Annotated in this window: 52 protein-coding genes and 1 tRNA gene (1 of these 53 only partly in view); 27 read left to right on the forward strand and 26 right to left on the reverse strand. The window is 64.2% G+C overall.

Annotated features, from left to right (window positions below):
- Positions 1–376 precede the first annotated feature (376 nt).
- From ACIQTZ_RS15740 to ACIQTZ_RS15755, 4 genes are all read left to right on the forward strand, one after another.
- The gene (locus ACIQTZ_RS15740; protein ID WP_402982154.1) at positions 377–1945 is read left to right on the forward strand and encodes an NCS1 family nucleobase:cation symporter-1; all 1569 of its coding nucleotides are present in this window, start codon (positions 377–379) and stop codon (positions 1943–1945) included.
- A gap of 87 nt (positions 1946–2032) precedes the next feature.
- A complete protein-coding gene (locus ACIQTZ_RS15745; protein ID WP_402982156.1) occupies positions 2033–2776 on the forward strand; it encodes an aspartate/glutamate racemase family protein in 744 nt (247 codons plus the stop codon).
- A 24-nt stretch (positions 2777–2800) separates the two neighbouring features.
- Positions 2801–3568, forward strand: coding sequence for an SDR family oxidoreductase (locus ACIQTZ_RS15750; protein WP_402982157.1), 768 nt, complete (start codon positions 2801–2803; stop codon positions 3566–3568).
- A gap of 320 nt (positions 3569–3888) precedes the next feature.
- Positions 3889–5376: a cation:dicarboxylate symporter family transporter gene (locus ACIQTZ_RS15755; protein WP_400337798.1), complete on the forward strand. Its 1488-nt coding sequence runs from the start codon at positions 3889–3891 to the stop codon at positions 5374–5376.
- Between the two features lie 83 nt (positions 5377–5459).
- On the opposite strand, the gene ACIQTZ_RS15760 is transcribed toward ACIQTZ_RS15755, so the two are convergent.
- Both ACIQTZ_RS15760 and ACIQTZ_RS15765 read right to left on the reverse strand, forming a co-directional pair.
- Positions 5460–5858 carry a sterol carrier family protein gene (locus ACIQTZ_RS15760; protein WP_402982159.1) on the reverse strand — a complete coding sequence of 133 codons (399 nt, stop codon included), beginning with the start codon at positions 5856–5858 and terminating at the stop codon, positions 5460–5462.
- A 47-nt stretch (positions 5859–5905) separates the two neighbouring features.
- On the reverse strand, positions 5906–6922 hold the full coding sequence (locus tag ACIQTZ_RS15765; protein WP_402982161.1) for an asparaginase: 1017 nt from the start codon (positions 6920–6922) through the stop codon (positions 5906–5908).
- Positions 6923–7015: 93 nt separating this feature from the next.
- Here ACIQTZ_RS15765 and purD point away from each other — a divergent pair, with 93 nt between their 5' ends.
- Both purD and ACIQTZ_RS15775 read left to right on the forward strand, forming a co-directional pair.
- Positions 7016–8326, forward strand: coding sequence for a phosphoribosylamine--glycine ligase (purD, locus tag ACIQTZ_RS15770; RefSeq protein ID WP_402982279.1), 1311 nt, complete (start codon positions 7016–7018; stop codon positions 8324–8326).
- Positions 8327–8328: 2 nt separating this feature from the next.
- Entirely contained in the window at positions 8329–9267 is a 939-nt protein-coding gene (locus tag ACIQTZ_RS15775; RefSeq protein WP_402982162.1) for a phosphoribosylaminoimidazolesuccinocarboxamide synthase, read from the forward strand.
- An 87-nt stretch (positions 9268–9354) separates the two neighbouring features.
- On the opposite strand, the gene ACIQTZ_RS15780 is transcribed toward ACIQTZ_RS15775, so the two are convergent.
- A complete protein-coding gene (locus tag ACIQTZ_RS15780) occupies positions 9355–10623 on the reverse strand; it encodes a helix-turn-helix domain-containing protein (protein WP_397326546.1) in 1269 nt (422 codons plus the stop codon).
- Positions 10624–10752: 129 nt separating this feature from the next.
- Between ACIQTZ_RS15780 and ACIQTZ_RS15785 the strand changes: the two genes are divergently transcribed.
- On the forward strand, positions 10753–10977 hold the full coding sequence (locus ACIQTZ_RS15785) for a hypothetical protein (protein WP_402949479.1): 225 nt from the start codon (positions 10753–10755) through the stop codon (positions 10975–10977).
- Between the two features lie 77 nt (positions 10978–11054).
- Here ACIQTZ_RS15785 and ACIQTZ_RS15790 read toward each other — a convergent pair whose 3' ends face one another.
- The 7 genes from ACIQTZ_RS15790 to ACIQTZ_RS15820 all read right to left on the reverse strand — a co-directional run bounded on the left by ACIQTZ_RS15790 (position 11055) and on the right by ACIQTZ_RS15820 (position 19016).
- Positions 11055–11435, reverse strand: coding sequence for an SdpI family protein (locus ACIQTZ_RS15790; protein WP_402982164.1), 381 nt, complete (start codon positions 11433–11435; stop codon positions 11055–11057).
- 121 nt (positions 11436–11556) lie between these two features.
- Positions 11557–11694, reverse strand: a complete 138-nt coding sequence (locus ACIQTZ_RS15795) for a hypothetical protein (RefSeq protein WP_402982166.1) — start codon at positions 11692–11694, stop codon at positions 11557–11559.
- 101 nt (positions 11695–11795) lie between these two features.
- Positions 11796–11872 (reverse strand) — tRNA-Pro (locus ACIQTZ_RS15800).
- 110 nt (positions 11873–11982) lie between these two features.
- Entirely contained in the window at positions 11983–13815 is a 1833-nt protein-coding gene (locus ACIQTZ_RS15805; RefSeq protein WP_402982167.1) for an ABC transporter ATP-binding protein, read from the reverse strand.
- Positions 13812–15611 carry an ABC transporter ATP-binding protein gene (locus ACIQTZ_RS15810; protein WP_402982169.1) on the reverse strand — a complete coding sequence of 600 codons (1800 nt, stop codon included), beginning with the start codon at positions 15609–15611 and terminating at the stop codon, positions 13812–13814. Before ACIQTZ_RS15810 ends, ACIQTZ_RS15805 begins: the two co-directional genes overlap by 4 nt.
- A gap of 151 nt (positions 15612–15762) precedes the next feature.
- Positions 15763–16710, reverse strand: coding sequence for a metallophosphoesterase (locus ACIQTZ_RS15815; RefSeq protein WP_402982171.1), 948 nt, complete (start codon positions 16708–16710; stop codon positions 15763–15765).
- A 2-nt stretch (positions 16711–16712) separates the two neighbouring features.
- Entirely contained in the window at positions 16713–19016 is a 2304-nt protein-coding gene (locus tag ACIQTZ_RS15820; protein WP_402982173.1) for a transglycosylase domain-containing protein, read from the reverse strand.
- Between the two features lie 37 nt (positions 19017–19053).
- Here ACIQTZ_RS15820 and ACIQTZ_RS15825 point away from each other — a divergent pair, with 37 nt between their 5' ends.
- The 3 genes from ACIQTZ_RS15825 to ACIQTZ_RS15835 are packed head-to-tail and all read left to right on the forward strand — an operon-like array spanning position 19054 to position 20677.
- The gene (locus ACIQTZ_RS15825; RefSeq protein WP_011775990.1) at positions 19054–19209 is read left to right on the forward strand and encodes a DUF4177 domain-containing protein; all 156 of its coding nucleotides are present in this window, start codon (positions 19054–19056) and stop codon (positions 19207–19209) included.
- A 2-nt stretch (positions 19210–19211) separates the two neighbouring features.
- Positions 19212–19748 carry a RidA family protein gene (locus ACIQTZ_RS15830; RefSeq protein WP_397326554.1) on the forward strand — a complete coding sequence of 179 codons (537 nt, stop codon included), beginning with the start codon at positions 19212–19214 and terminating at the stop codon, positions 19746–19748.
- A gap of 17 nt (positions 19749–19765) precedes the next feature.
- Entirely contained in the window at positions 19766–20677 is a 912-nt protein-coding gene (locus ACIQTZ_RS15835; protein ID WP_402982174.1) for an NUDIX hydrolase, read from the forward strand.
- Positions 20678–20895: 218 nt separating this feature from the next.
- Here ACIQTZ_RS15835 and ACIQTZ_RS15840 read toward each other — a convergent pair whose 3' ends face one another.
- A complete protein-coding gene (locus tag ACIQTZ_RS15840) occupies positions 20896–21573 on the reverse strand; it encodes a Crp/Fnr family transcriptional regulator (protein WP_003797871.1) in 678 nt (225 codons plus the stop codon).
- Between the two features lie 234 nt (positions 21574–21807).
- Between ACIQTZ_RS15840 and ACIQTZ_RS15845 the strand changes: the two genes are divergently transcribed.
- On the forward strand, positions 21808–22992 hold the full coding sequence (locus ACIQTZ_RS15845; RefSeq protein ID WP_400337693.1) for a MarP family serine protease: 1185 nt from the start codon (positions 21808–21810) through the stop codon (positions 22990–22992).
- A 131-nt stretch (positions 22993–23123) separates the two neighbouring features.
- A complete protein-coding gene (gene aroQ, locus ACIQTZ_RS15850; RefSeq protein WP_400337696.1) occupies positions 23124–23579 on the forward strand; it encodes a type II 3-dehydroquinate dehydratase in 456 nt (151 codons plus the stop codon).
- 179 nt (positions 23580–23758) lie between these two features.
- Here aroQ and ACIQTZ_RS15855 read toward each other — a convergent pair whose 3' ends face one another.
- The 4 genes from ACIQTZ_RS15855 to ACIQTZ_RS15870 form a co-directional block, all read right to left on the reverse strand.
- A complete protein-coding gene (locus ACIQTZ_RS15855) occupies positions 23759–25930 on the reverse strand; it encodes an alpha-galactosidase (protein WP_402982176.1) in 2172 nt (723 codons plus the stop codon).
- Between the two features lie 84 nt (positions 25931–26014).
- Positions 26015–27355 carry an ABC transporter substrate-binding protein gene (locus ACIQTZ_RS15860; RefSeq protein ID WP_402982178.1) on the reverse strand — a complete coding sequence of 447 codons (1341 nt, stop codon included), beginning with the start codon at positions 27353–27355 and terminating at the stop codon, positions 26015–26017.
- A gap of 31 nt (positions 27356–27386) precedes the next feature.
- Entirely contained in the window at positions 27387–28301 is a 915-nt protein-coding gene (locus tag ACIQTZ_RS15865; protein WP_402982179.1) for a carbohydrate ABC transporter permease, read from the reverse strand.
- A 10-nt stretch (positions 28302–28311) separates the two neighbouring features.
- Positions 28312–29274: a carbohydrate ABC transporter permease gene (locus tag ACIQTZ_RS15870; RefSeq protein ID WP_402982181.1), complete on the reverse strand. Its 963-nt coding sequence runs from the start codon at positions 29272–29274 to the stop codon at positions 28312–28314.
- A 206-nt stretch (positions 29275–29480) separates the two neighbouring features.
- Between ACIQTZ_RS15870 and ACIQTZ_RS15875 the strand changes: the two genes are divergently transcribed.
- Together ACIQTZ_RS15875 and ACIQTZ_RS15880 are read left to right on the forward strand one after the other, a co-directional pair.
- On the forward strand, positions 29481–30680 hold the full coding sequence (locus ACIQTZ_RS15875) for a Gfo/Idh/MocA family protein (RefSeq protein ID WP_402982182.1): 1200 nt from the start codon (positions 29481–29483) through the stop codon (positions 30678–30680).
- Between the two features lie 14 nt (positions 30681–30694).
- Positions 30695–31714, forward strand: coding sequence for a LacI family DNA-binding transcriptional regulator (locus ACIQTZ_RS15880; protein ID WP_402949513.1), 1020 nt, complete (start codon positions 30695–30697; stop codon positions 31712–31714).
- 389 nt (positions 31715–32103) lie between these two features.
- On the opposite strand, the gene ACIQTZ_RS15885 is transcribed toward ACIQTZ_RS15880, so the two are convergent.
- From ACIQTZ_RS15885 to acs, 4 genes are all read right to left on the reverse strand, one after another.
- A complete protein-coding gene (locus tag ACIQTZ_RS15885) occupies positions 32104–33471 on the reverse strand; it encodes an FtsX-like permease family protein (protein WP_402982183.1) in 1368 nt (455 codons plus the stop codon).
- A complete protein-coding gene (locus ACIQTZ_RS15890; protein WP_402982185.1) occupies positions 33464–34207 on the reverse strand; it encodes an ABC transporter ATP-binding protein in 744 nt (247 codons plus the stop codon). The genes ACIQTZ_RS15885 and ACIQTZ_RS15890 overlap by 8 nt, the downstream gene beginning before the upstream one ends.
- A 142-nt stretch (positions 34208–34349) precedes the next feature.
- Entirely contained in the window at positions 34350–35147 is a 798-nt protein-coding gene (locus ACIQTZ_RS15895; protein ID WP_402982187.1) for a DeoR/GlpR family DNA-binding transcription regulator, read from the reverse strand.
- Positions 35148–35292: 145 nt separating this feature from the next.
- A complete protein-coding gene (acs, locus tag ACIQTZ_RS15900) occupies positions 35293–37338 on the reverse strand; it encodes an acetate--CoA ligase (protein ID WP_402982280.1) in 2046 nt (681 codons plus the stop codon).
- Between the two features lie 471 nt (positions 37339–37809).
- On the opposite strand from acs, the gene ACIQTZ_RS15905 reads away from it, so the two are divergent.
- Genes ACIQTZ_RS15905 through ACIQTZ_RS15915 form a run of 3 tightly spaced genes read left to right on the forward strand, consistent with a single transcriptional unit; the run spans position 37810 to position 40953 of the window.
- Entirely contained in the window at positions 37810–39474 is a 1665-nt protein-coding gene (locus ACIQTZ_RS15905) for a hypothetical protein (RefSeq protein WP_402982188.1), read from the forward strand.
- An 11-nt stretch (positions 39475–39485) separates the two neighbouring features.
- Positions 39486–40289 (forward strand): endonuclease III, encoded by an 804-nt coding sequence (gene nth, locus ACIQTZ_RS15910; RefSeq protein WP_400337365.1) that lies wholly within the window; start codon positions 39486–39488, stop codon positions 40287–40289.
- On the forward strand, positions 40276–40953 hold the full coding sequence (locus ACIQTZ_RS15915; protein WP_397325649.1) for an NUDIX hydrolase: 678 nt from the start codon (positions 40276–40278) through the stop codon (positions 40951–40953). The genes nth and ACIQTZ_RS15915 overlap by 14 nt, the downstream gene beginning before the upstream one ends.
- 29 nt (positions 40954–40982) lie before the next feature.
- Here ACIQTZ_RS15915 and ACIQTZ_RS15920 read toward each other — a convergent pair whose 3' ends face one another.
- From ACIQTZ_RS15920 to ACIQTZ_RS15930, 3 genes are all read right to left on the reverse strand, one after another.
- Positions 40983–41183: a YegP family protein gene (locus ACIQTZ_RS15920; RefSeq protein ID WP_397325648.1), complete on the reverse strand. Its 201-nt coding sequence runs from the start codon at positions 41181–41183 to the stop codon at positions 40983–40985.
- A gap of 138 nt (positions 41184–41321) precedes the next feature.
- Entirely contained in the window at positions 41322–42245 is a 924-nt protein-coding gene (locus ACIQTZ_RS15925) for a CHAD domain-containing protein (protein ID WP_402982190.1), read from the reverse strand.
- A 44-nt stretch (positions 42246–42289) separates the two neighbouring features.
- Positions 42290–43969, reverse strand: coding sequence for a bifunctional 3'-5' exonuclease/DNA polymerase (locus ACIQTZ_RS15930; protein ID WP_402982192.1), 1680 nt, complete (start codon positions 43967–43969; stop codon positions 42290–42292).
- Positions 43970–44092: 123 nt separating this feature from the next.
- Here ACIQTZ_RS15930 and ssd point away from each other — a divergent pair, with 123 nt between their 5' ends.
- The 7 genes from ssd (at position 44093) to ACIQTZ_RS15965 (ending at position 49190) form a co-directional block, all read left to right on the forward strand.
- Entirely contained in the window at positions 44093–45196 is a 1104-nt protein-coding gene (ssd, locus tag ACIQTZ_RS15935) for a septum site-determining protein Ssd (RefSeq protein WP_402982194.1), read from the forward strand.
- The gene (locus ACIQTZ_RS15940; protein ID WP_402982195.1) at positions 45193–46389 is read left to right on the forward strand and encodes a TadA family conjugal transfer-associated ATPase; all 1197 of its coding nucleotides are present in this window, start codon (positions 45193–45195) and stop codon (positions 46387–46389) included. The genes ssd and ACIQTZ_RS15940 overlap by 4 nt, the downstream gene beginning before the upstream one ends.
- Positions 46386–47177, forward strand: coding sequence for a type II secretion system F family protein (locus ACIQTZ_RS15945; RefSeq protein WP_400337376.1), 792 nt, complete (start codon positions 46386–46388; stop codon positions 47175–47177). The genes ACIQTZ_RS15940 and ACIQTZ_RS15945 overlap by 4 nt, the downstream gene beginning before the upstream one ends.
- Positions 47177–47779, forward strand: a complete 603-nt coding sequence (locus tag ACIQTZ_RS15950; protein WP_400337378.1) for a type II secretion system F family protein — start codon at positions 47177–47179, stop codon at positions 47777–47779. Before ACIQTZ_RS15945 ends, ACIQTZ_RS15950 begins: the two co-directional genes overlap by 1 nt.
- 139 nt (positions 47780–47918) lie before the next feature.
- Positions 47919–48353: a DUF4244 domain-containing protein gene (locus tag ACIQTZ_RS15955; RefSeq protein ID WP_402982197.1), complete on the forward strand. Its 435-nt coding sequence runs from the start codon at positions 47919–47921 to the stop codon at positions 48351–48353.
- Positions 48354–48442: 89 nt separating this feature from the next.
- On the forward strand, positions 48443–48826 hold the full coding sequence (locus ACIQTZ_RS15960) for a TadE family type IV pilus minor pilin (protein WP_402982199.1): 384 nt from the start codon (positions 48443–48445) through the stop codon (positions 48824–48826).
- 4 nt (positions 48827–48830) lie between these two features.
- Positions 48831–49190, forward strand: a complete 360-nt coding sequence (locus ACIQTZ_RS15965; RefSeq protein WP_402982201.1) for an Rv3654c family TadE-like protein — start codon at positions 48831–48833, stop codon at positions 49188–49190.
- Between the two features lie 16 nt (positions 49191–49206).
- Here the strand turns inward: ACIQTZ_RS15965 and ACIQTZ_RS15970 are convergent, their stop codons facing one another.
- Together ACIQTZ_RS15970 and ACIQTZ_RS15975 are read right to left on the reverse strand one after the other, a co-directional pair.
- The gene (locus ACIQTZ_RS15970) at positions 49207–51531 is read right to left on the reverse strand and encodes a DEAD/DEAH box helicase (RefSeq protein ID WP_402982282.1); all 2325 of its coding nucleotides are present in this window, start codon (positions 51529–51531) and stop codon (positions 49207–49209) included.
- Positions 51532–51635: 104 nt separating this feature from the next.
- Complete coding sequence (locus ACIQTZ_RS15975; RefSeq protein WP_397325638.1) at positions 51636–52331, reverse strand: GNAT family N-acetyltransferase; 696 nt, start codon at positions 52329–52331, stop codon at positions 51636–51638.
- A gap of 116 nt (positions 52332–52447) precedes the next feature.
- Between ACIQTZ_RS15975 and ACIQTZ_RS15980 the strand changes: the two genes are divergently transcribed.
- The gene (locus tag ACIQTZ_RS15980) at positions 52448–53344 is read left to right on the forward strand and encodes a rhodanese-related sulfurtransferase (RefSeq protein ID WP_402982203.1); all 897 of its coding nucleotides are present in this window, start codon (positions 52448–52450) and stop codon (positions 53342–53344) included.
- Positions 53345–53353: 9 nt separating this feature from the next.
- Here ACIQTZ_RS15980 and ACIQTZ_RS15985 read toward each other — a convergent pair whose 3' ends face one another.
- Positions 53354–53887 (reverse strand): hypothetical protein, encoded by a 534-nt coding sequence (locus tag ACIQTZ_RS15985; protein WP_402982204.1) that lies wholly within the window; start codon positions 53885–53887, stop codon positions 53354–53356.
- A 52-nt stretch (positions 53888–53939) separates the two neighbouring features.
- The gene (locus ACIQTZ_RS15990; RefSeq protein WP_402982206.1) at positions 53940–54383 is read right to left on the reverse strand and encodes a hypothetical protein; all 444 of its coding nucleotides are present in this window, start codon (positions 54381–54383) and stop codon (positions 53940–53942) included.
- A gap of 92 nt (positions 54384–54475) precedes the next feature.
- Here ACIQTZ_RS15990 and ACIQTZ_RS15995 point away from each other — a divergent pair, with 92 nt between their 5' ends.
- Positions 54476–56134 (forward strand): methyltransferase, encoded by a 1659-nt coding sequence (locus ACIQTZ_RS15995; RefSeq protein WP_402982208.1) that lies wholly within the window; start codon positions 54476–54478, stop codon positions 56132–56134.
- Positions 56131–56385, forward strand: partial view of an ArsR/SmtB family transcription factor gene (locus ACIQTZ_RS16000; RefSeq protein WP_400337395.1) — the start only. 456 nt of this gene lie beyond the right edge of the window; 255 of the gene's 711 nt are visible here — the first part of the coding sequence; its start codon is at positions 56131–56133; its stop codon lies beyond the right edge, outside the window. The genes ACIQTZ_RS15995 and ACIQTZ_RS16000 overlap by 4 nt, the downstream gene beginning before the upstream one ends.

Raw genomic sequence — 56385 nt, forward strand, 5'->3', positions numbered from 1 at the left:
CACTCCGCGGTCTCTTCCGGATCACGATCAGGCAACTGGGCAGTCAACCCACTAAGGATGTGTGAGGTCTCTTCTCCTGCAGCCACGTCCAACCTCTCTTCATTGAATGTCTGGGCGCTTGCTCTGTGGGGGCGCTCATGGAATTTCGTATTGTGAGAATAAAATTCTGCAATTCGAGATTACGCACGCCGGCTGGGCAGCGTCAATACGGATTGCGGGACCGCTACAGTCAACTCCTGTCTGTCGAGCCAATCAACAGAATGTGACCCGTCATACAGTTCAACCCTTGACGTGACGTGACCTGAGTCATAGAGTTCTTTCACTATTCAATAACTTGTTTTCATAATGTGGAAACAGTACGAAGTGGAGATCCACGATGCAGACGACTTCATCAGTCGGCGTCACTGGGACTCCGGAAGAAGATGAGCACCAAGGTGGGCACCACCTGCTTTCCGTAGGAAATACGGAACTCTGTGCCATCGCTTCCGAAGCCTCAGGCCGTACCATCAGCCCCAGCCTCTACAACATTGACCTCGCCCCCACCAAGGCCAAAGGCCGAAAGTGGACCAGTTACAGCATCTTTACCCTCTGGGCCAACGACGTCCACAGCCTGGGTAACTATGCCTTTGCCATCGGCCTGTTCTCGCTGGGGCTGGGCGGTTGGCAGATCCTGGTTGCCTTGGGCATCGGGGCTGTGTTGCTCTTTGCCCTCCTGAACTTCTCCGGTTTCATGGGCCAGAAGACGGGTGTTCCGTTCCCCGTCATGAGCCGTATCAGCTTTGGCATCCGTGGCGCCCAGATCGCCAGCCTGGTCCGTGGCGCCGTCGCTGTCGCCTGGTTCGGCATCCAGACGTACCTTGCCTCCGTGGTGCTGCGCGTCCTGCTGGTTGCCGTCGCGCCGGGTCTCAAGGACCTGGACAGCAACTCCATCCTGGGTCTTTCCACCCTCGGCTGGTTCTCCTTTGTTGCCTTGTGGATCGTCCAGTTGGTCATCGTGAGCTTCGGCATGGAAATGATCCGTAAGTACGAGGCCTTCGCAGGACCCATCATCCTCGTCACCATGGCCGCCATCGCTGTGTGGGTCTTCATCGAAGCAGGCGGGGCCATCCAGTGGTCCGGTATCAAGGGCCTCGAAGGTACTGAGATGTGGCTGACCATCTTTGCCGGCGGTGCCCTCTGGGTCTCCATCTACGGCACGTTCGTCCTGAACTTCTGCGACTTCACGCGGTCCTCCACCTCCAAGAAGTCCATCGTCAAGGGCAACTTCTGGGGCATTCCCATCAACATGCTGGTCTTCGGCGCCATCGTCGTGATCATGGCCGGCGGGCAGTACAAGATCAACGGCACGGTCATCGAGAGCCCTTCGGACATTGTCCAGAGCATTCCGAACACGCTCCTGCTGGTCCTGGCCTGCCTTGCCCTGCTGATCCTGACCATTGCCGTAAACCTGATGGCCAACTTCGTGGCTCCGGTCTACGCGCTGACCAACCTGTTCCCGCGGCACCTGAACTTCCGCAGGGCTGCCTGGGTCAGCGGCACCATCGGCTTGGTCATCCTGCCCTGGAACCTGTACAACAACCCGATTGTCATCGTGTACTTCCTGGGTGGCCTCGGCGCCCTGCTCGGCCCGCTGTTCGGCGTGGTCATGGCCGACTACTGGCTGATCCGCCGCGGCAAGGTCAACGTCCCCGAGCTGTATACCGAGGATCCGAAGGCCGCCTACTTCTACAAGCGCGGCGTCAACCCCAGGGCGATCGTCGCAATGATCCCTGCAGCCGCCATCGCGCTGGCCATTGCGTTCATTCCAGGCCTCGCGGCCGTTGCGCCCTTCGCCTGGTTCATCGGAGCCGGCGTCGCCGCGCTCACGTACTTCGCTGTGGCTGACAAGAAGCAGCAGCACGAGGACGTCTCCGGCGAGCCGATCGCCGTCGCCAGCACCCACTAAAGCATCAGCAAAGGTGATGCCCGCCCTCCCGGCCTCCGAATCCCTGCGGACGCCGGCGAGGGCGGGCATAGCCATTGAGAGGAAACCATGCGCATCCTGGTCGCAAACGTGAACACCACCCAGTCCATGACCGATTCCATTGCAGCCCAGGCACGGGCCGCCGCCGCGCCAGGCACGGAAATCATCGGCATCACCCCGCGCTTCGGCGCTGATTCCTGCGAAGGAAATTTCGAAAGCTACCTGGCTGCCATCGCCGTCATGGACGCCGTGGTCAACTATCCGGAGCCGTTCGACGCCGTCATTCAGGCCGGTTACGGCGAACACGGCCGGGAGGGTCTCCAGGAACTCCTCGATGTCCCAGTGGTGGACATCACCGAGGCCGCCGCCAGCACAGCGATGTTCCTCGGCCACAAGTACTCTGTGGTCACCACGCTTGACCGGGCCGTTCCGCTCATCGAAGACCGCCTCAAGCTGGCCGGACTCGATGCCCGTTGCGCGTCGGTGCGGGCCAGTGGCATGGCCGTGCTGGAACTCGAAGAACACCCGGACCGCGCCGTGGAGGCAATCGTCGGCCAGGCCGAGGAAGCCGTCAGCAAGAACCACGCCGAAGTGATCGTCCTGGGCTGTGGTGGCATGGCCGGACTGGATGACCAGATCCGCCAGCGTACCGGCGTTCCCGTGGTGGATGGCGTCGCCTCGGCCGTCACCATCGCCGAGTCCCTCGTCCGCCTGGGCCTCTCCACGTCCAAGGTCCGCACCTACGCGGCGCCGCGCCCCAAGACTGTCATAGGCTGGCCGATAACTCCCGCGGCCCAGACCGCCGCACGCTAAGGCAACTCCCCGAAAGGCAACCACATGACTGACTCAAGCCTGCCCGCAGACCCCAGGGTCGCCGTCGTGACCGGGGCCGGCTCGGGCATCGGGAGGGCGGTTGCCCGGCTCATGCTCGCCGAGGGGTATCGCGTGGCGCTGGCCGGACGACGTGAGGCGCAGTTGCTGGAGACGGCGGATGGTCACCCCGAGGCGCTTGCGGTTCCGTGCGATGTCACAGTGCCCGACGACGTCGCCCGCCTTTTCGGTGTGGTGCGCCAGCGTTGGGGCCGGGTGGATGTCCTCTTCAACAATGCAGGCATCTTCGGGCCGGCCGGCGACGTGGGGGACCTGGACGTGGCGGAGTGGGAAGCCACGCTGAGAGTCAACGTGACCGGTTCCATGCTGTGTGCCGCCGAGGCCGTCCGGACCATGAAGGCCCAGGAGCCGCAAGGTGGCCGCATCATCAACAACGGGTCCATCTCGGCGCATTCGCCGCGGCCCAGGTCTGTTGCCTACACGGTGACCAAGCATGCGATGAGCGGGCTGACCAAGAGCATCGAGCTGGACGGCCGCGAGTTCGGGATTACGTGCGGGCAGATCGATATCGGCAACACCCGCACCGAAATCATGGACACCATTGGCGTTGGATCGGGTGCGCTGCAGGCCGACGGGTCACGCAAGGTGGAGCCGATGTTCCCGGTGGACGACGCCGCCCGGGCCGTACTCCTCATGGCCAACATGCCGGCGTCGGCCAGCGTGGGATCCCTGGTGGTGACTGCGGCAGGGATGCCCTTCATAGGCCGCGGCTAGGGGAGCTGCGCCGCCCCTGGCCACCTGCCGCCCCGGCAACCCGCCTCAGCGCCCCAGCCCCCCGTCTGCGGCCCGCCCCGTGCCGCCACGACCAACTTTGCCGCCGCCGAGCCCCCGAATCGCCGTATTTCCCGGCGATTCGGGGGCTTTCCCACGTCAAAGAAGGTCGCGGAGGCACGCCATCCTTGGCATACCAAACCAAACATGACTTCCATATTATGGAAAAGCTTTTTCCCCTTGCGGAATGATGTGAGCGGGATTACATTGAAAAACATCCCCCGAAAATGAGGGGCTGTTCCCAAACTGATTGGTTCAGATCAATGAAGATCCCAGACTCTGCGGCGCTGAAGGCGAGTTCGGCCCCGCGGAAGAAGAAGCCACTGTATAAGTCGCTCTTCTTCCAAATTCTGATCGCCGTCGTCGCAGGTGTACTCATCGGCCACTTTTGGCCGACCATCGGGTCCACCCTCCGGCCGTTGGGCGATGGATTCATTCAACTCATCAAGATGATCATCGCCCCGCTGATCTTCCTCGTGATCGTCACGGGCATCTCAGCGGTCGGCGACGTCAAGGCGGTCGGACGAGTCGGGGTCAAAGCGCTCCTCTACTTCACCGGCGCTACCCTCTTCGCCCTGGTCTTCGGGCTCATCGTGGCCAACATCGTCCAGCCCGGTGCCGGGCTGAACATCGATCCGGCAACCCTTTCCCAGGATGCCCTCAACGCCAAGACCGGCAACGCGCCGCCCAAGGACGCCGCAGCGTTCATCCTCGATGTGATTCCCACCAGCGTGATCGGTGCCTTCGCCAACAACAGCCTGCTTCAGGTGCTGTTCTTCTCGGTCTTCTTCGGCGCAGCCATCGTGGTGATTGGCCGTGAGCGCTGCATGCCCGTCATCAGCCTCATGGAAACCGTGCTGGAACTGATCTTCAAGATCATGTCCTGGATCATGAAGGTTGCCCCGATCGGTGCCTTCGGCGCCATGGCCTTTATCATCGGCCAATACGGGCTCGGTACGCTCAGCACCTACGCACTCCTGATCGCCGCCTGCTACGGGGCCGCCATCGTCTTCATCGGGCTGCTGTTCCTGGTGGCGTGGGGCTTCGCCCGCGTTCCGCTGTGGAGCTTCCTCAAGTACACCCGCGAAGAATTCCTGCTGGCACTCGGCACCGCCTCCACCGAGGCCGTCATGCCGCGCATCATGACCAAGCTGACCAACGCCGGCTGCTCCCGTGCCACCACAGGCCTGGTGGTCCCTACGGGCTACTCCTTCAACCTGGACGGCGCAGCGATCTACCTGTCCATCTCCCTGCTCTTCCTCGCGCAGGCCTTCGGCCACAACCTTGACCTCGGCCAGCAGTTGGCCGCGCTCGGTGTGTTGCTCCTGACCTCCAAGGGCATGGCCGGTGTTCCGGGCTCATCGTTCCTTGCCCTCTCGGCTACCGCTACCGCGCTGGGCATCTTCCCGGTTGCCGGCGTCGCGCTCCTGCTGGGCGCCGACCGCCTCATGGACTCCATGCGGGTGGTGGTCAACCTGCTGGGCAACTGCGTGGCCACGTTCGTGGTGGCCAAGTGGGAAGGCCAGTTCGACCGCAGCGTCATGCTCCGCGCCTTCAAGGGTGAAATCACCAACGAGGACTCCGCCATCATGCTCGGCAAGGAAGACGTGTATGAAGAGCAGGAACTTGAGCGCATCAGCGGAGGCCAGAACCCGTCGCCAAAGTTCCGCGGTGGCCCCACCAAGGACAACATCCCGCAGTTTGAGATGAGCAAGAAGGGCCAGGCTGAAACCCCGGTCTGCCCGGACTGACCCTGGTTCACCGAAAACACTGACGGACCAGCTGCCGGCGACCCCTCCACAAAAGGGGCGTCGGCCGCCGTCGTTAACGGCAGTTACAAGGGGAGCAGCGCAGAGAGGTCGGCCCGTAGCCCGGAGGCAGCCACCCGGCCGGCCGCTACTGCGTCTGCCCACGAAATCCGTCCGGTCACCAGCTCAAGCCAGGTGGCGCCGTCGGTCTCGATGACGTTCGGGGGAGTGCCGCGCGTGTGCCGCGGACCCTCCACGCATTGCGTCACGCCGAACGGTGGCACGCGGACCTCCACGGAATTGCCCGGCGCGCGGGCGGTGACTTCCTCCAGGGAGTAGCGGACCGCCGTCGCAATGGTTGAGCGCGACGGCGGGGTGGCACCTACCGCAGGTCCGGAACCGCCGGAGGGCCCGACGGCGGTTTGCCAGGCTTCCAGCGCGGCGCGGCCCTCCTGGATATCGATGCGGCGTCGTGCAACTGCCATGGTGAAAACTCTCTCCTCGTTCTGACTGGCTGACGGAATTAGTCGCGTTAGCCGAGCATGGCGGACACAGCGTGACCCAAACGGATCTTTCCCACTTGCCGTCCGCCGCCAAGCACTGGTTCCACGACGCGCTCCAGGACGTTGGACACGGCAGGAATATCCACGGCGCCGCTGACTGCCAGGAGTGTGAGGCCTATCAGGGACGTGGCGCGGAGGTTGCCATCCAGCACTTTGACGGCAACCGTGGCGCCCGTTGGGGTGGCGAGGACCAGCACGCCTTCCGCGCCGATCTTGGCCAGCACCTCCAACTCTTCCATGACGATCGTGTTGGCCTCGCCCTTGCCCTGCACGGCCCACGGGTAGTCCAGCATGGAGGTGGCAATGGTGGCGGCGCGGGCGTTGGACGCAGGGTCGCCGGGTGCCTTCGCCAGACGGGAGTAGGCCCGCGCCAGGCCCGTTAGGGAGATCGCTGCCACAGGAGCTCCGCAGCCGTCGATGCCCAAGTGGGAGATGGCCTCGCCGCTGTACTCCTCAATCCCTGAGCGGACTCGTTGCTGCAGGGGGTGGTTTGGCTCAAGGTAGCTGCGGAGGTCCCAGCCGTTCTCCACGCAAGCCCACAGGAAGGCCGCGTGCTTGCCGGAACAGTTGAACGCGAGCTTTGACTGTCCCCGCTCGGAGCGGACCAGCCAGTTCCGGGCCGTCTCGTCCTGCGGCCAGGCAGTTGGGCATTGGAGTTGGTCCACGCGGAGACCGGCGGCCTTGAGCATGCCCTCCACCACGTCCATATGGTCCAGGGAACCGGTGTGGCTGCCGCAGGCGACGGCCACCTGGGCGCCCCGCAGCGGAACGCCGGCCTGCATGGCGGCCAGTGCCTGGAAGGGTTTGAGGGTGGAGCGGGCCATGATGGGTGCGTGGATGTCGCCGAGGCTCGTGACCACGTTGCCGTCGCCGGACAGGACCACCGCTGCGCCGATGTGCCGTGACTCGATGAAACCACTGCGTTCGATCACTGCAAGTTCGACGGCGGACTCAACAGTAAACGTTTCATGGGAACTCAGTGGCATGTGCCAAGTCTAGGGCGCTGGGCGGGTTCATCCCGTTCCGCCCATCGACACACCTTAGGACTCGCCCGGCTTCACAAAGTACCCTTGAGGACTGTGAAGGTACTCGTCATTGGCCCAGGCGGCCGCGAACACGCCATTGTCCGCTCTCTGCTTGAAGACCCGAACGTTTCCGAGGTCCACGCGGCACCCGGCAACGCGGGCATCAGCAAACTGGTCCCCACGCACGCAATCGACGGGAACAACCCGGAAGCCGTCGCTGCCCTCGCCACCAAGTTGGCCGTGGACCTGGTGGTTGTCGGTCCGGAAGCTCCCTTGGCCGCGGGCGTCTCGGATGCCGTGCGCGCAGCTGGTATTCCAGTCTTCGGCCCCAGCAAGGAAGCCGCGCAGCTCGAAGCCTCCAAGGCGTTCGCCAAGCAGATCATGGCGGAAGCCGGAGTCCCCACTGCGATGGCCCGCGTGGCAGAGAACGCCGAGGAAGCGGCCGATGCCCTGGATGCCTTCGGCGCTCCGTATGTTGTGAAGGACGATGGCCTCGCAGCAGGCAAGGGCGTTGTGGTCACCAAGGACCGTGCTGAGGCCCTGGCCCACGCGCAGGCTTGCTTCGACGCCGGCGGAACCGTGGTGATCGAGGAATTCCTGGACGGCCCGGAAGTTTCCCTGTTCGTCCTCTGCGACGGCCGCACCACCGTGCCGCTGTCCCCGGCGCAGGACTTCAAGCGCATCTTCGACAACGACGAGGGCCCCAACACCGGTGGCATGGGCGCCTACACTCCGCTTGAGTGGGCTCCGGAAGGCTTGGTCCAGGAAGTCATCGACCGCGTGGCGCAGCCCACCGTGGACGAGATGGCCCGCCGCGGCACACCGTTTGTCGGCGTCCTCTACTGCGGCCTTGCCCTGACCTCGCGCGGAACCCGCGTCATCGAGTTCAACGCACGCTTTGGCGACCCGGAAACGCAGGCCGTCCTGGCCCGCCTCAAGACGCCGCTCGGTGCCCTGCTCCTGGCAGCCGCCAAGGGCGAACTGGACACGGCAGAAGAGCTGCGCTGGTCCAAGGACACGGCTGTCGCCGTCGTCGTTGCCGCCGAAAACTACCCGGACACTCCCCGCACGGGTGACCGCATCCGCGGCCTGAAGAAGGTTGACGAGCTGGACGGCGTCCACGTTGTCCACGCCGGCACCAAGCTGGACGACGAAGGCAAGATTGTCTCCGCCGGTGGCCGCGTCCTCGCGGTAGTGGCACTCGGTTCCGATCTGGTTGAGGCCCGCGAAAAAGCGTACGACGGCGTGGAGCTGGTTCAGCTGGAAGGCTCGCAGTTCCGCACGGATATTGCAGGCAAGGCCGCCCGCGGCGAAATCCGGGTGCCGTACACGGCTACCGGCACCATCCCGAAAGTACAGGCCTGAGCATGACTGAATCCCTTCCCACCGGCGGTTTCGAAACCGAGGCGCTGCAGCTTCCGGGCTGGACGCACGTCTATTCCGGCAAGGTGCGCGACCTCTACGTTCCGGCCGACGAATCCATTACCGAGAAGTTCGGCCAGGATTGCGTCCTGGTGGTAGCCAGTGACCGCATCAGCGCCTACGACCACGTGCTGAGCAGCGAAATCCCGGACAAGGGCCGCATCCTCACGCAGCTGAGCCTGTGGTGGTTCGAGCAGTTGGACGTGGAGCACCACGTCCTCGCTTCCACCGTTGAGGGCGGCGTTCCGGCCGAGGTTGAGGGCCGGGCCATGATCTGCAAGAAGCTGGACATGTTCCCGGTTGAATGCATCGCCCGCGGATACCTGACGGGTTCCGGCCTTGCCGAGTACAAGGTGTCCCGGACCGTCTGCGAGATTCCCTTGCCCGAGGGACTCGTTGACGGCTCGCGCCTGGAGGCCGCGCTGTTCACGCCGTCCGCCAAGGCCGAGGTGGGCGAACACGACGAGAACATCACCTACGACGACGTCGTCGCGATGGTTGGCGACGACATCGCCGCGCGCCTGAGTGAGCTCACGCTGAAGATCTACACCCGCGCCGAGGAGATCGCCCGCGAACGCGGCATCATCCTTGCGGACACCAAGGTGGAGTTCGGCATCGACGCAGGCACCGGCATCATCACGCTCGGTGACGAGGTCCTGACCCCGGATTCTTCGCGGTTCTGGGATGCGTCCACGTATGCGCCGGGGAAGTCGCAGCCTTCCTACGACAAGCAGTACGTCCGCGACTGGCTGACGTCCGCCGAGTCGGGCTGGGACAAGGCCTCGGACACCCCGCCGCCGGCTCTTCCCGCGGATGTCGTGGTGCGCACGCGTGCACGCTACGTGGAGGCTTACGAGAAACTCACGGGCCGCACCTTCGCGTAACCCCACCTTCGCGTCACCCCCACCCAACTGACTGGCAGTAGTTGTTGTTTTGAGCTCAGAACAACAACTACTGCCAGTCAGTTTGGGTTAAACGGCTTCCGTGTGCGACGCGGCCGCGCGTCGCTCGGCAAGGCGGATCTCCAGCACGGCATCCATGGCCTGCTGCACACGGTCCGAGGCGCCGGCGGCACTGAAATCGTGCTGGGCTTCTTCCAGGAAATGCAGGGCTTCGGACGTTTCGCCGGCAGCCTTCAGGGACTTGCCGAGCAGCAACGACACCTCACCGGCGGTGTGGCGGGCAAGGGCCTTGCGGTCCTGGTAGATTTCGCGGAGCTTTTCGACGGCGGCAGGAATGTCCCCGGTCAGGTACAGCCAGCGGGCGCGAATGAAAGCGACTTCCAGCTGGTCTGTCTTGTTGCCGCCCACAATCGACAACGCCAACTCTGCCCGCTCGATCGCAGACAGCGTTTCCGGTTCAACAATGCCCGACGACAAGCGGACTGCCGCGGAGGCCTTGTTGAAACGGGCCCACAGTTCAATGTCGTTGGCAGGGGAGAGGAGCTTCGCCGCGCGTTCGTGGTGCTTGATGCCCTCTGCGTAGTCGTGGCGCATGAAGGCCACGTTTCCCACCACCCATGCCACCTCGCCGGCCAGCTGCGACATGGAGTGCTCGTCCATGTGCTCGATCATGGCCAAGCAGTATTCCCACGCTTCATCCAGCTTGCCGCTCTCCGCAAGGGCGCCGATCAGTGCGCGGTGCGCGCCGATGATCAGCGTGGAACCCTTGGGCAGCTGCTCGCACAGCTTCACGGCTTGCTTTGCATGCTCGACGGCGGTGGCCAGTTGGCCTTGTCCGTGACACACCGCGGCGAGCATCTGCCAGGCTCGAACTCCCAGGCCTGCGGATTCGGTGGCCATGGGGTGCTCCAGCAGGTGTTCCACGATCTGCTGGCATTCCTTGAGCAGGCCTTGCTTCATCACGCATTCGGCCTGCATGTACGTCATGTTCCACCAGGCACTGTTGTTCTTGGCTTCCAAGGCAATCTGCGCTGCGGTGGCCGCGTGCGTTGCGGCGAGTGGATAATCACGCAAGTCCCACGCTTGCCGGGCGTAGAGGCCAGCCAAAACATACTCAGCGTCGCTGACGGAAACAGGTTGGCTCCAGGCTTCCAACGCCTTGGGGGCCAGTTCGAGTCGGCGTGCGAGTTCTTCGATCACCTCGGCCGTGGGCTCACGCCGACCGGTCTCCAGAAGGGAGATGTAGCTCGGGGAATACAGGTTTTTGCCCAGCTCAGCCTGGGTCAACCCGCGTTCGAGCCGTTCGGCACGCAACTTCTCGCCGAATCCGTTTCCCACGGGTCCCTCCTCCTGAACATGTCTCTGCGACAGATACCCTTGACAGTCTCTGTGGAAAACATTTTACAATGTATGTCAACAGGGACCGTGTAATTTCCGTAACGAATCCGACTCGCATTGGGGAACACTATGTTCAAGAAAATCGCCGCTTCGGTGGCATTGGCAGGCGCTCTTGCGTTCACGGTTGCGGCTCCCGCAGTCGTCTCCGCGGCATCGTCCGTGGATTCCAACTCTTCCGTAAGTGCCATTGGCAACTGGCCGGATCCGATGCGCGCCAGCGTGTCGGCACCGTCGAAGTCAACGGACACCACCTACACCACGTCATCGATCGGCAACTGGCCCGATCCGATGTAACCGACAGTTCAATGAGGAAACCCCGGAGCAAACGAGCTGCTCCGGGGTTTTCTTTTTGCCTCGTGCAGTCCTGACGCTCATTGATGGCCTTCCGACTCACTTGGTCCCAAACTGCGTTCTGCCAGGACTGCCGCCTTTGATGCTGCGAGGCAACCAACGATCAGAAACGCGACTGCCACGACTGCACACGCGAATGCCAAGACCCCAAGTTCAGCAGACGGCAGGAGCGGCCCAACCACCGCACCGGTTCCAGCACCCATTCCGCCGAGTATCAGCCATGGCGCCGCAGCTTTGTGACCGGCCTTCCAAGCACCCTCGGACGTCAACGTGGAGGGGATGCGAATGCCGGCCGTCGGGTTCATTGGCAGCCGCCCGAACAGGGAGAGAATGCCTCCGACTAACAGCACCGCTCCGAGAACACTTAATCCAACGACAATTCCTATTTGGTCACCGGACATTTGGCAATCGCCCCCACTTTGCGTGTTCGTCTGTTTTCAGCCATCACGCGTGAGCCTAGGTGCTGTGTGTTAGAGCGCGCAAAGCGTTAGTAGTCGCCTGTGGATAACTTTCGGAGCAAACCTAGGCTTCGGGCTTGTTGATGGGGTTCACCAAAGAAAGACTGATGGTCTGTCCGGGAGTGAGCTCGCCGTTTACGGGGTCGACGACGGAATACCACGAGCCACCCGTGCCGCTCGACGGCCGGTTTGCTGCCCTCAAGTCAGTGATGGCGAAACGGAATGAGACCTTGCTTTCTGTGTCGCCAGGGGCCTATTGGATAAACAAAAATGGCGCCGATTTCTCGACGCCATTTCCGTTATTGGTCGGGATGACAGGATTTGAACCTGCGACCTCTTCGTCCCGAACGAAGCGCGCTACCAAGCTGCGCTACATCCCGATCCGCTGCGAAAGCAACTGTTCAAGGATAGCTGAATCGGTGCCGGATGCGAAATCGAGGAAGCGGTGTCCCTCGTCACAGCAGCACCGTCAGCCACACGGCCGAAACAGCTACACGAGCGAGTCCCGCCAGGCCCCGTGCAACTGCGCGAACCGTCCGCCGCCCGAGATCAACTCAGCAGGCGTTCCGTCCTCCACGATCCGGCCATCGTGGACTACCAGCACACGGTCGGCTGTTTCAACGGTGGACAGACGGTGCGCGATGATGATGGCAGTTCTGGCGCGCTCGGAACCGGCAACGCCTTCAAGAAGATTGGACAGGCCTTGCTGGACCATCCTCTCGGACGGAATATCCAGTGAAGACGTGGCCTCGTCCAGGATCAGGACGGCCGGCGCGGCAAGGAATGCGCGGGCGAAGCCAATGAGCTGCCGCTGCCCCGAGGAGACCCGCCCGCCACGCTTGTTCACGTCAGTGTCGTAGCCGTCGGGGAGGCCCATGATGAACTCGTGTGCACCCACAGCCGCAGCTGCTGCCTCTATCTCGGCCCGTGAGGCTTCAGGACGGCCAAGGGCGATGTTGTCCGCCACAGATCCGCTGAAGAGGAATGCCTCTTGGGTCACCATCACCACGGCGCGGCGCAGGTCGGTGGTGGAGAGATCGCGCAGATCCACGCCGTCCAGGGTGATGGATCCGGACGTGACGTCGTAGAAGCGGGCAACCAGCTTCGCCAGGGTGGATTTGCCGGCACCCGTCTGACCGACCAACGCGACGGTCTGGCCAGCCGGGATATGCAGATCCAGGGTCGGGACAACAACTGAGCTGTCGTTGTAACCGAACTCCACGCCGTTGAAGTCGATCTCCCCGCGTGGCTGCTTCAACGCCACGGCGTTTTTCGGCGGGCGAACCGTGGGAACTTCCTCCAGCAGGCCAGACACCTTCTCCAACGCTGCCTGTGCGCTCTGGAACGAGTTGTAGAACATGGCCATCTGGTCCACCGGCTGGAAGAAGCGCTTCGTGGACAGTATGAGCGCGAGCAGCACACCCACGGCCAACTCGCCACTGAGGACCCGGAAGCCGCCGAACAACAGCACAACAGCCACGCATACGTTGCCAATCAGCACCAGGCCCGGCTGCAGTACACCGTTCAGGAAGATGGAGCGAACGGTGTTCCTGCGGTAGGCCTCCGCCACCTCGCCGTACTGTTCAGCGTTCTCGCGTTCCTTGCGGAAGGCCTTGACGGCACGGATACCGGTCATGGTCTCCACGAAATGCACGATCAAACGGGCGGAAACAACGCGGGACTCACGGAAGGCGATCTGTGAGTGCTTCTGGTACCAGCGGGCAAGGAAGAACATCGGCACGCCGGCCGCGAGCATGATCAAGCCACTTCGCCAGTCCAGGGCGAACACCGTGACCGCCGTGAAGAGCATGAACAGGATGCCGGAAGCCAAGGAACTGACACCGGAGTCCAGGAGTTCACGAAGGGCTTCCAAGTCAGACGTCTGCCGGGCGATGATCCGGCCCGAGGTGTACTTCTCGTGGAACTCAAGGCTGAGGCGCTGCGTGTGCCGGAATACCCGGACCCGCAGATCCAGCAGCATGGCCTGGCTCAGCTTCGCGGTTGAGGTCACGTACAAAGCGGTCATGCCAGCGGTGGCAATCGCGGCCGCGATGTACAAAACACCTACAAGCACCAGTGGTCCGTTGTCCCCGGATTGCAGAGCGGGCAGCGCGTGGTCAATGCCGAAAGCAATCAGCGCCGGCCCCGCCACCCTGGTGAGCTGCGAAACGATGACCATCACGAGCGTCAGCCAGAAACGTAACCGCACTGGGCGGATCAGCGAGGCAAGCAAGGCGAGCGACCGGCGTCGTACGGCTTTGCTGTCCGCCTTAGAGAGAAGGGTGTTGTCCTCGTTCGCGGTTCCAAACGTTGTGGCGCTCATCGGGTGGCCTCCTCAGCGTCTTCGAGATCCTGCAATTCGCTGTCCAGGTCCTTTGGACCGGTATCCAGGCTTGCGATGACGTAGCGGTAGTGGGCGTTGTCGGCCAACAGTTCCGTATGGGTCCCGACGGCGGTGATGGTTCCGTCTTCGAGCAGGGCCACCCGGTCCGCCAAGGCCACGGTGGAAGGCCTGTGCGCAACGATGAGCGTGGTGGTGTCATGCAGGACGTCGCGCAGCCGTGCTTCGACGCGCTCTTCCGTGTTGACGTCCAACGCGGACAGCGGATCGTCCAGCACCAGGACCTTGGGCTTGGCCGCGATGGCACGCGCCAGGGCGATCCTCTGCCGTTGACCGCCGGAGAGGCTGAGCCCTTCTTCGCCGATGAGCGTGTCCACGCCCTCGGGCAGGGAGTAGGCGAACTGGGCTTGGGCAACATCGAGTGCTTCGTCCAACGCCGCGTCAGTGGGGTCCGGCGCACCGAGCAGCACGTTGTCCCGGACGGAACTGGAGAACAGCGTGGTGTCCTCGAAAGCCACGGCAACGATCCGGCGGAGTTCCTCAAGATCGAAGTTCCGAACGTCGACGCCGTCGATGGTCACGGATCCCTCGGTCGCATCGTAAAGCCGGGGGACCAGTTGCAGCAGGGCGCTCTTGCCGCTTCCCGTGATGCCCACAAGGGCCATGGTCTCGCCGGGCCGGATGTCCAGGTTCAGGTCGCGCAGGAGAGTACCGCCGTCGTCGAACCCGAAGCCCGCGTGTTCAAAGCGCAAGGCGCCTTTCGCAACGGTCGGTACCTCGGTTTTTTCGGGCGAGGTGATGGTGTTGTTCGTGTCCATGACCTCAAAGTGGCGGTCCAACGCAGTCTTCGCCGTCAATGCCATGGCCAGGAGCATGCCCGAGAATTCCACCGGTGTGGCCACCACGGCGGCGGTCGCGAAGAATGCCACGAGCGAACCGATGCTCAGCTGGCCGCTCGCCGCGAGCATGATGCCCACCACCAGCCCCACGCCCAGCGCGAGCTCCGGCAGCAGCGTCACCACCAACGTAAAGCCGGCCTGCTGCTTGGCCTTGGCGATCTCGGTCTGCCTGAGTTCCTCGGCTTGCCCGTTGAAGTTCTCCAAGGCCTCCCGGCTGCGTCCAAAAGCTTTCAAGACGCGGATCCCATGGACGGATTCCTCAACCGTGGTGGCGAGGTCGCCCGCTTGGTCCTGGCTGAGCCGGGTGACCAGGCTGAACCGCCGACGGAACCGGAACGAGTTGATCATGATCGGCACGGCGGCAGCGAGGAAGATCAGCGCCAACTGCCAGCTCATGGTGAACATGACCCCGACGCCGATGATCACGGTCAGCGTCGTGACCACCAGCATGATCGCGCCGAACGCCATCCAGCGGCGCAGGAAGCTGAGGTCCGTCATGGCGCGGGACAGCAGCTGCCCCGAGCCCCAACGGTCGTGGAAGGACACGGTGAGTTGCTGCAGATGACCGTACAGGGAGACGCGCATCTTCGTCTCCACCGTGGTGGCCGGGTTGATCACGAACTGCCGGCGCAACGCCACCAATCCGGCTTCCCCCACACCCAGCGCAAGAATGACGACGGCGGCAATCCAGACTGCGCCCGGGTCACCGCCGGGTTCCAACGAGTTGTTGACCAGGACCCTGAGCACTTGGGGGATGGCCAGCGCAACAATGCTGGCCAGGAGGGCGCAAAGGAGGCCCATGAACAGCCGGGGCAGGATAGGCCGCACGTGGGGGTAGAGGCGGCCGACGGAGGTGAAAAATGACGTTTGCTTGGACATGCCCGCTTCTCAACAGCTGGATCTTCAGATGGTGCGGAGGTAGTTTCCCGTAGCAACTACCCTATGCCATGCCGTGATTCGTTTCACAGGACCGCGCAACGTCGGTGAAATGTTTGACCCAGTTATTGGGGATCGTAATGGTGGGGTGCGTTCAGTTGCGGGACGTGAGCGTCAGCAGGACCGCTTCCGGGCGGCAGGCTATGCGGACCGGAGCGAAGCGGGAAGTGCCGATGCCGCCCGAAACGTTCACCGGCGTCACGAATCCATCGCTTTCCCAATCGTGCAGGCCTTTGGCACGCCACGTCGGGAGGTCGCAATTGGAGACGAGGGCGCCGTAGCCGGGGATACAGATCTGGCCGCCGTGGGTGTGTCCGGCGAGGATCAGGTCAGCTTCGGCCTCGGTGAAATGGTCCAGGACGCGCTGGTACGGTGCATGGATGACCGCAACCTTCAGGTGCGGGCGGGCGTCTTGGTTCCTGGTGCCGCGGGGCCAGCCAGCGTAGCGTTCGCGCTTCAGGTGCGGATCATCGACGCCGGAGAAATCGAAGCGGAGCCCGTTCAGCACCACTGACTGTGCGCGGTTGGTCAGTTCGATCCAGCCACCCATCCCGAACGCACTTCGGAGCTTGGGCCAGTCGAGCTTGATGGGGTCCGTCTTCGGTTTGGAAGGACCACGGAAGTAGCCGGCGGGATTCTTGATCCGAGGCGCGTAGTAGTCGTTGGACCCGGGCACGAAAACTCCCGGGAACTCCATGAGCGGGCGGAGGGCCTCGATCAGCGGATCAATGGCTTTCACATGGCTCAGGTTGTCGCCCGTGTTGACCACGAGGTCCGGTTTGACTTCGGCCAACGAGCGAAGCCAGGCAGTCTTCTTCTCTTGGCCGGGCACGAAGTGGATGTCACTGAGGTGGAGGACCCGGAAGGGCTCGAATCCGTCCGGAAGGATCGGCAAAGTCTCGTGCCTGATCCCGAACTGGTCCTTCTCCCACCAGCCGTAGGCAGCGGCCGCTGCGCCTGCCGTGGCACCGATTGCGGTAGTGACGGCGAAACCGCGCCCGGCGGTGCGGACGCGGTTTGCCAAGGAATCACGGAAAGTCACTTTTAGTCCTTGCCGGGACCGTCGTTGTTGCCATTCCCGTTACCGTTATTGCCATTGTTACCGGTCCCCGTAGAGGGGGCGGTGGACGGCGTGTTGTTGGACGGGGTGGAGCGCTGGGTCGGAGCCGGAGCCGTTCCAAGGAGGTTCGACGGCGGCTGCTGGAACGGGTTGGTGCCATAGGCCGGAGCCACGGACAGCATGTAGTTGGTGAACTGCGGACCGGCAATCATGTAACCGTCGATCGATTGGTAAAACTTGCCGTTCACCGTCAGGTTCCGGCCCGGGCGCGACTGGTCGCCGAGCGGGTCGCCGAACCAGGAAGCAGTGGCCAGGCCCGTGGTGTAGCCGACAACCCAGGTGGAACCGTTCGTGTCGTTGGTACCAGTTTTGGCGGCAACCGGGAAGTTCGCCTTGGTGGAGAGCGACGGACGGATCAACGAGCCAGAACCGGCGTTCAGCACTTCTTGCATTGCGTAGGCCACACCTCTTGCCACTTCAGGTTTGACCGCGTCCTTGCAGTTAGAAGACTGTGCTGGGAGGTCAGCACCGGACTGGTCCTTCACCGAGGTGATGGCAATCGGCTCGCAGTACTTGCCGTCTGCGGCGAACGTTGCGAACGCGCTGGCCATTGTCAGCGGTGCTGTCTGGGTGGAACCGATCAGGTTGGCAAGCGTGGTCATAGTGACCTTTGGGTTCGGATCGGTGATCTTGCCGGTGTCATCCCGTGCGGGAAGCCCGCCGTGGATGCCGGTTGCGTCGACAATCTTTTGGATTCCGCAGAGATCTACCTGAGCAGCCGACGCAAATGTCGCGGTGTTGATGGAGTTCATGAGGCCGTAGAGAACTGTCATGTTCCGGTAGTAACCCTCATCGGAGTTCTGCAAGTCGAAGGTTCCGTTGGTGGCGTCATACCAGCCGACAGTGGGCGTATCGCAGGTGTTCTTCCACGGGAAGTTTTGGGGGTACCGCCGGACCGAAGCATTGATGTTCGTATTCATCGACTTGCCCTCGTTCAACCATTCGGCGAACGTGAACGGCTTCATCGTCGAACCGGGCTGGAACCCGCCGATGCCGTTGAGGTCATTGCCCTTGGCATCCATGACATCAACATTGAAGTTCTGGGTTTGATCGAACTTTCCCTCTTGTGGAAGCCACACGGTGTTTTGGGCCATGCTGACGATCTGGCCGGTGCCCGGCTGGACGGAGGTAATGGACGCACCCCACTTGTCCGGGTTTGCGCCGGCGGTGCCGTCTACCTGCTGCTGCGCAACGGCCTGGGCTGTGGGATCGAGGGTGGTGCGGATGGTCAGGCCGCCGCGCTGGATTCGCTTGATGCGGTCTTCCTGGGTATCACCATAGGCAGGGTTATTGAAGAGCAAGTGCAGCACATAGTCACAGAAGTACGGAGCCATGGTGGCGTAAGCGCAACCCTGGCGGGCCGGCGTGACCTTGGTGGTGACTGGTGTGGCCACAGCTTCGTCGTGCTCAGCCTGGGTGATCTTCTTCTGGGCGAGCATCGCGTTGAGCACCAGGTCGCGCCGCATCTTGGAACTGTCCGGGTTGGTGATCGGATCGAACGCGGAAGGGCTGTTCACAAGGCCGGCCAACAGGGCAGCCTGTGGAAGTGTCAGGTCCTTGGCCGTGGTGCTGAAGAAGAACTTGGAAGCAGCCTCGATACCGTACGCGTCACGGTTGAAGAAGACAATGTTGAGGTAACCCTCAAGGATCTGCTCCTTGGAGAACTTTTTCTCCAGCGCGATCGCGAGCTTCATTTCACGGAGCTTGTCGCCGACGCCCTTATTAAGGCCATTGAGCTTGACGTCTTCGCTGTTGCCTGATGCCACAAGTGACTCGTTGATGACGTTGTTGACGTACTGCTGGGTGATGGTGGAGGCGCCCTGCTTGTTACCGCGGACCGTGCTCACCAAGGCTCGCATAATGCCGGTGGTGTCGATGCCGCCGTGCTCATAAAAACGGCTGTCCTCAATGGCGATGACAGCGTTCTTGATGTACGGGCTCATCTGGTCCAGCGGAACCTTGGTACGGTTCTCCGCGTAGATGGACGCAATGGGCGATCCATCCTTGGCCAGAATCGTGGTGTTCTGGCTGGGCGGGTCCACTTGGAGTTCCGCCGGGAGTGTGTCAAAGAACTGGATGGAACCACTGGCGGCACTGCCCGAGACGGCGGCGGCCGGGACCAGGAGTCCAGCCACCAGGACGCCACAAATCGCGCTCACGCCAAGGAAACCGAGAATCTTTCCGAGGGTGGTGGCAGTGTCGAATATGGGGTTCTTGCGAGTCACCATGTTTTCCACTTTACCGGCAAGGGCTAGGCTTTCTGTCATGACCAAATGGGAGTACGCCACGATTCCGCTCATCATCCATGCCACAAAGCAGATCCTGGACCAGTGGGGCGAGGACGGCTGGGAGCTTGTACAGGTCGTCGGTGGACCCGATGGCAAAGGCCTTGTCGCATACCTTAAAAGGGAGAAGCAGTAACCATGACCACCCCCGCAGAAACCACGTCTGCCGCGGAATCCGGCGCTCCTACGTCCGCCGTTGAACAGCGCCTCGCCGAGCTCGGACTGACCCTCCCCGAGGTGGCCGCTCCGGTTGCCGCTTACGTTCCGGCCGTCGTCTCCGGCAACTACGTTTACACCTCCGGACAGCTGCCCTTTATTAACGGCAAACTCGAAGCTACGGGCAAGGTCTCCACCGGGGAACTTGGCCACTCCGACGAGCCCACTGTGGACCCCGAGGACGCCAAGCGCTACGCCGCTGTTTGCGCCATCAACGCCCTCGCTGCGGTAAAGAGTGTCATTGGCGACCTCGACCGCGTCACCCGGATCGTCAAAGTTGTTGGATTCGTCTCATCGGACCCGACGTTCACTGGCCAGCCCGGCGTCATCAACGGTGCGTCCGAGCTCCTGGGCCAGGTCTTCGGTGACGCAGGCAAGCACGCACGTTCCGCCGTCGGCGTTTCCGTCCTGCCGCTCGACTCGCCTGTCGAGGTCGAGCTCATTGCTGAATTCAGCTAAGGAACCGGTTCACCCAATTGCCGCAACTTGCTCGTCGCCTGTTTGTCTTGCCTCCGGAACTCGAAGGCGCAGCACAGAACTGGCTTGAACTTGGTGAGCGGACCCCCAGGGCCGCCCGCTACGCATCATCTGTTGTCCTTTTGCGCGATTCGCCCACCGGCTTGGAGACGTGGCTGGGTTACCGGCCCGGCTCCTCGCCGTTGGGCGTTCTCGCGTTCCCCGGCGGGTCCGTGGACCCGTCCGACGACGATCCGGTCGGCTGGATTGGTCCCTCGCCGCAGCATTGGGCTGAGCAGATGGGAACGGACGACGTCGGACTCGCCCGCCGCCACGTGGTGGGCGCCATTCGGGAACTCTTTGAAGAAACCGGCGTCCTCCTCGCTGGCCCGGACGCTTCCTCAACAGTTGAGGCCAACTCCACCGTTGAGTGGATGAAGGCCCGTGAAGCTGTAGCGGCCCAGGAAAAGTCGTTTACCGAGGTACTGGCCAAGCGCGGCCTGTCGCTGCGGACCGATCTCTTGAAGCCGCTGGTCAACTGGCTCAGCCCGGATTTTGCGCACTTCCGTTTCAACACCCGCTACTTCGCTGCTACGGTCCCCATCAACCAGCAGCCCAGCATCCTGGGCAGCAAGGGCGTGTGGGGCCGCTGGGTGAATGCCGCAGAGGCCATCTCCCTCCGGGAAACCAGTGCCTTGGGTGACGAGGTGGCCCAGGCGAACACGGTTGGACTCACCCTCGGGCAGCTTCTGGTCCCCGGTTCGGAAATCATGCTGGAGAAGATGGCCCACGCCAACGGCTGCATCGCGTACCTCAGCTACAAGCGCAAGGCCCATGTGTACCAGCCGCAGTTGGTGGACCGGGCCGGGGAGCTCATGCTCGAGGTCGAAGCCGCCCGAACGGTAGCCGGCGAACCCCAGCGCGAACGCTAACCCCACCCCGGACGCTCTCTCACGACACCCCGGTTTGGGACGGACGCTCTCTCACGACACCCCGGCTTGGGACGGACGCTCTCTCACGACACCCCGGTTTGGGACGGACGCTCTCTCACGACACCCCGGTTTGGGACGGACGCTCTCTCACCGCCCGCCAAACGCACAAAAAGCCGCCCCGGTTCAAACGAACCGGGGCGGCTTTCTCGTTGTAAGTCCTAGCGGGAGCGCTGGCGCAGACGCTGCATGTCCAGAATCACCACGGCGCGTGCTTCCAGGCGCAGCCAACCGCGCTGGACGAATTCGGCCAGTGCCTTGTTGACTGTTTCGCGGGAAGCGCCCACCAACTGGGCCAGTTCCTCCTGCGTGAGTTCGTGGGCGACCAGCACGCCGTCGGTAGCGGGGCGGCCGAAGCGGTCTGCAAGGTCCAGGAGGGCCTTGGCAACACGGCCGGGAACGTCCGAGAAAACGAGGTCGGACAGGGAGTCGTTGGTGCGGCGCAGGCGGCGGGCCAGGGCCTGCAGCAACTGGGCCGAAACCTCCGGACGGGTGCGGAGGAGGGAGTTCAGGCTTTCGTTCTTCAGGCCTGCCAGGCGCGTTTCGGAAACTGCCGTGGCGGTTGCCGTGCGGGGGCTCGGATCGAAGAGTGCCATCTCGCCGAAGAGTTCGCCCGGGCCGAGGATGGCCAGCAGCGACTCGCGGCCGTCAGGTGACGTACGGCCGAGCTTCACCTTGCCGGAAACAATGAAGTAAAGCTGGTCACCCTGGTCACCTTCGCGGAACACCGATGCTCCACGTGAAAGGTCCACCTCGGTGAGTTCGTCCGTCAGCAAGCGGAATGCGTCGTCGTCAAGGGTGGCGAAGAGGGGTGCGCGGCGCAATACCTCGATGTCCATGAAGTCTCCTGAGAATAAGTTTCGGTCGTGGCGCTTCAGCCATTGTTTCAGAATTTTTAGTGTTCTGTGACGTACTTGGCACGCGAAACGCTGAAAACACGCGGATTTCGTCCTCCCTTGCCTGAGTTGGCGCGCAACAGGAGGCCATGAACTGCACCCTATCGTGACCGGACTAACGGAATCTTGTCAGGGTGCCCCTCTAGAATTGGCGCTACCCGGCTATGAGGAGCATTGGTGTTTGGCTTGACCATTTTGGATTTGGCATTGATTTTGATGCTGTTGTCCTACCTGATCTATGGCCTGCGCAATGGCTTCCTGGTGACGCTCGGCGGTATAGCCGGATTCATTGCGGGCGCCATCGCGGCGTTTATCGCAGTGCCGCTGGTCAGCGGCTGGGTGAGCGACAGCGGCTGGAGGCTTACCGCAACGGTGGGTGCCGCCGTCGTGCTTATCGCCTTGGGCCACGGGCTGGGAACCATGATCGGCCGCCGCATTCGACACGTAGTGCGGCTCAAACCGCTGCACGCCGTGGATCGCCTGGTGGGTGGCGTGGTCAGCGTGGTTGTTGCTGCCTTGGTGATGTCAATGCTGGCGTTCAGCATCAGTTCCTTGGGCGTGCCGTTCGTTTCCCAGCAACTGGCCCAGTCCCGCGTGATCCGGTACATCGACTCGCTGACGCCCACTCCGGTCAAGAGCACCATGGCGCAGTTGCGGTCCACGGTGATCGGCGACGGCATCCCCAAGTTGATCGAAGGCTTCGGCTCCGCCACTCCAGTCCAGGTTCCCAACGCCTCAACCGACACCCCGGCCCTCAACCAGGCCGCCCGGTCCGTGCTGAAGATCGCGGGCACGGCTTTCGAATGCGGACAGAATCAGACGGGGTCCGGCTTTGTTGTCTCGCCGGGCCGTGTGGTCACCAATGCGCACGTGGTGGCCGGCGTGGACCAACCGGTGGTGGAAGTGCCCGACGGCGGCGCGTTGCCGGGTCGGGTGGTCTACTTCGACCCCCAGCGGGATATCGCCGTGCTGGCCGTGGACGGGCTCTCAGCCTCGCCTCTTGCGCTGAGTTCGGACCTGCCTGACGGCAGCCCGGCGGCTTTTGCCGGTTACCCCCACGGCGGGCCGTTCCAGTCGAAGCCGGCGACTGTCGAGGGAATCGCCACCGTCCTGGTACCTGACATCTATGGCAGCAACCCCTCGCCTGAGCAGGTCTACAAGCTTGCGGGCGACGTGCAGCCGGGCAACTCCGGCGGTCCGCTGCTCACCACGGATGGCCAGGTTGCTGGTCTGATTTTCGCCAAGACAACCAGCAACGAAGCTCTCGGTTTCGCGTTGACCATGGAGGACGTGCAGCCCGTCGCTGCCCAGGCGCCGGGCCTCAGCAACCCGGTGGGCTCCGGCCAGTGCACCCGCAAGTAGTCCGCACCCTCTCTCACCAAATCACCCTTTTTCCCGGACCATCTCTCACATAATGGGTGTTTTTCCCCAACCCTCTCTCACTAATTGGGCGCAATTCACGGACGCTCCGGCACCGCTATAGATTGGGTGCCATGACTCAAGCCACTGAAGCCGGCCGCGGCACCATTCTTGTTATCAACGGCCCCAACCTGAACCTCCTGGGCACGCGCGAACCCGAGAAATACGGGACCTCCACCCTGGCCGATGTTGAGCAGCTGGCTTTGTCCGCAGCCGAATCGCACGGACTGACGGTGGATTGCGTCCAGTCGAATCACGAGGGTGATCTGCTGGACGCAATCCACGCGGCGCGGGGCACCGCCGTCGGGATCGTCATCAACGCCGGCGCCTTCACTCATACCTCTGTGGCACTTCGTGACGCGCTGGCCGCTGTCCAACTGCCTGCCGTCGAGGTCCACATCACCAACGTCCACCAGCGTGAGGAGTTCCGCCACCACTCCTACCTGTCGGGTGTTTGCCAGGCGATCATCGTTGGTGCAGGCGTGCTGGGGTACAAACTGGCCATCGATTACCTCGCGGAAACCGTCTGAACCTGCACTGGTGAGAGAGCGTCCGGTGAAAGCGGGCGTTCGGTGAGAGAGCGTCCGTCCGAAAGGGCGGTTCTGTGAGAGAGCGTTCCCTGGGAGGGGCGGTTCGGTGAGAGAGCGTCCGGTGAAACGGGCGGTTCGGTGAGAGAGCGTCCGAAGGGGGGGCGTTCGGTGAGAGAGGGTCAGAGGGCGGTCAGGCGGAGCAGGATTGCGTGCTCGGGGTGGAGCACGGGCATCGGCAGCCCCACCTCGCCAAGGAACCGGCCGCTCGCCTCGGCACCGGACGCCAGCCAGGACACCGGCTGTGCCTCGATCACGGTGTGGCCGTAGTCGGCGTCCACGGGTGTGGGGAACAGGAGCTCCACCCGGTAGGTCCGCGACGGATCGAGCCCCGGCAGGGAAACCCGTCCTACCTGCTCCGCGAACGATGTCCGGGTCTTGACTACAGCGAAAAGTGCCGCAGTGGCACCCGCCGGGATGCCGCCGTCGTGCTCTGGCGCCACCACGCCGTGAACCATGAGTGACTCGTCCGGCGCATCCGCGCGGACCGCCAGGCCGCTGTGGATGAGCGCCCGGTGTTCCTTGTAGAGCGAGATGAACAGCTTGAGTTCTTCCCGTTCCGCGCCGGTGACCGAGCGAACGTCCCACTCCATGCCGAAGTGGCCGAAGAACGCTGTGATGGCACGGAACGAAAGGTCGTGTGTGCGGGCCGTCGTGTGGGACGTCGACGGACCGATGTGGCCGCCAACCAGCTCAGGTGGCACCACCATGCCCGTCCAACGCTGGATGGTTTGCCGTTCCAGGGCGTCGTTGCAGTCCGAGGCCCATACACGGTCCGTTCGTTCCAGGATTCCCAGGTCAACGCGGGCACCGCCGGAAGAGCAGCTTTCAATTTCCACGGAAGTATGTGCCTCGCGCAGGGCATCGAAGAGCCGGTAGGCGGCGAGCGTCTGCTCATGAACCGAGGCACGGCCGGAATGACCGTGTTCCAGCAGGTCCCTGTTCTGGTCCCACTTGAGGTAGCTGATCCTGTTGTCGCGAAGCAGCGCATCGATCCGGTCGAAGACGTACTGCCAGGCTTCCGGGTTCACAAGGTCGATCACATGCTGGTGCCGCCACTCGACGGGCAGCCGGCCCCCGTCTTTGTAGGACGAGGCCGACGGACCCACGATCCACTCGGGATGAGCCCTCGCGATGTCCGAGTTGATGCTGATCATTTCCGGCTCCACCCAGAGCCCGAATTCCATGCCATGAGCGGTCACGGCTTCGATGAGCGGCGTCAAACCGCCAGGCCATACGGATTCGTCCACGTACCAGTCGCCCAGCCCGGCGTGGTCGTTCCGGCGCCCGCGGAACCACCCGTCGTCGAGCACGAACCGCTCAACGCCGAGGTCCGCTGCAGACCCGGCCAGCTCGATCAGCGTTTCCAGGTTGTGGTCGAAGTAGACGGCCTCCCAGGTGTTGAGGACCACCGGCCGGGGACCGGCAACGTGATGCGGCCGGGCGCGGAACCAGCTGTAGAACGCCTCGGTGATACCGTCCAGGCCCCGGTCCGAGTACGCCGCAAACAATGCCGGTGCCGTGTACGTTTCACCCGGTTGCAGCACCACTTCGGCAGGGCCCAGGAGTTCCGAGCCGCCGATCGTCGTGCGGCCATCGCCCACGCGGTCTGCGAACTGCTCGTGGTTGCCGCTCCACGCCAAGTGCGTCGCCCACACCTTGCCGTGTCGGTTGCCGAATCCCGCCGTCCCCGCGGCGAACAGCAGCGAGGAGTCATGTCCAGTGCGCCCATGCCGTCCGGTCCGGACCCATGTGCCTTGCTGGATGGCGCGTCGCTGTGGGTGCCGCTCCCGGCACCAGCGCCCGGTCAGGTCCAAAAGTTCGACGGCGTCCGGTGCCACCGGGAGCACGGTGGCAAGCTCGTCCACCTGGAAAGGCGACGTGCCGTCGTTGGTGACCGCGTTGCGCATTTCCAGTAGCCCGCCCGGATGCAAGGTGAGGTGGCTGGTCACGGTGATGCCGGCGTCGGGGTCTGACTGGACAACGACGGCGGTGTTGCCGTCCGCCGTCGCGCTCACCACGCGAAGGCGAACCGAGAAGTCGAAGCCGGGCATGCCGTCCGTGACGCGATGCCCGCGGAGACCTGGCCGCCCCTGCCACGACGACGACGCCTGGGGGATGAGCCCGGCCGGGACATTGGCGTCCGCGGACGACGGCGGAATGGGCTCGTTCAGGATGGCGAGGTCCGGAAGCGTCTCGCCAAGATCGGCTCCCCAATGGGAAATCTCAGCTTCGCCGCGGTGGGTGCTGATGACCAGGCTGGTGCCGGCGGAACGAAGGTGGAGCGGTTGCATGCGTGGGGTCTCTTTTCGAAAGATGTGTGGCCTGCTCTGCGCGCTAACCCGAAGGTAAAGCGCGCAGAGCAGGCCCGGCAAGGGTTACTTGAAGAGGTTGTTGACCTGTGTGTTGGCTTCCGTCAGAGAGGAAGCGGGCTTCTTGCCGGAGAGCACTGCGTCCATGGCGGGCTTCATGATGCCGTCCACCTTGGCAGCCTTGTCCGCGATCGGGAACAGGAACGTGGTGCCGTCCTTCACATGCGTGGTGAAGGCGGAAACATCGGTGCCTTTGGCCTTGAAGGCTTCTGCGGCCTTGTCGGAGGAGCTGCTGATGGCCGGGAAGACCACAGCCTTGCTGGCTACGACGTCCTGGCACGCGGTGGAGCCGAGGTATTCAACCCACTTGACGCTGGCGGCAGGGTTCTTGGTGCCGGCCCACACGGAGTCCGCCAAGCCGTTGAACATCGAAGCTCGCTTGCCGTCAGCGCCCTTGGGGGTCGGAGCGATGGCCGTCTCGATGCCTTTGTAGGTCTTGTACTGGCCGATCAGCCAGTCGCCGTTGGAGTTGATGGCGGCTTTGCCTGCGCCGAAGCTGTCCGGCATGCTCGCACCAACAGTGGTCTCAAGCTTGGGCATGTAGCCCTTGTCGATGAGTCCGGCCCACCAGACGATGGTTTCCTGGAACCGGGCGTCGTCGTAGTTGAACTTGGTGCCCCACGGGTTCTTGTCCGTGGCGGTCCAGCCGGTGGTTGCGGTGAGGAAGCTCCACTCCGTTTGTCCTTGGCCGGATCCGCTGCCGGTCAGGCCGAGGCCGTAGGTGGCGACGTTGTTCTTGTCGAAGCCTGCCTCGTCGCCGCGCTTGCCGTTCTTGTCCACGGTGAGGTGTGCAATGGCCTTCTCGTAGCTGCCGCCATCCTTCGGGTTCCAGTCCAGGTTGGCCATCTGCTCTGCCGTGATCCCGGCAGCTTCGGTCATGGCCTTGTTGTAGAACAGGCCCACGGTGTCCCAGTCCTTGGGAAGTCCGTAGCGCTTGCCGTCCTGGCCAACCCAGAGCTCGGGGAGGCCCTTGGTGTACTGATCGAGCTTGATGCCATCCTTCTCTACGGCCTCATCCAGGGGCAGCAGTTGCTTTTTGGCGGCGAACTCCGGGTATTTGGACAAGTGGTTGGTGAAGACGTCCGGGGCGGTTCCGGCCACGAAGCCGTTGGTCAGCGTAGTCCAGTAGTCGTCCCAACCGCGCTGGGTGATCTTCACCTTGATGTCCGGGTTGGACTTGGTGAAGTCGTCAGCGCACTGCTGGTAGGCGGGAAGCTGGTTGGCGTCCCACAGCCAGTAGTTGATCTCGCCTTTTGCCTCGGAGGATCCTGCGCTGGAACCACCGCAAGCGGACAGGGTGAGGGCTATGGCCGCGGCAGCAGCGGCGACGCCGAGGGTTTTCTTCATGGTGGACCTTTCAGGGTTTTGAGTGGGGGAGTTACTTAATTCCGGAGAATCCGATGGAGTTCACAACCTTCTTGCCGAAGGCGATGAAGAGGATGAAGATCGGCAGGGCGGCCACGAGGGTGCCGGCCATGAGCCCGGACCAGTCCAGGGCGCCTTGCGGGGATTGGGACTTGAAGACGCTCAGGCCCACGGTGAGCACGCGGACGCTTTCGTCCTGCCCCACCAGCAGCGGCCAGAAGTATTCGTTCCACTGACCGATAAAGGTGAGCAACGCCAGGGTGGCGATGGGGGCTGCGGCGTTGGGAAGCACAATCTGGAAGAAGATCCTCAGGTGCTTGGCGCCGTCGAGCATTGCCGCCTCCTCAACTTCGCGTGACATCCCAAGGAAGAACTGGCGGAGGAAGAAGATGGCAAAGGGGGTCATGAACAAGAACGGAAGCGTCATGCCGGCCATGGTGTTGAGCAGGCCGAGGTTCTTGATCATGAGGAAGTTGGGCAGCGCGGTGAAGATCGGCGGGACCATCATGGTGGTCAGGAAGAGCCCAAAGACTTTGTTCCGGCCGGGCCAGCGGAGCCTCGCGAAAGCGTAGGCGGCCATCGCGCTGAAGAACACCTGGCCGACTGTGGTGACGGTGGCGAAAATGATGGAGTTGCGCAGGTAGAGCCAGAAGTTGATGGCGGCTCCGGAGCCACCCTCGGCGATCGCTTCCTCGGTGCTCTGGAGGCCGAGAACCCGTTTGAAGGCACCCCAGCTGAAGTCGGCCGGCAGGAGGTTGCCCGCGTTGGAGGCCAGGGCACTGTTGCTGGACAGCGCGGTGCGGAGCATCCAGAGGAAGGGGGCAATGGTCACGGCGAGGGCGACGGCGACCAACACCCAGGCACCGATGCGGCGCCAATTGACGGGCTTCTTGCGGGACGTTTCGCGCGGGAGGGTTGCAGTAGTCATGGGGGATTCCTTAGTCCAGATCCGATTCGTTGCCCTTGAGGAACTTCATCTGCAGGAAGGCCACGATGGCGAGAATGATGAACAGGATCACGGAGAGGGCGGAGGCGTAGCCGAAGTCGGACTCGCCGAAGGCCTTTTGGTAGATGTACATCTGGATCACGCGGGATGCGTTGACGGGGCCGCCGTTGGTGGTGACGGCAACGGTGTCGAAGACCTGGAAGGAACCGATCACGGTGACGACGAGGACCAGGACCAGCACCGGGCGGAGCAGGGGAAGGGTGACGCTCCAGAAGGTCCTGGTGGGCGACGCGCCGTCGAGGTTTGCCACCTCATAGAGATTGCTCGGAATAGCCTGCAGGCCGGCGAAGATCAGAAGTGCCGTGTACCCCATGTGCCGCCACACGTTGACGAACGCGATGGTGGGAATGGCCCATTGCTCACTGCCGAAGAAGGCCACGCGGGGGAGTCCCATCCAGCTCATGACTTCGTTGACGATGCCCAGTTGGTAGTCAAGCATCCAGAACCAGAGCAGCGCGACAATCACGTTGGCCACCAGGAACGGCAGCAGCAGGGCGCCCCGGATGAAGGTGGATTTGGCGACCCGGTGCATCAGGAGGGCCAAGCCCAGGGCGATGACCGTCTGGAATCCAATGTTGAGGACGACGTATTGAAGCGTCACTCCCATGGCATTCCAGAAGAGTTCGTCGCCGAAGATCGCCGTGTAGTTCTTGATTCCGATCCAGGTGGGTTCGCCGAGGATGCTGTACTCGGTGAAGCTCAGGTAGATACCGCGGATGGTGGGAATCAGGAAGAACGCCACGAAGCCGACGACGGCCGGAAGGATGAAGAAGATTGCGATCCTCAGGTCTCCCAGTCGGCTTGCCAGGCTGCGTTTGACGGGTGCGCTCTTTGGCCCTTGGCTGCGCCGAGAGCGCTCTGATGCGCTGCCCGGCTGCTTGGTTAGCGTGGTCATCGTCGACTCTTTCCTAGCTGTGATGTGGGTTACAACAGACTCAGAATCTACACGAGTAGATTCAAACTTGGCAAGACTGTGTGGTGAAAAATGTTTATTTCTGTTCGATGTGTTGACTCGTGTAGATTTCGCTGTCAGACTCTAACGCAATCCCGTGAGGGCCATCACAAGCCGCTGCCCCAGGGCAGCTCCAAGAAAGGCAAACAATGACGTTTTCGATCGGTGTCCTGGGCGCAGGCCAGTTCGGCAGCCAGTTCGCACACCTGTTCAAGCTCCACCCGGGGGTCTCCGAGGTGTACGCGGTGGATGAGTTGCCCGAGCGCGCAGCAGCGGCGCAGGAGCGTTGGGGCCTGGACGGCGTGTTGGCCACCTTTGAGGAACTGTTGGCGTCCGACGTCGATGCCGTCGCCATTTTCACGCAGCGCTGGACCCACGGTCCGCTGGTTGAGCGCGCCCTCCGCGCCGGGAAGCACGTCTACTCGGCTGTGCCCATGGCGATTTCCGAGGAGGAAATCGGACGCATCATCGAGGCAGTCCGCGAGACCAAGCTCGTCTACATGATGGGTGAGACCAGCTACTACAACCCGGCCACCGTCTACGCACGGAAGCAGCAGGAAGCCGGGAAGTTTGGCCGGATCTTCTACACCGAGGGCGATTACGTCCACGACATGGACCTGGGCTTCTACGACGCCTACCAATACAGCGGGGGAGAGCGCTGGAAGGAAACGGCGAGCTACCCGCCCATGCTGTACCCGACGCACGCCATTGGCGGGGTCCTGGGCGCAGTGCCGGGGCATGCTGTCAGTGTCAGCTGCATCGGAGTCAAGGACCAGCGGAACGATGGTGTCTTCGACAAGGACGTCAGCATGTTCGGCAACGACTTCTCGAACGCGACGGCACTGTTCGAAATGAACGACGGCGGTGCGATGCGCACCAATGAGATGCGGCGCGTCGGATACCCGTCCCACATCCGCGAATCCCGTTTCCGTTTCTTCGGTACCGAGGCCAGCTTCGAGCAGCTCGCCACCACCACCGTGTGGCAGGACAAGGAGTCCGTCACCGATGTTTCCGAACAGGTGGAAACCAAGCCGACCATGTCCCTTGACGATCCATCGCTGGCGGAAGTTGCGCCCGAGCTTCGCGATGCCTTCATCTCAGGCCTGGCCCCGGTCCATGACCATGCCCGGCTCCCGCAGGAATACCTGGGTGCCCCCAACGGGCACGAGGGCAGCCATCAGTTCCTGGTGGACGACTTCGTCACTGCCGTCAACAAGAATGAATTGCCTCCCGTGAACGCCTGGGTTGCTGCCCGCTACACCCTGCCGGGAATCGTTGCGCACCAGTCCGCACTGCGTGGTGGCGAGCGCCTGCCGATCCGCGACTTCGGCGATGCCCCCGCGATGTAGCTAGCATTTACCCCATGACCACATCAGCTGTACAAACCCCGCGCGGACCGGTGACCCGCAAGGACGTTGCCCGGTACGCCGGGGTGAGTACCGCCGTCGTGAGTTATGTGGTGAACGGAGGGCCCAAGAACGTGGCCCCGGCGACGGAAGCCAAGGTGCGCGACGCCATCCGGATCCTCGGGTACCGGCCCAACGCCGCAGCCCGTGCGCTGAAGCTGGGTTCCAGCGAAACCGTGGGCGTTATTGTCCCCGATAACACCAACCCGTTTTTCTCGCTCCTGGCGCACGCTGTGGAGGAAGCCGCTGCGGCGCTTGGTTTCGGGATGGTGCTGGCCAACTCCGACGGAAGCCTGGCCAAGGAACGCCAGAACATCCGGAACCTTGCCGCGCGCCAGGTGGACGGGGTGTTCCTGGCCAGCTGTGTCTTTGATCCCGACTTGACGGATCTTGAAGCCTCAGAGATCCCGTCCGTCCTGCTCAACAATGCTGGTTCGCCGCCCGGGTTTACCAGCGTTGGCGTGGACCTCGAGGCCGGCGGACGTGCTGCCGTGGAACACCTGATCGGCCACGGACACACCAGCATTGGCTTGGCCATTGGCACCAACACCGGCAACCAACTGGACGGTCGCGAGGTGGGCTGGCTCGGAGCACTGCGCGACGCAGGGCTGCCGGACGGACCCCTGCTGCACAGTCCGTTCAGCCGGGCCGGCGGTTACGAGGTTGGCAAGCGGTTCCTGGCCATGGCCAACCGGCCCACTGCGATCTTCGCGAGCAACGACATGCAGGCCATTGGGATCCTGCGGGCGTTGCATGAAGCCGGCGTGCAGGTTCCCCGGGAGATGGCGTTGGTGTCCTTCGACGGTTCCATCGATTCCGAATACACCTGGCCCGCGCTGACCACCGTGGCGCAGCCCGTCAACGCGATGGCCGAGGCTGCCGTCCAAGCGCTGGTTGGGGAGGGCCGCGGTGGGGATCGCGTGCACAGCATCCTGCCGACAGAGTTGATAGTTCGCCAGTCCTGCGGCTGCCCCTAGCGACCCTCTCTCACGGAATCGCCCGTTTTCCCGGACGCTCTCTCACGGAATCGCCCGTTTTTTCGGACGGTCTCTCACGGAATCGCTCGTTTTTTCGGACGGTCTCTCACGGAATCGCTCGTTTTTTCGGACGGTCTCTCACGGAATCGCCCGTTTCCCCGGACGCTCTCTCACGGAATCGCCCGTTTTCCCGGACGCTCCCTCACGAATGTGCCCCTTTCGCCGACGCTCGCTCACTTTCGTCAGAAAAGTGAGAGAGGGGCGGCCGGGAAGAGGCCACAGGTGAGAGAGCGATTGGAAAATTGGGTGGTTTGGTGAGAGAGCGTCCCCAGGGAGGGGTGGTTTGGTGAGAGAGCGTTCCTGGGGAGGGGTGGTTTGGTGAGAGAGCGTCAGGAGTCCGTGTTCGCGTAGCGTTCCGGGCGGGCGAGGACCTGGCTGATCTGGGCCGTGCCCGCGGCAACGGCCAGGCGGACGAGCAGGAACCCGGCAGCGAACACCGCACCAATGGTCAGGAACACCACAGGCTGCGTCAACAGGACCATGCCCGTCAAAGGAAGCACCAACGCCGCCGCTGCAGCAGCGGAAATCCCGGCAACCAGGAACAAGGGTGACATCACTGCCCTGACCCGCGCAGCGACCATGAGTTTCCGGGGCATCCCCACGCGGTCCAAGGCAACGAGCGTTGACGCCCGGTCCAGGACTGCGGCTGCCTGGTTCACACCGGCCGAGCACGCAACCATGAGGAACGAACCCAGCAGCGTGATCATGATCCCGGTGTTGATATCGCGTACCAGCAGCGCGGTTTCATCACCCGCACTTCCACCCATCGTGTCCGCTACCGCCATGCCCACTCCCACGAACACGCCCACAAAACTGGTCATCGCGATGCCCCCAACTTGCCGCCACGACTCCTTCGGGCTTTCCAGGACGGTCCGGGCGGCCAACAGTTGCTCCGGTCGGCGAGCCCGTTTCAGTTGGGCGGATGCCCGTAGGCGCAGGACCCAGGGCCCCATCAGGTTCAGTGCCAGCAACGCCAGACCAAAGCAGCCACCCATCACGGCAATGATCACGATGAAAGCGCCAAAGCTGCTGAGCATCCCCATCGCCACGACCCCGACGACCACCACCAAAGCCGCCACCAGCCCGCGGACCCAGTGCGCGCCGTCGGCCGTTTGCCTGGTCCGGACGCCAAGCGGCGTTACCACCACCTTCCTCAGTCCCAAGGCGGCACTGACCGCCGCGAGGAGGCAGACGGCGGCGATGCACATCAGAATGGCGGGGAGCGGCAACCAGGCGTAGGAACCGATGGCATGTCCCCGGAACTGGATCAGCCCAAGGAACGGCGCCACGCACGCGTAGAGCCCCGCACCCGCCACGGCGCCGATTGCCGCTAGGACCGTGGACTCGATGACGGTCATCCACACGACGGTTGCGCTGTTGGCGCCCAGCAGGCGCAGGGAGGCCAAGCGGTCATCACGACGGCGGGCGGCGAGTCGGGCTGCCGAGGCGCCGAGCGTCAGCAACGGAACTATCAGGAGGACCATCGCGACGACGGCCAACGCTTGGTAGGTGCCGGCGATCGCGTCATTCCATGACCAGAAAACCTGCGAGCCCCCGGCCACGGTGAGCAGCAAAGCGGTGACCGTGCCGAAGGCCAGGACGGGAAGCCCTGCGTCGCGAAGGCCCGACTCTCGCAAGCCTCCGCTGCTGCGGGCTACGTAGGGAGTCAGCCGGATGGCCATGCCGAGGCTAGACATTGAAGGCTCCCTTGAAGTTGATGGGAGCCGCAGCAGGAGAGGGTGCCACCGACCCGGCGCTGTCCGCTACGATCCTGCCGTCGCGAAGCTCAACGATCCTGCCACAGCGGGCAGCCACGTTGGGGTCGTGGGTGACCACCAGCAGCGTCCTTCCGTTGGCGGCCACCGATCGCAGCAAGACCTCGAGGACCTCGCCGGAGGTGGCCGAATCCAGGGCGCCGGTCGGTTCGTCGGCGAAGACCACCCGGGCGCCCGTTACCTGTGCCCGGGCGATCGCCACCCGTTGGACCTGCCCTCCCGAGAGCTCGCCGAGGCGCCGCTGTTCCATGCCGGCCAGTCCCAAAGCCCCAAGCCATTCGGCAGCGCGTGCTTCGGAAGTCCTACGGTCCGTTCCATTGAGCATGAGAGCCAGCGCAACGTTCTCCACGGCTGTCAATTCCGGCAGCAGCATTCCCTGCTGGAACACGAAACCGAATTCCTCGCGGCGCAGCTTCGACAACGCGCCGTCGCTGAGGGAGTCCAGGCGCAGCGGCGACGAGGGGGTCTGCAAGGTGACCGAACCGGCGTCGGGCCTTAAAATTCCGGCGAGGCAGTGCAGGAGGGTGGTCTTGCCGGAACCAGAGGGACCGATGATGGCAATCGACTCGCCCGCCTGCGCCGTGAAGTCGACGTGATCCAGGGCAATGCTGCCGGGGTAATGCTTGGTGAGTTGCTGGGCGTGGAGGATGGCGTTCATACATCCAGCATGTCCAAAGCGCGGGGGCGCAGGCGTCAACCCGGTGGCTGAACTACGAGGGATGCCCTCCACCCGCGGTATGAGACCCAACTGAGGGACAGCAAACGGCGCATTGAGCCGTCAATGGAGCGCTATGTGTCCCCTAGTTGGGGTCGGCAGGCGCGATCCGCAGCTTCGCCACATTGTCCTCCAGCAAACGCCGGGCGTCGTCGCCAAGGAGGGAGTCCGTGATGAGTTCGTCGGCCTCGTCCAGCCCGGCGATCGAGGCGATTCCCACCACACCCCACTTGCTGTGATCCGCCAAGACAACAGTGCTCCGGGCAGACGCCATGAACGCCCGGTTGGTCTCCGCCTCCAGCAGATTCGGGGTAGTGAATCCCGCGTCTGCATCCATGCCGTGGACGCCCAGGAACAGGGCATCCAGGTGCAATTGCTTGAGCGATGCCGTGGCAATCGGACCTACCAAAGCATCCGAAGGGGTCCGCTCGCCGCCGATCAGGATCACGGTGGAGCCAAAACGTCCGGGCCCCGAGGACGAGCCGTGATGAAACAGATCCGCAATGCGCACAGAGTTGGTCACCACGGTAATCCGAGGCCCATGCACCAGCTCCTGCGCAAGCGCCCACGTGGTGGTTCCGGCGCTGAGCCCGATCGCCATGCCTTCCTGGACCAGCGAGGCTGCCTCAACGGCGATGGCGTGCTTCTCCACGGTCAGCTGGGTGGACTTGAGCTCGAACCCGGGCTCGTGGGTGCTGGCATCTCCGGGTAGCTTGGCACCGCCGTGGATGCGCTCAACACGGCCGATTTCCTCCAGTGCCTCGATGTCCCGCCGCACGGTCATGGGGGAGACCCCCAGCAATTGGGCGAGGTCCGAGACGCGCACCACGCGCTCACGCTGGACGGCGTCGATGATGGCGGAATGGCGTGCTGCCTGGAGCATCAGGACCTTTCTGGGGAGCCTCGTCTGGGGTGGGTCTGGCTACAGTCTAGGGCGCACGGGCGTCCGTCAACGGAATAAACGACGACGGCGTCGCTCACCACCGGGGGTGGGCGACGCCGTCGGGTGCTGTGTGGAAGCCGGGACGCTACTTACGGAGCGATTCGGCGATTTGGGTCATGATCGAGGGGTCGGCCAGGGTGGTGGCGTCGCCGGTGTCGCGGCCTTCTGCGATGTCCTTCAGGAGGCGGCGGACGATCTTCCCGGAGCGGGTCTTGGGCAGTTCCGGAACGATCAGGAGTTGCTTCGGTTTGGCGATCGGGCCGATTTCCTTACCCACGTGATTGCGCAGTTCCAGGACGGTTTCGTCGCCGTTGTTCACTGCGTCGCCGCGGAGGATGACGAACGCGACCACGGCCTGGCCGGTGGTTTCGTCCGCGGCGCCGACCACGGCTGCCTCGGCCACGGACGGGTGGGAGACCAGCGCGGATTCGATTTCGGTGGTGGAGAGGCGGTGGCCGGAGACGTTCATGACGTCATCCACCCGGCCCAGGAGCCAGACGTCGCCGTCTTCGTCCTTCTTGGCCCCGTCACCGGCGAAATACATGGCCTCGAACCGGGACCAGTAGGTGTCCTTGAACCGTTCCGGGTCGCCCCAGATACCGCGGAGCATGGAGGGCCAGGGCTCGCGGACCACGAGGTAGCCGCCTTCACCGTTGGCCACGGAGGCGCCGTTTTCGTCCACGACGTCCACGGCGATGCCGGGCAGCGGGACCTGTGCGGAGCCGGGCTTGGTGGCCGTGACACCGGGCAAGGGGGCGATCATCTGCGCGCCGGTTTCGGTTTGCCACCAGGTGTCCACGATCGGGGCGGGGTTCTTCTTCTTTTCGCCGTTCTTCCCGGCGTTGCCGCCGATGACTTCGCGGTACCACATCCACGCTTCGGGGTTGATGGGTTCGCCCACGGAGCCCAGGACACGGATGGAGGACAGATCGTACTTGCCCGGGATGTCCCGTCCCCACTTCATGAAGGTCCGGATCGCGGTGGGGGCGGTGTAGAGGATGGAGACTTTGTACTTCTCCACGATTTCCCACCAGCGGCCCTGGTGCGGGGAGTCGGGGGTGCCTTCGTACATGACCTGGGTGGCGCCGTTGATCAGCGGTGCGTAGGTGACGTAGGAGTGGCCGGTGACCCAGCCGACGTCGGCGGTGCACCAGTACACGTCGGTGTCCGGGTGGAGGTCGAACACGGCCTTGTGGGTGTAGGCGGCCTGGGTGAGGTAACCGCCGGTGGTGTGCAGGATGCCCTTGGGCTTACCCGTGGTGCCGGAGGTGTAGAGGATGAAGAGCGGGTGCTCGGAGTCATGCCCGACGGCGGTGTGCTCGGTCCCAGCGGCGCCCACGGTCTCGTCCCACCACAGGTCGCGGCCTTCGACCCAGTTGACGTCCTCGCCGTTGCGCTTGACCACCACCACGTTTTCGACGGTGTGTCCTTCTTTGGAGAGGGCTTCGTCCACGGCGGGCTTGAGGGGGGACGGCTTGCCGCGGCGGTAGGTGCCGTCGGCAGTCACGACGAGCTTGGCTTCGGCGTCCTCGATCCGGGACCGCAGCGCGTCCGCGGAGAAGCCACCGAACACCACCGAGTGCACAGCGCCGATCCGGGCGCACGCCAGCAACGTGATCACGGCCTCGGGGATCATGGGCAGGTAAACGGCCACGCGGTCGCCCTTGGCCACGCCCAGGGCCTCGAACGCGTTCGCGGCCTTCTTCACCTCTTCGGTGAGTTCAGCGTAGGTGTAGGTTCGGGTGTCTCCGGGTTCGCCCTCGAAGTAGATCGCCACCCGGTCACCGAGCCCGTTCTCCACGTGCCGGTCCAACGCGTTGTACGCGGCGTTGACCTCACCGCCCACGAACCACTTGGCAAACGGCGGGTTGGACCAATCCAACGCCTCCGAGAAGTCCTTGTCCCAGGACAGCAACTCACGGGCCTGCTTCGCCCAAAACGCGGGACGGTCCGCGTCGGCCAAGGCGTACTCATCAGCCGCTACCACGGCATCCGCCGCGAACTCAGCCGACGGCGCAAACTTCCGGTTCTCATGAAGAAGGTTTTCAAAGGCCTCGACATGGGGTGCCTGTCCGCTTCCAGCAGTCGTCGCTGCAGCGGTGGCCGTGGATCCGTTGGTGTCCTGGGACATGGTGAACCTCATCATTCATCGATCTTTGCTGCGCAGACACGGCCTCACGGTCCGCGCCCGGGCCGGGTTCCGGCGTCGTGCTTGGGTCCCGCGAGCCGCGCCGCAGTGCTGTCCGCCCTCAACACTATCGCTTTGGGAGGTCCTACGTGTGCGTGGTCACAAACCCGCCAGTAAGCGGTACAGATTCGGCGCCGAACGGCGCCTTCGCTGCCGGGGAACCGCTTACATGACGACGACGGCGGCAGGTGCTTTCGTCGTCGGGCGTCACAGTCTCCCTTGACTGTCTGTAAGGCACCTTGGAGTTAGCTGAGGGCGAAGCCGAACGGCCGGTTTCAGCTAGAAGACTGTCTGTGGGGTGGCATAGGCTGAATAAGTCTTGGGGACGCCCAGAGGCGTGTCAGGTTGTGCCGCCAGATCCTGCGGATGACCGGTCCGGACTGTCCAAGACGACGCCGCACGAAGGAGATAGAGATGAACCAGCTGAGACCAGGCCCAAACGAATCGCAGACTGCGGGACCGGACACCAAGGCTGGAACTGCCACCCCGTCAGGCAGCCAGGATGCTCCCGGCGCAGCCGCCAAGTACGACGCCGTCGTGGGTCCTTTCACTGTTCGCGACCTCACCGTTTTCGGTTCCGTGCTTTTGATGTTCGTTGCTTCCCTGCTGCCGATGTTCGGCGGGCGTTACAACCTTTGGAACCTGGGCAACCTGTTTTTCCTCCTCCTGGGAATTCTCTTGCCGTTGATTGTGGCTGCTCTGTTCGTGGCGCGCCGCCTGCAGCCGGGAACCATTGTTCGGGTTGGGTCCCTCTCGATTGACCAGTTCGCCTCCGTCACGGCTGCGTTCTCCCTTCCTTTGTTCTTCCTGACAATTGCTGACTCCTTTAACGGCGGGGTGTTGTTGGGATTGATCGGTTCCCTCGGACTCCTTGCCGCAACGGTTTTGGGGCCGCACCTGCCATTCCTGTCGGCAGACTTCAAGGGCCGCGCCGACGTTCCAGCCCATCTCATGGCCCGCCCCGCCGCCGTGCCCACCCGCAAGCCGTCGGCTCCCAAGGAACCGAAGCCGGCGAAGGAAGGAAAGTCTTCCCCGGGATTCTCCATTCCCGGATTGCGTGGTTCCGCGCCGAAGCAGTCAGGTGAGGCTTCCGGCGTCGTGCATTCGGCGGACTCGCGTGGGCAGGCGTCAGCCCCCGCTTCTTACGGCGCCACTGCTCCGTATAACGGTCAGATGCCTTATAACGGTCAGGCGCCGCACGGTGTCGGTACGCCGGTGACCCCTGGCGCGGCCGCTGCGGGTGCAGCCACGCATGCAGCGGCACAGCAGGCCCAGGCACCGCAACCGGGTCAGGTACCGCAGCCGGGCCCCGCGACATCGGGTTCGCCGGCAACCCAGGCTTCGCCCGCCGTACCCCGGAGTGGAGCAGGACAGCCAGCCCAGCAAGGAACGGTTGCCCAGGAACAGGCAGCAACCCAGCACGCTCCCCAGCAGGGTGCGGCGACGCAGCACGGTGCGCAGCAGGCCGCAAGCCAGGAGGCCCGCACCGAGCAGGCCGGAGCCCAGCAGGGTACGGCAGCCCAGCAGGCTACGGTAGCCCAGCAGGCCGGAGCCCAGCAGGGTACGGCCGCCCAGCCCCGGACCGGCGCGCTGCAGGGTGCCGGATCCCAGCCCGAAAAGTCCGAGTCGGCACAGGAAGCTGCAACAACGCAGCACGCCGCGCAAGCCCCGGCCGCCCAGCAGGCCCCGGCCCAGCAGGCCCCGGGCGCCCAGCAGGCGCAACCGGCTGCAACTCAGCCCGAGGCACAGCAGCCTTCCGGTGAGCGTTCCTGGGCTGCCACCATGGCAACACCGATTGTCTCGCAGGACACCCGGGCAGTGACCGACTCCATCGGCGCTACGGTTGACCCCGCAAGCCGTCCCGAGGAATCGCACGACGCTCCGCATTACGAGGCTTTCTGGTTTGCCGTAGGCCAGCCCCGGACAGCTTTCGATGAACGGACAGGCGCCCCCGCGTTCGTGATCGAGCCCGGTGGGTGGGTCCTGGCGCTGGAAGACCGCGGCCACGAATTCCTGGTACAGGACACCGACGGCAAGGTTGGGGTCCTGCGGGAACTCAGCAACATCGAACGCGGCTAGGACAGTACACCGTGGCCATCACCGCAGCTGGTTCACCGCTCGCCGTCAAACGCCGGGCCCGCAGGATCAACAAGGTCCTCGCGGAGAAGTATCCGTACGCCCACGCTGAATTGGATTTCCGCAATCCGTTCGAGTTGGTGGTGGCCACGGTCCTGTCCGCCCAAACCACCGATGTCCTGGTCAACCAGGTCACCAAGATCCTCTTTGCCCGGTACCCGGACGCCCGGGCACTGTCCGAGGCAGACCCCACGGAGCTGGAAGCCATCCTGCAACCCACGGGATTCTTCCGGGCCAAGGCGCGCAACGTCCTTGCCCTCAGCACGCGGCTGGTGGATGAGTTCGACGGCCAGGTGCCGGGCCGCCTCGAGGACCTGGTGACCTTGCCCGGCGTCGGACGCAAGACGGCCAATGTGGTCCTGGGCAATGCCTTCGGCGTCCCGGGCATCACCGTGGACACCCACTTCGGCAGGCTGGCGCGCCGCTTCGGATGGACGGAATCGGACGATCCCGTCAAGATCGAATTCGACGTAGCCGACCTTTTCGAACCACGGGATTGGACCATGTTGTCCCACCGGGTGGTCTTTCATGGCCGCAGGATCTGCCACGCCAAGAAACCCGCATGCGGAGCGTGCCCGGTCGCCAGCCTCTGCCCAAGCTATGGCGATGGCGAGACGGACCCGGTCAAGGCCGCCAAGCTCCTGAAGTACGAGCTCGCACCCGGCAACGAAGCGTTGCTGGAGCGATTGCTCGCCGAGACCCACCGTGCGGCCGAGATCCGCATGGAATCACAAAGGAGGCCTGTTGACGGCGTTTGAGGACCTGTCCGCCCTGGTGGCCCGCTATGAATCGGGTGACGGAGGGACCTCCGAGCATTGGACCAAGCTGCCAGTCAGCGAGGAGACCAACAGGGCTGCGGCCGTGCTGATGCTCTTCGGCAAGCTGGACAACATCCCGGCCGAGTCCGATCGCCCCATTGCGCCTGCGGACCTGGACGTGCTCCTCCTTGAACGTGCCCACACCCTGGATGACCACCCCGGCCAGGTGGCCTTCCCCGGTGGCAGCGTCGATCCCGAGGACGAATCAGTGGTAGCCGCGGCGTTGCGCGAAGCTGTCGAAGAGACGGGCCTGGATGTCGACGGCGTCCGCGTCCTGGGCGTGATCCGGGAGTTGGGACTTATCCGCAGCAACTTCCGGGTGACACCCGTGGTGGCCTGGTGGGATGCGCCTTCGCCGGTCCGCGTGGTGGACTATGCCGAATCCGCCCAGGTTTTCCGTGTGCCGGTGCGGGACCTGCTGGATCCGGTCAACCGCGTAACGGCCACCATCAGCCGCTTCGGACGAACCTACACCAGCCCGGGCTTCACCGTGAACGGACTCCTGGTCTGGGGTTTCACGGGAATGGTGCTCAGCGGCCTCTTCGATGAGCTCGGCTGGACTGTCCCGTGGGACGAAGGCAAGTTCCACGACGTCGATCTTTAACCCCCGGTCCCGCCGCAGCGGGTGGGCTGTCAGGCTGCCTGCCGTGCCGCCGTCGAACGGTCAACAATCAGGCCGGTGGCCGCGTTCTCACGGACCGCATTGATGCCGTCCACCACGCCTTTGAGGTGCTTGAACGTAGGCGATTCGGCTACCACCGTTCCGTCGGCCGCGGTGAGGCGGAACCGGTAAGCGTCGTCGCCGTCCTTGAGAATTTCAAACCTGCCAGCCATCGTTGCTGCCCCCTCGTCAATGCGTCATTGCATGCGTCTCGCGTGCGCTTGTGTTGTGCGCCACACAGAGACCGTATCCAGAAGGAGGAGCGAATTAAAGTTACTTCCGGGTACCCGTCACGGAACGGTCATTCTCCATCACAAAGCGCTATGTGACTGGTCGGAAGGCCGGTCGGAGGCTAGTGTGCCCGGGGCGATTCCGGCCCGGAGTACGCGGCGCGGTTCAGGGATCGGCGAGGTGCGGAGTGCTTCCCGAACGGTCGTTTCGGCCTGGTCCAGGCGCCGCTGTTCCATGGATCTCAGCTCGTGGATGTCCGCCGGATCCAATCCCGGCTGTCCGGCCAATCCCGACAACCAAGCCAGGCTGGCCACACTGTCGTGCTGCTCTCCGAGGGCCCGCTGCAGGGTCATCGCGGCCTGGATGATGGTGGAAGCCTCGCTGCCCACGGCCCCGGCGATCGCCTCCACCGCATAGCGGAGTCCCTTGATGTCCTTCCGGGCCTGATGGAGTTGTTCGTTGCGCCTGGTTCCGGCCGCCGATGCCCACCGGAGGCTTCCCTGCGCCGTTTCCCAAGCCACCTGCAGCAGGGCGACGGCGGCGTCAAAGTGGGGAGCGCTGCTTTTGTCCTGCTGGGTGGGCCCAGTGAATATGGCCCGCGCTGCGGCGTCCAGGGTTTCCTTCGCCCGCGGATCCGCAGCGATGCGCCGGGCAATGCTGTTGCTGCTACCGACCAGGCCTGAAACGGCAGCCCGGAGGGCATCCGCTGAGACCCACGCGACAGGCGCATCCAGCCACAACGTCATCCGTTGGGACAACACGTAGTCGTCGCGGGCCTCTCCGAGGGACCGGGCCAGCCAACGGATGTCCTTCCGGGTGCTTTCCGGAACCCGCGGAAGGTGCACTCCGTAGCAGGACAGGACGGAGCGCAGGCGGCGCAGGGCGAGTCGTGCTTCATGGAGGGCTTCCTGGTCCGCAGCGGCAATGAGCGGCAGGCAACCGTCCAACTCCGCGAGTTGGAGGGCCAGATACGCATCCAGGGAATCCCGGACCTCCGAGTCCATGGAGACAGTTTCCCGCCGTGCGGCACGGGTGGACAAGCGTTCGGCTACTTCGCCTTGTCGTAGGAATCGACGACGGCAATGCTCACCGGAAACTCCACGGGTATGGGCCCGAACATGAGTTCTTTAGCGGCGTTCGCGGACTCCTGGATCGCCATGACGCAGGCATCCACGGCCTCATCCGGGGCATGGACCATGACTTCGTCGTGCAGGAAGAAGACGAGTTCCCCTGACGGTAACCCCTCGGCACGCAAGGCGCGCAGCCGCCGTCGTAGTTCCGCCAGCCAGCAAGCCGCCCATTCCGCTGCCGATCCCTGGACCACGAAGTTCCGGGTGAAGCGGCCCCGCGAGCGTGCCAGGTTGTCCGCACGCCGCTGCTCCTCGGCGGTGGTGGACTGCTGGCTCCGCAGCCAGCCAACTGACGGCGCCGGGCTGCTCCTTCCCAGCCTGGTGGTGACCGTGCGTCCGGCCTCGCCCTCGCGGGCTGCCTGCTCCACATAGCCCACGGCACGGGGATAGGTACGCGCCAACTGCGGCATCAGCCGCCCGGACTCTCCTGTAGTCGCGCCGTAAATTGCACCGAGCAGCGCCACCTTTGCCTTTTGGCGGTCGCCACCGAAACCCTGGGCGGCGATACCGGCGTACAGGTCCTTGTCGCGGGCCGCCTCAGCCATCTTCGTGTCCTGGGCCAAGGCCACCAGGACCCGCGGCTCAAGTTGGGATGCGTCGGCGACAATCAGTTTGTGCCCTGGGTCCGCATGGACCGCTGCCCGGATGTTCCTGGGGATCTGGAGGGCACCGCCACCCCGCGAGGCCCACCGCCCGGACACCACACCGCCCACCACGTATTCGGGGTGGAACCGGCCCCCACGAACCCAGGCATCCAACCATGCCCAGCCATTTGCCGTGTGCAGGCGGGAGAGCTTCTTGTAGGCGAGCAGCGGCGGGATGGCCGGATGGTTTGACTGCTGGAGCTCCCACTGTCGGGTGCTTTTGACCTCGATGCCGTTGCGGTGCAAGGCGCGCATGAGGTCCTGCGGCGAATCCGGATTGAGTGTGGGGGACTTCAGAATCTGGCGTAATTCGTTGCACAGCGACTCAAGCGCAGGTGGCCTGTGCCCAAGGGGTGGGCGGGGGCCCAGGACGTCACGGAGAATCTGTTCGTGCAGCTCTTCGCGCCAAGGGACACCTGCGAACTGCATCTCCACGGCGATGATTCCGCACGCCGATTCGGCGGCCAGCAGGAGCTGCAACCGCTGCTTCTCCGGACTCTCTACTTCCGCGACGGCTGCCTGCTGAGCCGCGAACTCCGTCCGGAGCTCCGTCAGCCCGGCACCGGCCGGAGCAACATCGTCGAAGAGAGCGTCCTGCTCCACGGGCGGGGGCGGCGGGAGCAACGTCCGGGGCGGCACCGTGTCATCATCCTGGATCAGTTTCTCCGCGTTCCTGGCAAATTCGGTATGGGCCGTGATCGCTGAGTTCGCCAGGATGGCACCGCACAGGGACAGGTCATGGCAGCGGTCCATCTCCACGCCCTCGGCCAACAGCCCGGGGTACCAGTCCTGCGCGCGGTTCCAGACCCAGCGGGGCCGCTGGCTTTCGAGTTCACGCACGACGCCGGGCAACTCACCACGGCTGACCAGGCGCGGGTCGGCCGTGGGCTTCCCGGAAGGGGAGATTCTTTGTATGGCTGCGCCGTCCTGGTGGGCGGCGAGCAGCAAATACATGCTCTCCATTCTGCCGTGTCCTGCGGTTCCACTGTTCCTCCACAGACCCGGCCCTCCTGGTGTTGTCCACATGGGGGTGTCTATGGCTTACGCGCCGCTGCCGCCGGCCACCAGAGTGGCTTCATGGGTAAGCGACAACGAGCGCAGGGGCAAACAGGCAGGCAGGGGCCACAAGCCTGGACCCCGGAGAACAGTGCGGACATCCTGCTGGTCACGGCCGACGGGTACCTGCAGGACGAAGCCCGCCGCATCGTCGCGGCCGCAGGTGGAACGCTGCATCTCGCCGAGGGCATGGAAGAGGCAATGCACGGGTGGGACACGGCCGATGTTGTCCTGGTGGGGAGCGACGTCAGGGAGCTTCCACCACGGCGGCGGGCACCGGCGGTGCTCCTGGGCCGGGCTGCCGAGGGAGACGCGCTGTGGCAACTCGCAGCTGCCCTCGGTGCCGAACGCGTTGCGGTGCTGCCGGGAGCGGCTTCGTGGCTGGCTGAACACCTGAGCCTCTCCTTCGCGCCGGATCCCGGTGGTACGGTCCTTGGCATCGTGGGCGGCCATGGAGGTGCGGGGGCCACCACCACCGCCATTTGGTTGGCCCAGGCCGCTGCCGGACTCGGAACCAGCACGCTCCTGATCGATGGCGATCCGTGGGGTGGTGGCGTGGAACTGGCGATCACGGACCAGGATCTTCCCGGGCTGCGGTGGCCCGACTTCACCGCGACGCGGGGGAGCATCGATCCGAACCAGTTCCGTGAGTCGCTTCCGGTTGCCGGCGGATTCACTTTCCTGTCCTGGCCCGGCGTCCGGGATGCGGTTCCGCCGCCGGACACTGCCTCGGTCGCGGCAGTCATGGATGCCGCACGCCGGGGTTTTGAACTGGTGGTGGTGGACGTCGGCCGGAGTCTGGAGGCCCTCAGGTCGTTTGCCTGGGACTGCGACAAGATGTTCCTGCTCACCATGCCGCTCCTTAAGGCCGCTGTGGCCGCCTCACGGACCCTCAATGAATTGCCCCCGGGGGATACTGCACTGCTGGTCAGGGGAGGTACGGCTCCCTCGGTTGACGCCCACGTGATTGCCGAATCCTTGGGCCTGCCGCTTGCCGGGACCGTCCCTGCCCTCCGTGGCGTCGCGGGCGCTACGGAGCTTGGCCGCTTGCTGGACATGGGGCACCGGCGGCCGGTAACCCGGTTCGCAGAGGCTCTCCTGGACGTGGACGGAGCGCACCCGTGAACGGCCAGTCCTTCAACGGAGGCCGAAGGAGACAACCGCGACGACTCGACTCCGTGCTCCTTGAAACCGTCAGGGAATCCGTCTTGGCAGGCAACGGCCCCGTAACGCCCTCCACCGTCGCCGCGGCGGTCCAAGCCAGCGGCAAACTGCTCGGAGCGGCTGGCGCGCTCGAGGCCGCAGAGTCCATCAATGCAGAACTCAACGGGCTGGGGCCACTGCAGCACCTGGCCCACGATCCAGGTGTCACGGACATCTTCGTCAACGCTCCCGGAGAGGTGTGGCTGGACAGGGGAAACGGGTTGGAACGCTCAACCGTCCGGTTCGAGGATGAACAGCAGGTCAGGTCCTTGGCCGCCAGGCTGGTAGCCGCAGGGGGACGCCGCCTGGATGACGGTTCCCCGTGCGTCGACGTCCGGCTGAAAGGTGGTTACCGGGTTCATGCCGTGCTCCCACCCATCTCCACAGCCGGGACGCTCCTGTCCATACGCATCCGACGGGAGGAAACCTTCGGCCTCCAAGAACTGCGGCACAGCGGAATGTTCTGTGAACAGATGGAAGGAGTGCTGCGGGCCATCGTGGCGCGGCGGTTGAGCTTCCTGGTCAGCGGGGCCACCGGATCCGGCAAGACGACTCTCCTGTCCACGCTGTTGGGCCTGAGCCACGCCTCCGAACGCCTCGTACTGATAGAAGACGCGGCAGAACTGAACCCCGTCCACCCCCACGTAGTCACCCTCGAGTCCCGTCACGGGAACCTCGAAGGCGGAGGCGCGCTGGATCTCGGTGAACTGGTACGCCAAGCACTGCGCATGCGGCCCGACCGCCTGATTGTTGGAGAATGCCGGGGCGCCGAAGTCCGGGAATTGCTGACGGCATTGAACACCGGGCACACGGGCGGTGGGGGAACCATCCACGCCAACACGGCCGAGGCAGTACCTGCTCGGCTGGTTGCCCTGGGCGCGCTCGCCGGCCTGAATCCTGATGCCGTTCGGTTACAGGTTGCCAGCGCGCTTGACGTGGTGATTCACGTTGAACGGACCAGCGCCGGCCGCAGGGTCGCTTCGATCGGGGTGCTCGTGGACACTGCTGGGCTACAGAGAGTCCTCCCGGCTCTGACATCGCATCCCGACGGGCTGGAACGGGGGCCTGGGTGGCCGTCGCTGGCCATCAAACTGGGTTTCAGCGGGAACGAATGACCATGGTGCTGTTCCTGGTTCTCGCGGTGGCCGCATGGCTGCAGCTGCGTCGGCCGCGGCCTGCCCTCCGAAGGATCTTTGGGCCTGTTTCCGCACCAGGTGGGCCCGCCCGCCGTTTTCGGGACATCCGCTCTGCACTGGTGGCCAGGCGCCCACCCGCGGCCCGGCCGGTATCCATGGTGGTCCTGGTCCAGCAGCTTGCCTCACTGTTGCGCGGCGGCCGGGGACCGTCGCAGTTGTGGGAGGAGTTGTGGCAGGTGCACCATTCCGCACGACGGGTGGACAACCATGGACAGGTGGCTCGTTCCCTGCGGCCAGCGGCCATTTCCGAAGAAGCTTTAAGGGTCCTTGGGGCAGCCAGGGCAGCATCGGCAGTGGGAAGCTCGACGGCGGACGCCATCCGAAGGACGGTTGCCACGGCCTATGCGCCCCGCGGCAACGTTGAGCGCCGCATATGGGTGGAGTTGGCCGCCTGCCTGGATGTGGCGGAGATCAGCGGGTGCCCCCTGGCCGACCTTCTCACACGCTTTGCGGCACAACTGGAGGCCGAAGAGGATGCCGAAGCAGCCCGTCAGACGGCGCTGGCCGGGCCCAAGGCCACGGTCCGGCTGCTGTCCTGGCTACCGGTTTTTGGCCTGGTACTTGGTATGGCCCTGGGCGTTGATCCACTCGGCATCCTGCTGGGCAACATCGTGGGCATGGGAACCCTGGCTGCTGGCCTGCTACTGACGGTGGCCGGCAGGGTGTGGTCGTCCCGGCTCGTGGCGTCCGCCGCGGGAGGCCCGTAATGGTCGGCTTCCTTATGGTGGGAATCCTCGTTGTGGCGGCACTGGTTGCGTTCCACGGCCGTGGCCGAAGCCGGGCAGAGGCGACCTCCCGGCTCGTGCTTCGTGCGGATCCCGACGGCTCGCTTTCACCAGGGGACATTCGGACCAGCGCTTCGGGGACCATGGACGAAGGACTCACCGACGTTGCCATGATGCTGGAGTTGGTCGCCTCCATGCTGGACGCAGGTGCAGGAATCGGGCGGGCACTTGAACTCATCGCGGCCAGCTCCACGCCCACCATCAGGGCGCCGTTGAAACCGGTGGTGGCAGCGTTGTCCATTGGCGCGGACTGGGAGACAGCGTGGCAGTTGCCGGTCCAGCCACCCCCGGATGTCGAACGGCTTCGCGACGCGCTGGCATTTGCTGCACTGACCGGCGCACCATCAGCGTCCATTCTCTATGCGCAGGCCGCCAGGGAACGGCGGGAACAATTCCGCGCCGCCGAGAAACGTGCTGCCGCCTTGGGGGTGAAACTGGTCGTCCCTTTGGGCCTGTGCTCCCTCCCGGCCTTTATTTGCTTGGGAATCGTTCCCGTACTCATCGCCATGCTCCCTTCGGGCTGACTTCAAGCACTTGTCCTCCACACCGTTCGTCGGCCCCGGGGTTATCCACTTGCGGCGATCGGATACTTCAATCGCGGTGGCGCAGCCGGAAGAGTCGAAGCCACCGGAGAAACCTCCGGCCCTCGTGAAAGGAAACATCGTGAACTCGCCAACCACAGCACTCACCGAGCACCGGGTCCAGCAGGATAACTCCCAGTCCCTGAGCGAACGGCCCGTCACAGGCGGTCCTGCCCTGGAACCTATGGGGGCCGGACCCGATCTGGCCCCCGGAGGCTTCCATGAAGACACGCCGCGTCCCGTGTCCGCCCAGGTTATGGCCAGCCCGGATGCGCTGCCTGGTGTCACCTCGCCATCGCGGGGGACCTCCACTGCCAGGATAACGACGGACCGCCAAGGCAAGCTGCGCCTGCGAAACCACCTGACCGGAGGCGAAGCGGGTATGGCCACCGCGGAGTATGCCATCGCCACCCTCGCAGCCGTGGGACTGGCTGGCCTGCTGGTGGTCCTCCTTCGGAGCGACGAGGTCCGCGGGTTCCTCCTCAACCTGATCCGGACGGCGCTCTCCCTGCCATGAGCGAGGAGCCACCCCAGGGAGCTGTAAGTGCCGGGCCGTCTCGCGGGAGGCAAGCCGGGGCGAATGGGGCGCCGGCCACGGGTGGCGCGGTGGGAGCTCGCGCCGGTTTCGGGAGGCAAGCCGGGGCGATCACCGCCGAGTTCGCTGTGGCTCTCCCTGCGGTGGTCCTGCTCTTGGCGTTCCTGCTGGCGGGCGGGGCAGCGGGGCTGACGCAGTTGCGCTTGGAGGAGGCAGCCCGGGCCGGGGCCCGTGCCTTGGCCCGGGGCGAGTCCAACAGCGCCGTGACAGGAATCGTGCAGCGCAGCGCGGGGGAGGGCGCCGCCACCGGGATCGCCAGCGATGGTGGTTGGGTGCGCGTCGAAGCCTCAGCGCGGGTAGGCGGCGCCTTGGGGATACTGATCCCTTGGACCTTGAGCGCCAAGGCGGACACCCCGCAGGAGTCCTCGGGCACGGAGGTACCGGCGGATGGTTGAGTGCATGACGCGATGCAACGCACGCGATCCCGAAAGGGGTTCCGGGACGGTGCTGGCCCTCGGACTGGTAACCGTTGCGGTGGCACTGTTCGCGGGAATCCTGGCACTGTCCCAGGCTGCGGTCGTGGCATCGAAAGCGGCAACAGCGGCGGATCTGGCCGCGCTCGCAGCAGCGGATGCCGCCCGGGGTCTGGTAGCCGGTGAGCCGTGCAGCGTCGCTGAAGGAGTAGCAGCCCGGAACGATGCGCGGATCACGTCGTGCCGGGTGCTTGCGGGCGACACGGTTGAGGTAGCCACGGAATTTTCGCAGCCCTTTGCCTTGGGGGTCGCCGCGGGCAGAGCCAAGGCAGGCCCTCCACCCTAAGTCCGGCCCAACAGCGTCAGACGGCGTCTTTCAGCAGGACATCAAGGAGCGTGATGGCGGCTGCCTTGTCCAAGGGGTTGTTCTTGTTTCCGCATTTGGGTGACTGGACACAGGACGGGCAGCCGGCATCGCATTCGCAGGCATCAATGGCTTGTCGCGTGGCGGTGAGCCACACCTTGGCTTTCTCGAAACCTCGTTCCGCGAAGCCGGCGCCACCAGGGTGCCCGTCGTAGACAAAGATCGTAGGAACACCCGTATCTGCGTGAAGCGCGGTGGACACCCCGCCAATGTCCCAGCGGTCGCTGGAGGCCACCAACGGCAGGAGCCCGATCGCGGCGTGCTCGGCAGCATGCAGTGCGCCCGGGAACTGTGCCTCTACCAATCCGGCACCATGCAGCGAACGGTTGTCCACCACAAACCACACCGCCTTGGTGAAGAGGTCCCTGGCTCCGAGGTCCAGGGGTTCTTCACCGAGGATTTCATTGGAAATCAAGGCCTTGCGCTGGAAGGAGACCACTTGGGTTGTCACTTTGACATCGCCAAAATGCACCGTGCTGTCGCCCCATTGGACCGAGCGGGAGGTTTCCAGTACCTCGATCTGGGTGACATCGCGCGCGGTGGTGTAGAAGTCCGGGTTCACGCGCCGGACCATAACGCAGTGGTCGCGCTCGTTGAGCTCCTCCACCAGGTAACTTTCACCCTGGTGCACGTAGATGGCCCCCGTATGCGCTTGGTAATGCGTTTGGGGGGAGTCCATGGTGCCCAGGAGGGATCCCGTGTCCGCATCCACAATGCTGACGGGGCCACCGCCGTCTGCCCTGAGATTCACCATGCCGGCGGCACTTTCCGAATGGGTCCAGAACCATCCCGCCGGCCGTTTGCGGAGGTATCCCTGCGCCACGAGCCGGTCAAGGAGGCCTTCCGCGGTGCTGCCAAAGAGCTCAAGTTCGGCGGGGCCGATGGGCAACTCGGCGGCTGCGGCGCACAAATGCGGTCCCAGGACGTACGGGTTGCCGGGGTCGAAGACCGTCGCCTCGACAGATACGTCGAAGATCGCCTGTGGGTGGTTCACCAGATAGGTGTCCAACGGATCGTCGCTGGCCACGAAGGCAGCGATGGCGTCCTGCCCGGCACGGCCCGCCCGGCCGATCTGTTGGAACAGCGATGCCCGCGTTCCGGGCCAGCCGGCAACCAAAACGGCGTCCAGCCCGGAGATGTCGATGCCCAGTTCCAAAGCGGACGTACTCGAGACGCCCAGCAACTGTCCGGAGCGCAAGGCCTGTTCCAGGGCCCGCCGCTCCTCGGGCAGGTAACCCGAGCGGTAGGCGGCAACGCGGCCGGGCAGGGAGGGATCAACGTCGTCCAGCAACCGTTTGGTGATGGACGCGATGGATTCCGCGCCGCGCCGGGACTTGATGAAAGCGATGGTCCGGACCCTCGAGGACACCAGGTTGGCCAGGATGTCGGCGGTCTCGGCCACGGCCGTCCTGCGCTGCTTGGCACCGTTCTCGCCCTTGAGGTCGGTGAGGGCCGGTTCCCAGAACGCTACAGTCGTGGACCCGTGGGGCGAACAGTCTTCGGAAATCTCCCTGGCCGGAGCACCGATCAGCCGGCCGAACGATACTCCCGGATCGGAGGCCGTGGCGGACGCCGCGATGAAGACAGGCTCGGGGAAGGAGGAGCCGGCGCCGTAGTAGGCGCAGATCCGGCGCAGCCTGCGCATCAGGTTGGCAACATGGGAACCGAACACGCCGCGGTAGCTGTGGGCTTCGTCGACGATCACGTAGCGGAGCCGCCGGAAGAATTTGGCCCACCAGGCATGGTTGGGCAGGATCCCGAAGTGGAGCATGTCCGGGTTCGCCAGGATGAAATTGGCATGGTCACGGATCCAGCGCCTGGCCGCCATGTCGGTGTCGCCGTCGTAGGTTTCGGCACGAACGGTGGGCAGTTTCAGTGCGCGGATGGCGGCGAGCTGATCCGCGGCCAGGGCCTTGGTGGGGGACAGGTACAGGGTCACCGCGCCGTCGTCGTGGATCTTTCCGGGCTCGGACAGCACACGCAGTTCCGAGCGATGGATGGCGTCCAGGGCAGGCAACTGGTAGGCAAGGGATTTGCCGGAGGCTGTTCCCGTGGCGATCACCACGTGCTGGCCGTCATGGGCGAGGCCGGCCGCCTGGACCTGGTGCCGGTAGGGCTCCTGGATGCCCAGCCCCTGGTACGCGGCCACGATGTCCGGGTGCACCCAGTGCGGCCATGGCTCGTTGACGGCTTTGCGCGCGGGAATGGTGTGGACGTGGCGCAGTTGTTCGGGGTCCGGGGTCCGGCCCAGCAGGGAAATCATCGAGTTTGGTGCAGCCACCAAATCATTCTGTCATTCCGGTGCAAACCGGACGTGGCGGCCCCCGGGAGGGGACCGCCGTCGTTCAGGTTGCGGAAGGCTTGCTGTCAGGCTGCGGACAAGTCGGAACCGCCTGTGCTGCCGACGGACATCATGAGGACATGGCACACCACGTCCCAACCCAGGTGGGAGTACAGCTTTTGCCCGTCCAGTGAGGCGAGCAAGAGTCCGTTTTGGACATCGTGGGCGAAGGCCTGGGCGGCCAGGGCCTTCATGATGAAGCTGCCGAGGCCCCTGCGCTGGAAAGCAGGCTCGGTAACGATCTTGTCGAATACCGCGGTTCCGTTGACCACGTAGACCCGGCCGCTGGCGGCAACCTGCTCACCGGAATGGACCACGGCGTAGTGCACGCCGTTGGACTCGGAGGTTGCCAATTCCAGATCGTCGTCAGGAAGCCAGGGATCCTCGGCATCCTGGGTTTCCATGTCCACGATCATCATGGTTTGAGAGGCCGAATTGACGGTGAGGCCGTGCTGTTCGGCGAGGTACTTGTACCGTTGGACGTCGTTGGTGAGGACCGTCAGGATACGGGTGTCGGCCTCGGACGTCTTGGCGGCAAGGGTGGCGAATTCTTCGTCGGAAGGATCGTGGGCGAAATACTCCCAGTCGCCGGTCTTGTCGGCGCGGAGTGCGGCGGGGAAACGTCCCTCTTGACGCGATTCATAGCCCCGGCAACCGGACCAGCCGGCTACCCAGACTTCCAAGAGGTGCGCGATGTCTTCAACCAAGGCGTCTGGACTCATGTAGAGAGACTATGCCAGGGCTCCTGGAAGCAACAGAGCACACAGGCCCGAGCATTCCGTGCTTATGAAATTGTGACGTCAGCGCGCGATTCTAGTGCACCAAGTACCCTTTAACGGTGGCTTTGAACCGAATTGTGCTTTTCTATGGCTTTACTCCGATCGCCGATCCTGACGCGGTGCGTCTCTGGCAGCGTGCCCTGTGCGAGAAGCTGGGCCTCACGGGCAGGATCCTCATCTCCAAGGATGGCATCAATGCCACGGTGGGCGGCGAGCTGAACAACATGAAGCAGTACGTCAAGACCACCCGGGAATACAAGGGCTTCCACGGCATCGACGTCAAATGGTCGGAGGGCGGCGCCGACGATTTCCCGCGCCTCAGCGTCAAGGTCCGCGATGAGATTGTGTCCTTCGGTGCGCCCGGCGAGCTGAAGGTGGACGAGCACGGCGTGGTGGGCGGCGGCAAGCACCTGCAGCCCGAGGAACTGCACACCTTGCTGGACGCCAAGAAGGCCGACGGCGAGGACGTTGTGTTCTTCGACGGGCGCAACGCCTTCGAGGCCCAGATCGGAAAGTTCAAGGACGCAATCGTGCCGGACGTCGCCACCACGCACGACTTCATCAAGGAGTTGGACTCCGGCAAGTACGACGCCCTCAAGGACAAGCCGGTAGTCACGTACTGCACCGGTGGTATCCGCTGCGAAGTCCTTTCCAGCCTCATGGTCAACCGGGGCTTCAAGGAGGTCTACCAGTTGGACGGAGGCATCGTCCGCTACGGCGAGACCTTCAAGGACCAGGGCCTATGGGAAGGCTCGCTGTACGTATTCGACAAACGCATGCACGTGGAGTTCAGCGACGACGCCAAGACCATCGGGGAGTGCGTCCGGTGTGCCTCCCCAACCAACAAATTCGAGAACTGCTCCAACCCGAGTTGCCGGACGCTCACGCTTTACTGCGCGGAATGCGCCTCGGACCCGGGAACGCTGCGGTGCCCCGGGGGCTGCGAGGCGGCCTGAGCGCCGGAGTCAGAGCCGGCTGACCCGGTAGGCGAAGTTCGCATCGGACCTGGCGCCTACCGTGATGTCCAGGATGGCGTCCTTGTCCAGTTGGACCACGCTGACACGGGCGTTGGTGCACCCCAGTGTCAGGTCCACCAGGTCGGATTCGCCCATCCGGACGGTGAAGGTGACCCGCCTCGTGCCCCGGCAGGCCAAGGTGACGGCATACGTGCCGCCGGGCAATTGGACGGTCTGTTCGGTCTTGGATTCGCCGGGACTCAGGTAGCCAGTGCTTGAGTAGAAGGACCGTCCCTGCGATTCCGGCAGCGCCGACTTGGCCCATTCCTCCAAGGCGTCACCGGTGACGGTCTGCTGCAGGGACGGATCGGGAGGGAGCACCACGTTGCTGCCCGCCGGCGCCGTGGGGGTGGCCTGCGGAGTACCTCGGTCGTCATAGGTGTACTCGCAGCCCGTCAGGGTGCCGCCCAGGCCAAACAAGAGTACGACGGCGGCACTCGCCAGCCGTCGCGACGTCACCGAGCCAGCCAACGCGCCGCCCATGTTCTGACTTTACGCTTGCGGGGCAGGCCGCCATAGAGGGCGGATGCGGGATTTAGCCCGCTGCCGGAACCACTTGGTAAGCAAAGATCAAGGGTGCATCGACGCTGCTGGCCGAGATGCTGAGGTCCGCCGTGGCCGGGACCTTGATCTTGGCCACTTCGCGGCTTCCGTTGCAGGCGGCGCCCGCATCTGCAATCTGCTTTCCGCCGGTGCTGACGGCGAAGAAAGCCTTGCCACCGCCATCGCACGCCATGGTGAGCGTGTAGGTTCCGGCGGCAACGCTGGGCGAGTCCTTGACAATTGGATCGCGGTTCAGGATCTTTCCGGCGTCCTCCAGGACCACGCCGGTAGCAGCAGGCAGCGCATCCTTCTTCCAGGCGGGAACGTCTGCGTGGGCGATGTCCACGGGCTGCTGGCATGCCGTGGCAGCCAACAGCGTTGCCGCAGCGACGGCAACAAGACCGGCAGGGCGCCGTGCGGAGGAGAAAATGAGCATGATTCAACGCTACCGGGTTCCGAGGCCCGGCTTTTCCACATAGGCCATCCTGTCCGGAGCCCAGGTTGAAACAGCGCCAATAGACTTGCTGGGTGAACCAAACCCCAACAGCTTTTACTTCCGGTGCCACTGCCGACGCTCCCCGCAGCGACCGTCCCGGCCTTCTCGCGGCGTTGGCAGCCAACCTTCGCGCCATCCGGTACACAGTGGATGGCGTCGCGGATTTCCTTGGCGAATCCGCTTATGCGGCACTCGGCAGGGACCAACTCATTCCGGCACTCCTGGTCACTGAACGGCACACGGGGGCAGGGCAACCAGGAGCGTCGGCCTTGTCGGTGATCGTCCGGCTGTGGCTCCTCGCGGTTCCGCAGACGGCCAGAGACGTGGACGCTGCGCTGCCGGATGTGGGGGCGGCTGGTCTCGCCGAGCTCGGGCTGGTGACTCTTGACGGCGAAGTCGTGTCTGCGAAGGCGGATCTGCGGCCTTATGGCTGGGACGCCAACGCGGATGGAACCGGGGGAGCGGAACTGTGGGTGGCCAGCGACCTCGCTGCCCACCAGCAGCCGGGTGTCCTGAGGCATGATCACGTTCTCGGGATAGGCCAGGCGTCCACCACGCTCGTTCAAACCACCATCCGCCACCACACCGCGCGGGCCCTGGATGTGGGCACCGGGTGTGGAATCCAGACTTTCCACCTGTTGCATCATTGTGAGCACGTGACTGCCACGGACATCTCCGAACGTGCCCTTGCTTTCACCAGGTTCAATCTTCTTCTCAATGCTTCCGAACTCGGGTTGGATCCCGGAAACCTCGAAGCCCGTGTGAGCCTCAGGCTGGGCTCTTTGCTGGAGCCGGTTGCAGGGGAAAAGTTTGGGCTGGTGGTGTCGAACCCCCCGTTCGTGATCACTCCGCGGAGCAGCGGAGAGTCCGCTGCCAATCAGTTCACGTATCGAGACGGCGGACTCCCGGGCGACGACATAGTCTCCTCGATGGTGACCTCATTGGCCACGGTCCTGGAACCGGGTGGAACGGCGCAGATGCTGGGAAACTGGGAGATTCCCTCGGGTTCGGAGTGGCAGGACCGGCCAACGTCCTGGCTCCAAGGCTCAAGCCTGGACGTGTGGTTCATCCAGCGTGAGCAGGTGGGTCCGGAGCAGTATGCCGAGACGTGGCTCCAGGACGCTTCGGAGGGCAGGGACCGCGCCCATTACCAGGATGCCTATGCCGCCTACCTTGACGACTTCGCTTCCAGGGACGTTGAAGGCATTGGCTTCGGCATGATCTGGCTGCGGCGTCCTTCAGACGGCGCGGAAGTCCTCAGGAGGTTCGAGGAAATCACCTACCCCATCGAGCAGCCGATCGGTCCGCACCTCGGAGCTGCTGTGGATCGCGCCGACTGGGTTGCCGGCAACAACCTCGCGGAGGCCCACTTGCTTGTCGCCGACGATGTCACGGAGGAACGGCACCAGCGCCCGGGAGCCGAGCACCCTGGCGTGATCCTGCTCAGGCAGGGCGCAGGACTTCGCCGGACCAACTTGCTCAGTTCCGAACTGGCCGGCTTCGTGTCCACGTGCGATGGTGAACTGTCCGTGGGCCAGATCATCACCGCACTTGAGGTGCTCCTGGGCGGGGGAGCGGACTTTGATGCGGATGCGTTCCGTGAAGGGCTGTTCAACGACGTCCGGAACCTGGTCCGGGACGGATTCCTGCTCCCGGACGGCCAGCTGACCGGCCATGAGGTGTCAGCATGACGGCGGCTTACACGCCGCGCGCCACCAGCACCAGCCCTCCAGCAAGTGACCCTGATTACACTGATGAAGTGAGTGTGAACAACGAGGCATCCGAGGCAGAAGGCGGAGTTCCGCGTCGCAAGAGGGCCGAAAAGACGGTGGAGATCACCGATCCCAAGGCCATCCGCGCCCTGGCCCACGCGGCCAGGCTTGAAGTCATCTCGGAACTCTACGCCACTCAGGTGAGCCACACCGCCACCGAGCTGGCCGCC

Source organism: Paenarthrobacter sp. NPDC090520 (assembly GCF_044769205.1).
In the GTDB taxonomy this organism is placed as follows: Bacteria; Actinomycetota; Actinomycetes; order Actinomycetales; family Micrococcaceae; genus Arthrobacter.

Coding starts and splice junctions, on each gene's coding strand:
- ACIQTZ_RS15810 (WP_402982169.1), bottom strand. CDS start 15,611: ATGTCCAAGCAAACGTCATTTTTCACCTCCGTCGGCCGCCTCTACCCC.
- ACIQTZ_RS15990 (WP_402982206.1), bottom strand. CDS start 54,383: ATGCTCATTTTCTCCTCCGCACGGCGCCCTGCCGGTCTTGTTGCCGTC.
- ACIQTZ_RS15825 (WP_011775990.1), top strand. CDS start 19,054: ATGACCAAATGGGAGTACGCCACGATTCCGCTCATCATCCATGCCACA.
- ACIQTZ_RS15805 (WP_402982167.1), bottom strand. CDS start 13,815: ATGAGCGCCACAACGTTTGGAACCGCGAACGAGGACAACACCCTTCTC.
- ACIQTZ_RS15890 (WP_402982185.1), bottom strand. CDS start 34,207: ATGAACGCCATCCTCCACGCCCAGCAACTCACCAAGCATTACCCCGGC.
- ACIQTZ_RS15875 (WP_402982182.1), top strand. CDS start 29,481: ATGACGTTTTCGATCGGTGTCCTGGGCGCAGGCCAGTTCGGCAGCCAG.
- ACIQTZ_RS15970 (WP_402982282.1), bottom strand. CDS start 51,531: ATGATTTCCCTGCTGGGCCGGACCCCGGACCCCGAACAACTGCGCCAC.
- ssd (WP_402982194.1), top strand. CDS start 44,093: ATGGGTAAGCGACAACGAGCGCAGGGGCAAACAGGCAGGCAGGGGCCA.
- ACIQTZ_RS15765 (WP_402982161.1), bottom strand. CDS start 6,922: ATGCCACTGAGTTCCCATGAAACGTTTACTGTTGAGTCCGCCGTCGAA.
- ACIQTZ_RS15745 (WP_402982156.1), top strand. CDS start 2,033: ATGCGCATCCTGGTCGCAAACGTGAACACCACCCAGTCCATGACCGAT.
- ACIQTZ_RS15775 (WP_402982162.1), top strand. CDS start 8,329: ATGACTGAATCCCTTCCCACCGGCGGTTTCGAAACCGAGGCGCTGCAG.
- ACIQTZ_RS15750 (WP_402982157.1), top strand. CDS start 2,801: ATGACTGACTCAAGCCTGCCCGCAGACCCCAGGGTCGCCGTCGTGACC.
- ACIQTZ_RS15945 (WP_400337376.1), top strand. CDS start 46,386: ATGACCATGGTGCTGTTCCTGGTTCTCGCGGTGGCCGCATGGCTGCAG.
- ACIQTZ_RS15975 (WP_397325638.1), bottom strand. CDS start 52,331: ATGAGTCCAGACGCCTTGGTTGAAGACATCGCGCACCTCTTGGAAGTC.
- ACIQTZ_RS15785 (WP_402949479.1), top strand. CDS start 10,753: ATGTTCAAGAAAATCGCCGCTTCGGTGGCATTGGCAGGCGCTCTTGCG.
- ACIQTZ_RS15930 (WP_402982192.1), bottom strand. CDS start 43,969: ATGTATTTGCTGCTCGCCGCCCACCAGGACGGCGCAGCCATACAAAGA.
- ACIQTZ_RS15760 (WP_402982159.1), bottom strand. CDS start 5,858: ATGGCAGTTGCACGACGCCGCATCGATATCCAGGAGGGCCGCGCCGCG.
- ACIQTZ_RS15895 (WP_402982187.1), bottom strand. CDS start 35,147: ATGCTCCAGGCAGCACGCCATTCCGCCATCATCGACGCCGTCCAGCGT.
- ACIQTZ_RS15885 (WP_402982183.1), bottom strand. CDS start 33,471: ATGTCTAGCCTCGGCATGGCCATCCGGCTGACTCCCTACGTAGCCCGC.
- ACIQTZ_RS15865 (WP_402982179.1), bottom strand. CDS start 28,301: ATGACTACTGCAACCCTCCCGCGCGAAACGTCCCGCAAGAAGCCCGTC.
- ACIQTZ_RS15870 (WP_402982181.1), bottom strand. CDS start 29,274: ATGACCACGCTAACCAAGCAGCCGGGCAGCGCATCAGAGCGCTCTCGG.
- ACIQTZ_RS15755 (WP_400337798.1), top strand. CDS start 3,889: ATGAAGATCCCAGACTCTGCGGCGCTGAAGGCGAGTTCGGCCCCGCGG.
- ACIQTZ_RS15950 (WP_400337378.1), top strand. CDS start 47,177: ATGGTCGGCTTCCTTATGGTGGGAATCCTCGTTGTGGCGGCACTGGTT.
- ACIQTZ_RS15965 (WP_402982201.1), top strand. CDS start 48,831: ATGACGCGATGCAACGCACGCGATCCCGAAAGGGGTTCCGGGACGGTG.
- ACIQTZ_RS15985 (WP_402982204.1), bottom strand. CDS start 53,887: ATGGGCGGCGCGTTGGCTGGCTCGGTGACGTCGCGACGGCTGGCGAGT.
- ACIQTZ_RS15855 (WP_402982176.1), bottom strand. CDS start 25,930: ATGCAACCGCTCCACCTTCGTTCCGCCGGCACCAGCCTGGTCATCAGC.
- ACIQTZ_RS15905 (WP_402982188.1), top strand. CDS start 37,810: ATGAACCAGCTGAGACCAGGCCCAAACGAATCGCAGACTGCGGGACCG.
- ACIQTZ_RS15740 (WP_402982154.1), top strand. CDS start 377: ATGCAGACGACTTCATCAGTCGGCGTCACTGGGACTCCGGAAGAAGAT.
- ACIQTZ_RS15790 (WP_402982164.1), bottom strand. CDS start 11,435: ATGTCCGGTGACCAAATAGGAATTGTCGTTGGATTAAGTGTTCTCGGA.
- ACIQTZ_RS15840 (WP_003797871.1), bottom strand. CDS start 21,573: ATGGACATCGAGGTATTGCGCCGCGCACCCCTCTTCGCCACCCTTGAC.
- ACIQTZ_RS15880 (WP_402949513.1), top strand. CDS start 30,695: ATGACCACATCAGCTGTACAAACCCCGCGCGGACCGGTGACCCGCAAG.
- acs (WP_402982280.1), bottom strand. CDS start 37,338: ATGTCCCAGGACACCAACGGATCCACGGCCACCGCTGCAGCGACGACT.
- ACIQTZ_RS15925 (WP_402982190.1), bottom strand. CDS start 42,245: ATGGACTCGGAGGTCCGGGATTCCCTGGATGCGTATCTGGCCCTCCAA.
- ACIQTZ_RS15830 (WP_397326554.1), top strand. CDS start 19,212: ATGACCACCCCCGCAGAAACCACGTCTGCCGCGGAATCCGGCGCTCCT.
- aroQ (WP_400337696.1), top strand. CDS start 23,124: ATGACTCAAGCCACTGAAGCCGGCCGCGGCACCATTCTTGTTATCAAC.
- ACIQTZ_RS15920 (WP_397325648.1), bottom strand. CDS start 41,183: ATGGCTGGCAGGTTTGAAATTCTCAAGGACGGCGACGACGCTTACCGG.
- ACIQTZ_RS15820 (WP_402982173.1), bottom strand. CDS start 19,016: ATGGTGACTCGCAAGAACCCCATATTCGACACTGCCACCACCCTCGGA.
- ACIQTZ_RS15860 (WP_402982178.1), bottom strand. CDS start 27,355: ATGAAGAAAACCCTCGGCGTCGCCGCTGCTGCCGCGGCCATAGCCCTC.